At 67.7% G+C, this 55,121-nt stretch carries 57 protein-coding genes, 3 tRNA genes and 1 pseudogene (1 of these 61 running past the window's edge); 25 read left to right on the forward strand and 36 right to left on the reverse strand.

Annotation, left to right across the window (positions count from 1 at the left end; genetic code table 11):
* Positions 1 to 1,035: methionine ABC transporter ATP-binding protein (locus ABZ796_RS12850; protein ID WP_357337304.1), on the forward strand; the 1,035-nt coding region annotated here is incomplete at its 5' end.
* Complete coding sequence (locus tag ABZ796_RS12855; protein ID WP_357337306.1) at positions 1,032 to 1,700, forward strand: ABC transporter permease subunit; 669 nt, start codon at positions 1,032 to 1,034, stop codon at positions 1,698 to 1,700. The genes ABZ796_RS12850 and ABZ796_RS12855, both read left to right, overlap by 4 nt.
* Before the next feature lie 30 nt (positions 1,701 to 1,730).
* On the opposite strand, the gene ABZ796_RS12860 is transcribed toward ABZ796_RS12855, so the two are convergent.
* The 4 genes from ABZ796_RS12860 to ABZ796_RS12875 form a co-directional block, all read right to left on the reverse strand.
* A complete protein-coding gene (locus tag ABZ796_RS12860; RefSeq protein ID WP_357337307.1) occupies positions 1,731 to 2,522 on the reverse strand; it encodes a class I SAM-dependent methyltransferase in 792 nt (263 codons plus the stop codon).
* Positions 2,523 to 2,569: 47 nt separating this feature from the next.
* A complete protein-coding gene (locus ABZ796_RS12865) occupies positions 2,570 to 2,869 on the reverse strand; it encodes a hypothetical protein (protein ID WP_357337308.1) in 300 nt (99 codons plus the stop codon).
* A gap of 106 nt (positions 2,870 to 2,975) precedes the next feature.
* The gene (locus tag ABZ796_RS12870; RefSeq protein ID WP_357337309.1) at positions 2,976 to 3,473 is read right to left on the reverse strand and encodes a DUF4919 domain-containing protein; all 498 of its coding nucleotides are present in this window, start codon (positions 3,471 to 3,473) and stop codon (positions 2,976 to 2,978) included.
* A 129-nt stretch (positions 3,474 to 3,602) separates the two neighbouring features.
* On the reverse strand, positions 3,603 to 4,607 hold the full coding sequence (locus tag ABZ796_RS12875) for an LLM class flavin-dependent oxidoreductase (RefSeq protein ID WP_357337311.1): 1,005 nt from the start codon (positions 4,605 to 4,607) through the stop codon (positions 3,603 to 3,605).
* 742 nt (positions 4,608 to 5,349) lie between these two features.
* Here ABZ796_RS12875 and ABZ796_RS12880 point away from each other — a divergent pair.
* Both ABZ796_RS12880 and ABZ796_RS12885 read left to right on the forward strand, forming a co-directional pair.
* Positions 5,350 to 6,048, forward strand: coding sequence for an alpha/beta hydrolase (locus tag ABZ796_RS12880; protein ID WP_357337312.1), 699 nt, complete (start codon positions 5,350 to 5,352; stop codon positions 6,046 to 6,048).
* Between the two features lie 25 nt (positions 6,049 to 6,073).
* Positions 6,074 to 6,958 carry a lytic transglycosylase domain-containing protein gene (locus ABZ796_RS12885; RefSeq protein WP_357337313.1) on the forward strand — a complete coding sequence of 295 codons (885 nt, stop codon included), beginning with the start codon at positions 6,074 to 6,076 and terminating at the stop codon, positions 6,956 to 6,958.
* A 6-nt stretch (positions 6,959 to 6,964) separates the two neighbouring features.
* Here the strand turns inward: ABZ796_RS12885 and ABZ796_RS12890 are convergent, their stop codons facing one another.
* Entirely contained in the window at positions 6,965 to 7,468 is a 504-nt protein-coding gene (locus tag ABZ796_RS12890; protein WP_357337314.1) for a GNAT family protein, read from the reverse strand.
* 57 nt (positions 7,469 to 7,525) lie between these two features.
* Entirely contained in the window at positions 7,526 to 8,554 is a 1,029-nt protein-coding gene (locus tag ABZ796_RS12895; RefSeq protein WP_357337315.1) for a zinc-dependent alcohol dehydrogenase family protein, read from the reverse strand.
* Between the two features lie 137 nt (positions 8,555 to 8,691).
* On the opposite strand from ABZ796_RS12895, the gene ABZ796_RS12900 reads away from it, so the two are divergent.
* From ABZ796_RS12900 to ABZ796_RS12915, 4 genes are all read left to right on the forward strand, one after another.
* On the forward strand, positions 8,692 to 10,218 hold the full coding sequence (locus ABZ796_RS12900) for a UDP-N-acetylglucosamine 1-carboxyvinyltransferase (protein WP_357337316.1): 1,527 nt from the start codon (positions 8,692 to 8,694) through the stop codon (positions 10,216 to 10,218).
* Positions 10,219 to 10,380: 162 nt separating this feature from the next.
* Positions 10,381 to 11,259 carry a glycerophosphodiester phosphodiesterase gene (locus tag ABZ796_RS12905; protein ID WP_357337317.1) on the forward strand — a complete coding sequence of 293 codons (879 nt, stop codon included), beginning with the start codon at positions 10,381 to 10,383 and terminating at the stop codon, positions 11,257 to 11,259.
* A complete protein-coding gene (locus ABZ796_RS12910; protein ID WP_357337318.1) occupies positions 11,256 to 12,608 on the forward strand; it encodes an MFS transporter in 1,353 nt (450 codons plus the stop codon). The genes ABZ796_RS12905 and ABZ796_RS12910 overlap by 4 nt, the downstream gene beginning before the upstream one ends.
* Before the next feature lie 241 nt (positions 12,609 to 12,849).
* On the forward strand, positions 12,850 to 13,236 hold the full coding sequence (locus ABZ796_RS12915) for an RNA polymerase-binding protein RbpA (RefSeq protein WP_008359714.1): 387 nt from the start codon (positions 12,850 to 12,852) through the stop codon (positions 13,234 to 13,236).
* Positions 13,237 to 13,299: 63 nt separating this feature from the next.
* Here ABZ796_RS12915 and ABZ796_RS12920 read toward each other — a convergent pair whose 3' ends face one another.
* From ABZ796_RS12920 to ABZ796_RS12945, 6 genes are all read right to left on the reverse strand, one after another.
* Entirely contained in the window at positions 13,300 to 13,782 is a 483-nt protein-coding gene (locus ABZ796_RS12920; protein WP_357337319.1) for an FxsA family protein, read from the reverse strand.
* Positions 13,779 to 14,579: a polyprenol monophosphomannose synthase gene (locus ABZ796_RS12925; RefSeq protein ID WP_357337320.1), complete on the reverse strand. Its 801-nt coding sequence runs from the start codon at positions 14,577 to 14,579 to the stop codon at positions 13,779 to 13,781. The genes ABZ796_RS12920 and ABZ796_RS12925 overlap by 4 nt, the downstream gene beginning before the upstream one ends.
* A 487-nt stretch (positions 14,580 to 15,066) precedes the next feature.
* Positions 15,067 to 15,459, reverse strand: coding sequence for a hotdog domain-containing protein (locus ABZ796_RS12930; protein ID WP_357337321.1), 393 nt, complete (start codon positions 15,457 to 15,459; stop codon positions 15,067 to 15,069).
* Positions 15,456 to 16,196: an OAM dimerization domain-containing protein gene (locus tag ABZ796_RS12935; protein WP_357337322.1), complete on the reverse strand. Its 741-nt coding sequence runs from the start codon at positions 16,194 to 16,196 to the stop codon at positions 15,456 to 15,458. The genes ABZ796_RS12930 and ABZ796_RS12935 overlap by 4 nt, the downstream gene beginning before the upstream one ends.
* The gene (locus ABZ796_RS12940) at positions 16,193 to 17,746 is read right to left on the reverse strand and encodes a lysine 5,6-aminomutase subunit alpha (protein WP_357337323.1); all 1,554 of its coding nucleotides are present in this window, start codon (positions 17,744 to 17,746) and stop codon (positions 16,193 to 16,195) included. Before ABZ796_RS12940 ends, ABZ796_RS12935 begins: the two co-directional genes overlap by 4 nt.
* Complete coding sequence (locus ABZ796_RS12945) at positions 17,743 to 18,789, reverse strand: L-erythro-3,5-diaminohexanoate dehydrogenase (protein ID WP_357337324.1); 1,047 nt, start codon at positions 18,787 to 18,789, stop codon at positions 17,743 to 17,745. The genes ABZ796_RS12940 and ABZ796_RS12945 overlap by 4 nt, the downstream gene beginning before the upstream one ends.
* Before the next feature lie 110 nt (positions 18,790 to 18,899).
* On the opposite strand from ABZ796_RS12945, the gene ABZ796_RS12950 reads away from it, so the two are divergent.
* Positions 18,900 to 20,285 (forward strand): lysine 2,3-aminomutase, encoded by a 1,386-nt coding sequence (locus ABZ796_RS12950; protein ID WP_357337325.1) that lies wholly within the window; start codon positions 18,900 to 18,902, stop codon positions 20,283 to 20,285.
* Positions 20,286 to 20,322: 37 nt separating this feature from the next.
* Here ABZ796_RS12950 and ABZ796_RS12955 read toward each other — a convergent pair whose 3' ends face one another.
* The 3 genes from ABZ796_RS12955 to ABZ796_RS12965 form a co-directional block, all read right to left on the reverse strand.
* Positions 20,323 to 20,766, reverse strand: a complete 444-nt coding sequence (locus ABZ796_RS12955) for an Lrp/AsnC family transcriptional regulator (protein WP_355020057.1) — start codon at positions 20,764 to 20,766, stop codon at positions 20,323 to 20,325.
* Positions 20,767 to 20,880: 114 nt separating this feature from the next.
* Positions 20,881 to 21,582, reverse strand: coding sequence for a hypothetical protein (locus tag ABZ796_RS12960; protein WP_357337327.1), 702 nt, complete (start codon positions 21,580 to 21,582; stop codon positions 20,881 to 20,883).
* Positions 21,579 to 22,319 carry a GntR family transcriptional regulator gene (locus ABZ796_RS12965; RefSeq protein WP_357337329.1) on the reverse strand — a complete coding sequence of 247 codons (741 nt, stop codon included), beginning with the start codon at positions 22,317 to 22,319 and terminating at the stop codon, positions 21,579 to 21,581. The genes ABZ796_RS12960 and ABZ796_RS12965 overlap by 4 nt, the downstream gene beginning before the upstream one ends.
* An 86-nt stretch (positions 22,320 to 22,405) precedes the next feature.
* Here ABZ796_RS12965 and ABZ796_RS12970 point away from each other — a divergent pair, with 86 nt between their 5' ends.
* The 7 genes from ABZ796_RS12970 to ABZ796_RS13000 all read left to right on the forward strand — a co-directional run bounded on the left by ABZ796_RS12970 (position 22,406) and on the right by ABZ796_RS13000 (position 29,411).
* A complete protein-coding gene (locus ABZ796_RS12970; RefSeq protein WP_357337331.1) occupies positions 22,406 to 23,476 on the forward strand; it encodes an ABC transporter ATP-binding protein in 1,071 nt (356 codons plus the stop codon).
* A 25-nt stretch (positions 23,477 to 23,501) separates the two neighbouring features.
* A complete protein-coding gene (locus ABZ796_RS12975; protein ID WP_357337332.1) occupies positions 23,502 to 24,689 on the forward strand; it encodes an ABC transporter substrate-binding protein in 1,188 nt (395 codons plus the stop codon).
* Entirely contained in the window at positions 24,686 to 25,546 is an 861-nt protein-coding gene (locus ABZ796_RS12980; protein WP_357337334.1) for an ABC transporter permease, read from the forward strand. The genes ABZ796_RS12975 and ABZ796_RS12980 overlap by 4 nt, the downstream gene beginning before the upstream one ends.
* Positions 25,543 to 26,355 carry an ABC transporter permease gene (locus tag ABZ796_RS12985; protein WP_357337336.1) on the forward strand — a complete coding sequence of 271 codons (813 nt, stop codon included), beginning with the start codon at positions 25,543 to 25,545 and terminating at the stop codon, positions 26,353 to 26,355. Before ABZ796_RS12980 ends, ABZ796_RS12985 begins: the two co-directional genes overlap by 4 nt.
* Before the next feature lie 50 nt (positions 26,356 to 26,405).
* Positions 26,406 to 27,314, forward strand: a complete 909-nt coding sequence (locus tag ABZ796_RS12990) for a 5'-3' exonuclease (RefSeq protein ID WP_357337439.1) — start codon at positions 26,406 to 26,408, stop codon at positions 27,312 to 27,314.
* 101 nt (positions 27,315 to 27,415) lie between these two features.
* A complete protein-coding gene (locus tag ABZ796_RS12995; protein WP_357337337.1) occupies positions 27,416 to 27,853 on the forward strand; it encodes an SsgA family sporulation/cell division regulator in 438 nt (145 codons plus the stop codon).
* A 193-nt stretch (positions 27,854 to 28,046) separates the two neighbouring features.
* Positions 28,047 to 29,411 carry an OFA family MFS transporter gene (locus tag ABZ796_RS13000; protein WP_357337338.1) on the forward strand — a complete coding sequence of 455 codons (1,365 nt, stop codon included), beginning with the start codon at positions 28,047 to 28,049 and terminating at the stop codon, positions 29,409 to 29,411.
* A 98-nt stretch (positions 29,412 to 29,509) separates the two neighbouring features.
* Here ABZ796_RS13000 and ABZ796_RS13005 read toward each other — a convergent pair whose 3' ends face one another.
* On the reverse strand, positions 29,510 to 30,331 hold the full coding sequence (locus ABZ796_RS13005) for an aminotransferase class IV (protein ID WP_357337339.1): 822 nt from the start codon (positions 30,329 to 30,331) through the stop codon (positions 29,510 to 29,512).
* 167 nt (positions 30,332 to 30,498) lie between these two features.
* Here ABZ796_RS13005 and ABZ796_RS13010 point away from each other — a divergent pair.
* The 3 genes from ABZ796_RS13010 to ABZ796_RS13020 all read left to right on the forward strand — a co-directional run bounded on the left by ABZ796_RS13010 (position 30,499) and on the right by ABZ796_RS13020 (position 30,784).
* Positions 30,499 to 30,571 (forward strand) — tRNA-Gly (locus ABZ796_RS13010).
* A gap of 35 nt (positions 30,572 to 30,606) precedes the next feature.
* Positions 30,607 to 30,677 (forward strand) — tRNA-Cys (locus ABZ796_RS13015).
* A 32-nt stretch (positions 30,678 to 30,709) separates the two neighbouring features.
* A tRNA-Val gene (locus tag ABZ796_RS13020) sits at positions 30,710 to 30,784 on the forward strand.
* Between the two features lie 97 nt (positions 30,785 to 30,881).
* On the opposite strand, the gene ABZ796_RS13025 is transcribed toward ABZ796_RS13020, so the two are convergent.
* The 13 genes and pseudogenes from ABZ796_RS13025 to ABZ796_RS13085 all read right to left on the reverse strand — a co-directional run bounded on the left by ABZ796_RS13025 (position 30,882) and on the right by ABZ796_RS13085 (position 42,242).
* A complete protein-coding gene (locus tag ABZ796_RS13025; protein ID WP_357337340.1) occupies positions 30,882 to 32,081 on the reverse strand; it encodes a tyrosine-type recombinase/integrase in 1,200 nt (399 codons plus the stop codon).
* On the reverse strand, positions 32,078 to 32,272 hold the full coding sequence (locus ABZ796_RS13030; RefSeq protein WP_357337440.1) for a helix-turn-helix domain-containing protein: 195 nt from the start codon (positions 32,270 to 32,272) through the stop codon (positions 32,078 to 32,080). Before ABZ796_RS13030 ends, ABZ796_RS13025 begins: the two co-directional genes overlap by 4 nt.
* A gap of 286 nt (positions 32,273 to 32,558) precedes the next feature.
* Positions 32,559 to 34,325, reverse strand: a complete 1,767-nt coding sequence (locus ABZ796_RS13035) for a hypothetical protein (protein ID WP_357337342.1) — start codon at positions 34,323 to 34,325, stop codon at positions 32,559 to 32,561.
* Positions 34,326 to 34,347: 22 nt separating this feature from the next.
* Positions 34,348 to 35,910 (reverse strand): DNA cytosine methyltransferase, encoded by a 1,563-nt coding sequence (locus ABZ796_RS13040; RefSeq protein WP_357337343.1) that lies wholly within the window; start codon positions 35,908 to 35,910, stop codon positions 34,348 to 34,350.
* Positions 35,910 to 36,917, reverse strand: a complete 1,008-nt coding sequence (locus tag ABZ796_RS13045; protein ID WP_357337345.1) for a bifunctional DNA primase/polymerase — start codon at positions 36,915 to 36,917, stop codon at positions 35,910 to 35,912. The genes ABZ796_RS13040 and ABZ796_RS13045 overlap by 1 nt, the downstream gene beginning before the upstream one ends.
* A 170-nt stretch (positions 36,918 to 37,087) precedes the next feature.
* Positions 37,088 to 37,327, reverse strand: a pseudogene (locus tag ABZ796_RS13050) (WhiB family transcriptional regulator); the annotation flags it as partial.
* Positions 37,314 to 38,411, reverse strand: coding sequence for a helix-turn-helix domain-containing protein (locus ABZ796_RS13055; protein WP_357337347.1), 1,098 nt, complete (start codon positions 38,409 to 38,411; stop codon positions 37,314 to 37,316). The pseudogene ABZ796_RS13050 and the gene ABZ796_RS13055, both read right to left, overlap by 14 nt.
* 266 nt (positions 38,412 to 38,677) lie before the next feature.
* Positions 38,678 to 40,981: a cell division protein FtsK gene (locus tag ABZ796_RS13060; protein WP_357337348.1), complete on the reverse strand. Its 2,304-nt coding sequence runs from the start codon at positions 40,979 to 40,981 to the stop codon at positions 38,678 to 38,680.
* A 2-nt stretch (positions 40,982 to 40,983) separates the two neighbouring features.
* Entirely contained in the window at positions 40,984 to 41,166 is a 183-nt protein-coding gene (locus ABZ796_RS13065; protein WP_357337349.1) for a hypothetical protein, read from the reverse strand.
* Complete coding sequence (locus ABZ796_RS13070; RefSeq protein WP_357337351.1) at positions 41,166 to 41,378, reverse strand: hypothetical protein; 213 nt, start codon at positions 41,376 to 41,378, stop codon at positions 41,166 to 41,168. The genes ABZ796_RS13065 and ABZ796_RS13070 overlap by 1 nt, the downstream gene beginning before the upstream one ends.
* A 3-nt stretch (positions 41,379 to 41,381) precedes the next feature.
* Positions 41,382 to 41,744, reverse strand: a complete 363-nt coding sequence (locus tag ABZ796_RS13075; RefSeq protein WP_357337352.1) for a hypothetical protein — start codon at positions 41,742 to 41,744, stop codon at positions 41,382 to 41,384.
* Positions 41,741 to 41,956 (reverse strand): hypothetical protein, encoded by a 216-nt coding sequence (locus tag ABZ796_RS13080; protein WP_357337354.1) that lies wholly within the window; start codon positions 41,954 to 41,956, stop codon positions 41,741 to 41,743. The genes ABZ796_RS13075 and ABZ796_RS13080 overlap by 4 nt, the downstream gene beginning before the upstream one ends.
* Positions 41,957 to 41,975: 19 nt before the next feature.
* Entirely contained in the window at positions 41,976 to 42,242 is a 267-nt protein-coding gene (locus ABZ796_RS13085; protein WP_357337356.1) for a DUF6284 family protein, read from the reverse strand.
* A 170-nt stretch (positions 42,243 to 42,412) separates the two neighbouring features.
* On the opposite strand from ABZ796_RS13085, the gene ABZ796_RS13090 reads away from it, so the two are divergent.
* The 5 genes from ABZ796_RS13090 to ABZ796_RS13110 all read left to right on the forward strand — a co-directional run bounded on the left by ABZ796_RS13090 (position 42,413) and on the right by ABZ796_RS13110 (position 46,967).
* Positions 42,413 to 43,639, forward strand: coding sequence for a helix-turn-helix transcriptional regulator (locus ABZ796_RS13090; RefSeq protein WP_357337357.1), 1,227 nt, complete (start codon positions 42,413 to 42,415; stop codon positions 43,637 to 43,639).
* Positions 43,640 to 43,668: 29 nt separating this feature from the next.
* Positions 43,669 to 44,316, forward strand: coding sequence for an NUDIX domain-containing protein (locus ABZ796_RS13095; protein WP_357337358.1), 648 nt, complete (start codon positions 43,669 to 43,671; stop codon positions 44,314 to 44,316).
* A gap of 167 nt (positions 44,317 to 44,483) precedes the next feature.
* Positions 44,484 to 44,924, forward strand: coding sequence for a hypothetical protein (locus ABZ796_RS13100; RefSeq protein WP_357337359.1), 441 nt, complete (start codon positions 44,484 to 44,486; stop codon positions 44,922 to 44,924).
* A gap of 17 nt (positions 44,925 to 44,941) precedes the next feature.
* The gene (locus ABZ796_RS13105; RefSeq protein ID WP_357337360.1) at positions 44,942 to 46,348 is read left to right on the forward strand and encodes a hypothetical protein; all 1,407 of its coding nucleotides are present in this window, start codon (positions 44,942 to 44,944) and stop codon (positions 46,346 to 46,348) included.
* Positions 46,349 to 46,475: 127 nt separating this feature from the next.
* Complete coding sequence (locus ABZ796_RS13110) at positions 46,476 to 46,967, forward strand: hypothetical protein (protein WP_357337361.1); 492 nt, start codon at positions 46,476 to 46,478, stop codon at positions 46,965 to 46,967.
* Positions 46,968 to 47,022: 55 nt separating this feature from the next.
* Here the strand turns inward: ABZ796_RS13110 and ABZ796_RS13115 are convergent, their stop codons facing one another.
* Both ABZ796_RS13115 and ABZ796_RS13120 read right to left on the reverse strand, forming a co-directional pair.
* A complete protein-coding gene (locus ABZ796_RS13115) occupies positions 47,023 to 48,054 on the reverse strand; it encodes a hypothetical protein (protein WP_357337362.1) in 1,032 nt (343 codons plus the stop codon).
* Positions 48,055 to 48,311: 257 nt separating this feature from the next.
* Positions 48,312 to 49,208: a helix-turn-helix domain-containing protein gene (locus tag ABZ796_RS13120; protein WP_357337363.1), complete on the reverse strand. Its 897-nt coding sequence runs from the start codon at positions 49,206 to 49,208 to the stop codon at positions 48,312 to 48,314.
* A gap of 504 nt (positions 49,209 to 49,712) precedes the next feature.
* Between ABZ796_RS13120 and ABZ796_RS13125 the strand changes: the two genes are divergently transcribed.
* Positions 49,713 to 50,216: a hypothetical protein gene (locus ABZ796_RS13125; RefSeq protein ID WP_357337364.1), complete on the forward strand. Its 504-nt coding sequence runs from the start codon at positions 49,713 to 49,715 to the stop codon at positions 50,214 to 50,216.
* 7 nt (positions 50,217 to 50,223) lie between these two features.
* Here the strand turns inward: ABZ796_RS13125 and ABZ796_RS13130 are convergent, their stop codons facing one another.
* The 5 genes from ABZ796_RS13130 to ABZ796_RS13150 all read right to left on the reverse strand — a co-directional run.
* Positions 50,224 to 50,787: a flavoprotein gene (locus ABZ796_RS13130; RefSeq protein WP_357337365.1), complete on the reverse strand. Its 564-nt coding sequence runs from the start codon at positions 50,785 to 50,787 to the stop codon at positions 50,224 to 50,226.
* Positions 50,788 to 50,812: 25 nt separating this feature from the next.
* The gene (locus ABZ796_RS13135) at positions 50,813 to 51,292 is read right to left on the reverse strand and encodes a (2Fe-2S)-binding protein (RefSeq protein ID WP_357337366.1); all 480 of its coding nucleotides are present in this window, start codon (positions 51,290 to 51,292) and stop codon (positions 50,813 to 50,815) included.
* Between the two features lie 26 nt (positions 51,293 to 51,318).
* The gene (locus ABZ796_RS13140) at positions 51,319 to 53,736 is read right to left on the reverse strand and encodes a molybdopterin cofactor-binding domain-containing protein (RefSeq protein ID WP_357337368.1); all 2,418 of its coding nucleotides are present in this window, start codon (positions 53,734 to 53,736) and stop codon (positions 51,319 to 51,321) included.
* Between the two features lie 118 nt (positions 53,737 to 53,854).
* A complete protein-coding gene (locus tag ABZ796_RS13145; RefSeq protein WP_357337369.1) occupies positions 53,855 to 54,790 on the reverse strand; it encodes a helix-turn-helix domain-containing protein in 936 nt (311 codons plus the stop codon).
* Positions 54,791 to 54,866: 76 nt separating this feature from the next.
* Positions 54,867 to 55,121, reverse strand: the final stretch of a protein-coding gene (locus ABZ796_RS13150) for a LuxR C-terminal-related transcriptional regulator (protein ID WP_357337371.1). Its footprint extends 630 nt past the window's final position; only the last 255 of its 885 coding nucleotides appear in the window; the start codon falls outside the window, past its right edge; the stop codon is at positions 54,867 to 54,869.

Genomic DNA, 55,121 nt, shown 5'->3' on the forward strand with positions numbered 1-55,121 from the left:
ACCGTTGCGGAGCCGCTCGTGCGGCTCCGCAACGTCACCAAGACCTATCCGGCGGCCAGGGGCCGCAACGAGGTCCGCGCGGTCGACGACGTCTCCCTGGACGTCGCCGCCGGTGACGTCCAGGCGATCGTCGGCTACTCCGGTGCCGGCAAGTCCACCCTGGTCCGGCTGCTCAACGGCCTCGAGCCCGCCACCTCGGGCTCCATCCAGATCGGCGGCACCGAGCTCGTCGGCCTGCACGAGCGTCAGCTGCGGCCGATCCGGCTGGGCATCGGGATGATCTTCCAGCAGTTCAACCTCTTCGAGTCGCGTACGGTCTGGGGCAACCTGGCCTATCCGCTGCAGATCGCCGGCGTCGCCAAGGCCGAGCAGCAGCGCCGCATCTCCGAGCTGCTCCACTTCGTCGGGCTCCCCGACAAGGCCCACACCTACCCGCGCAACCTCTCGGGCGGACAGAAGCAGCGCGTCGGCATCGCCCGCGCGCTCACCACCAACCCCTCCCTCCTGCTCGCCGACGAGGCCACCAGCGCGCTCGACCCGGAGACCACCCATGAGGTGCTGCGGCTGCTGAAGCGGGTCAACGAGGAGTTCGGCACCACCATCGTCGCGATCACCCACGAGATGGAGGTCGTCCGCGAGCTCGCCGACCACCTCGCGGTCATGGAGAACGGCCGCGTGGTCGAGTCCGGCGCCGTCTACGACGTCTTCTCGGCTCCGCAGCAGTCCGTGACCCGGCGCTTCGTCGGCACCGTCGTCGACGACGAGCCCTCCACCGAGGCACTGGCGGCGCTGCGGTCACGTCATCCCGGCCGATTCGTCAAGGTCGAGCTGCGCGACGGCGGTCCCCGTCAGACCGACATCTTCGCGGTCCTCCTCGAGCGTGGGATCGCCTTCGAGCTCGTCTTCGGCGGCATCGAGGAGATCCAGGGCGCCACCTTCGGCAACCTGACCCTCTCCCTCGACGGCCCGACGGCAGCTGTGGACGAGGCCGTACGCGAGCTGGCTGCCCTCGTCACCACCAAGGAGGTGGCATGAGGACCGACACCCGGCTTCCCGAGCTGTGGGGCGACATCTGGTTCGCCACCGGCGAGACCCTGCTGATGGTCGCGTGGACGGTGCTCATCGGCGGCCTGCTGGGCCTGCTGCTGGGCCTCGGCCTCTACCTGACCCGCAAGGGCGGGCTCTTCCCGAACCGCGTCGTCTCTGCGGTGCTGAACCTGCTGGTGAACTTCTTCCGGCCGATCCCGTTCATCATCTTCATCGCAGCCGTCCAGCCGGCCGCGCGACTGGTGGTCGGCACGGGCATCGGTACGCCGGCGGTGATCTTCTCGCTGATCCTGGCCTCGATGTTCGGCATCGCCCGGATCACGGAGCAGAACCTCATCACCGTGCCTCCCGGCGTCATCGAGGCGGCCCGCTCCATGGGCGCCTCGCGGATCCGGATCGCGGCCACCGTGCTCGTCCCCGAGGCGCTCGCCCCGGTGATCCTCGGCTTCACCTTCGCGTTCGTGGCGATCGTGGACATGTCGGCCGTGGCCGGTCTGGTCGCCGGCGGCGGCCTGGGAGCCTTCGCGCAGACCTTCGGCTACCGGCAGTACGACCCGGCCGTCACTTGGGCCTGCGTCATCATTCTGGTCGCGATCGTGCAGGTGGTGCAGTTCGCCGGCAACGCGCTGGCCGCACGCATCCTGAGCCGCTGATCTGAGCCGATGATCTGGGGCGCTGGCACCTCAGGCGCGGGCCAGGATCTCGCCGTGGAGGACGGAGAACCAACCGTCCTCCGCCTCAGCCCACGACCGCCACCCGTCCGCGACCCGGGCGAGGTCGGCGGTCGTGGCGTCTCCGGAGTCGACCAGCTGGCGAGCGACCGCCGAGTCGGTGAACCGGTCTGCCCACAGCCCGCCCCACCAGGCCCGGTCCTCGGGGGCAGAGAAGCACCAGGTGCTCGAGGTGGCTTGGATGTCGTCGAACCCGGCCGCGCGCGCCCAGGAGACCAGACGACGGCCCGCGTCGGGCTCGCCGCCGTTGGCCCGCGCGGCGCGCCGGTAGAGGCGCAGCCACTCGGTGAGCTCGGCCGACTCCGGCCACCAGACGAAAGCCGCGTAGTCGCTGTCGCGCACGGCCACGATGCCGCCGGGCTTCGCCACCCGCCGCATCTCCCGTAGCGCCTGCACCGGGTCCAGCACGTGCTGAAGCACCTGATGGGCGTGAACGATGTCGTACGCAGCATCCTCGATGCTGAGCGCATGCACGTCCTCGACCCGGAAGTCGACGTTCGTGACTCCCCCGGTCGCGGCGGCCTGCCGGGAGAGCTCGAGCTCCGGCTCCCCGATCTCCGTGGCGGTCACGTGAGCCACCCGGCCGGCCAGATCGAGCGTGATCGTCCCCGGGCCCGCACCCACGTCGAGCAGCCGCTGCTCAGGGCTCAGCCGAGGCAGCAGGTACGCAGCGGAGTTCTCCGCCGTACGCCACCTGTGCGAACGCAGGACCGACTCGTGGTGGCCATGGGTGTAGGTCGACATGCATCGACTCTACGCGTGGAATCCCGAAAAGTGAGACGCATATCTCGTTATACGGACATTCGAGGAAGTGCCCGGTCGACGCAGCCGAGGCGCCGACGGGCCCAGAGCACCCCGCCCAGCAGCCCGCCGAGAAACAGGGTGTTGAGCGCGATCACGACGCCGGTCTCGAACGGCGCCGCGCCACCACCCGGCCGCGCGTCCTCAGGCGCCACCTCGTGCCGGTCGAACACGATCTGGCTCTGGCCGGAGGTACGCGGCTCTTCGGCCACCGCCGACGAGCTCAGCGCCGCGGAGGTGAAGACGACGGCAACCATCCCGGCGAGCAGAATCCGCAAGGTGCGACTCATCATGGTTCGAGCGTGCGCGCCGGTCCCGTCAGGAACCCGACGCACACCGTCCCTACCGGCAACAAGCCGGTGAACAATCAGAGCAGGTCCGCGCGCGACTCTCCGGTCAGGCTCGGGCGAAATCGTTGCTGGTGTCGAAGAACCACACCGTCGAGTCGGTGCACACGATCCGGTCGAGCTTGCCGACCGCGACCTGCGACCGCGGGGTCTTGCCCGAGGCCAGCACCACGTCGTACGCATCGCTGGTCCGCAGCACCGACCACGGCTCGGACTCGGTGCCCTCTCCGGTGCTGATGATGCTGTCGAGGGCCGACTGAGCCAGGATCGACTCGCGTTGGGCCTGCTCGAGGTTGCCGAGGCCGCGCTGAGCATCGGCAAGGGCGGCGTGGGCCGACGGGCTGAAGATCGCGCCGGGCATCAGCCCATGGACGGCGGCGATCGCGCCGGCATAGTCGCCGACCGACATCATCGGAGCGACCATCTCGGTGATCTCGAGATCGGGTCGGAAGTTCGGAGCTTCCAGGATCGCCTCACGCAGGGCCCTCAGCGACTCCGGGCCCGGGTCGCGAAGGTAGAGGTCAAGCAGCTCAGCGTACGTAGCCAACAGGGGTCCCCCTTGAATAACGGTCGCCCTGCACGGTAGCCAATAGCGTGGCCACGCGGGGCGGTTGACAACGATTATGCGCCCTTTTGTGACTCGGAAGTTGCGCGGCCCCACCCTCGAGAACTTCTGCTACCGCCAGCCGAGGTCCGGGGCGACGTGGGTCAGGATGCTCTCCAGGGCATGTGCGTTGTAGTCGACGCCGAGCTGGTTCGGCACCGTGAGCAGCAGCGTGTCCGCGGCCTGGATCGCCTCGTCCTCGGCGAGCTCCTCGACCAGGACGTCGGGCTCGGCGGCGTACGAACGTCCGAAGATCGCGCGGGTCTGGTCGTCGATGTTGCCGATCTGGTCCTTGGTCTGCCGGTCGAGGCCGAAGTAGCGCCGGTCCTCGTCGTTGACGAGGGCGAAGATGGAGCGCGAGACCGAGACGCGCGGCTCGCGCTCGTGGCCGGCCTCCTTCCAGGCCTCGCGGTACGCCTCGATCTGCTCGCGCTGCTGGATGTGGAACGGCTTGCCGTTCTCGTCGGTCTTCAGCGTCGAGCTCTGCAGGTTCATACCGAGCCCTGCGGCCCAGCGTGCGGTCGCCAGCGAGCTCGAACCCCACCAGATCCGCTCGCGCAGGGTCTCGGAGTAGGGCTCGATCCGGAGCTTGCCCGGCGGGTTCGGGAACATCGGCCGCGGGTTGGGCTCGGCGAACTGCGCGCCCTCGATGATCTTGAGGTACGTCTCGGTGTGAGCACGGGCCATGTCGGCCTCGGAGGCGCTCTCCCCGGGGTCGTAGCCGAAGTAGCGCCACCCCTCGATGACCTGCTCGGGTGAGCCGCGGCTGATCCCGAGCTGCAGGCGCTCGCCGGAGATCAGGTCGGCCGCCGCCGAGTCCTCCGCCATGTAGAGCGGGTTCTCGTAGCGCATGTCGATGACACCGGTGCCGATCTCGATCTTCGAGGTGCGGGCGCCGACCGCGGACAGCAGCGGGAAGGGCGAGGCGTACTGGCGGGCGAAGTGGTGGACCCGGAAGTACGCACCGTCGACCCCCAGCTCCTCGGCGGCGACCGCAAGCTCGATCCCCTGGATCAGCGCGTCCCGTGCCGACTGCGTCTGCGAGTAGGGCGACGGTGTCCAGTGGCCGAAAGACAAGAATCCGATGTTCTTCACGACTAGTAGAACTATCAACAGTGTCCCAGGATTCCCGGAGAGGGTCCCGGGAACAGCCCGACCCGGGTCAGCCAGGGCCGCCGGGACCTTCGCCTCTGGGCGTTCTGCACTCCGGAACCGGTCCCGAACTGACACCACTTTGTCGGTGGTGACCTGCGGATCTGCGTTCTGTTTTCATTCTGTCAACACCCGAGAGCGCGTTCGCGCGCGCTGTAAAGCGGACGCCCACACGGCATCAACAGGAGCCCCTTATGGGTTTATCTATCGGTCGACCGAATAATCATATCGGTCGACTGACCAGGGAAAACATTGTCTCGGCGTGTTGTCCAAGCTCTTCCGAAGTCGCGGATTATCGTGTTACATATCAGGCAGCTTCACCGATAAAGACCGATCACCATTCTCTGGGGGATGAATTAATTATGTGGGACACCGTTGAGGTGCAGAGCTTCACGCTTTCTCACGACATGCCGTGCCGCGACTGCGGGCACGCACGTCATCGCTTCTTGCCGTGTGACACCGACTGCGACTGCCGCGCCCACGAGGTCGCGGAGCTACTGGAGGTCGCCGGCGCTCGCTGAACGACCTGGCGTCAGCTGTCTCGGGCGTCCAGAAACGGTGGCCATCGCATCGCGGTGGCCACCGTTCTTCTGTTCGAAAGCCGGCACCGGCAAGAAGATCTGAGTGGCGGAAGCGGATCGTCCGCAACCAGGCGGAGGATCGAGTCATGGACATCGTTCTCGTACCCGGCCTCTGGCTGGACGCCTCCTCATGGGACCTCGTCGTCCCCCATCTGACCGACGCCGGCCACACTCCGAGGCCGCTCACCCTGCCCGGCCTGGAGTCGGCCGAGACGGACCGGTCCGGCGTGCACGTCGCCGATCAGGTCGCCGCCGTCGTGGCCGCCATCGACGAGTCGGCCGCGCCGGTGATCCTCGTCGGACACTCGATGGGCTGTGCGGTGGCCGGGGCCGCCCTCGACGCCCGCGTCGACAAGGTCGCCGCCGTCGTCTACGTCGGCGGCTGGCCGGCGGAGCCGGGCATGATCCCGGCCAAGAACTTCCCCACCGACGGCGCCGACCTGCCGCCGGTGCCGTGGGAGGAGTTCGACGAGGCCGACGTCCGCGACCTGGACCGCGCCACCTTCGAGGCGCTGCTGCGGCCCTCCCCCGCCAACCTGACCTCCGAGCCGTTCGAGCTCGGCGACGAACGTCGCTACTCGGTCCCGGCGGTCTTTGTCTGCCCCGAATACACCGCAGCCGACCTCGAGGAGTGGGTCGCCGACGGGACCGAGTCGGTCGCCGCGATCCCGAAGCACAAGGACACGACCTTCGTGGACCTGCCCACGGGACACTGGCCGCAGCTGACCAAGCCTGTCGAGCTCGCGGCCATCATCGGGCAGAGCACCGGGCGGGCCGGCGCGTAGGTGAGCGTCGGGTAGCGTCGAGAGCGTGCGCACTCGGCTCGCTACTCTGACCACCGCCACAGCCCTGGCGCTCGTCACCGGCTGTGGCGGTGAGCCGTCCTCGGATCCGGCCGGCAGCCCGTCTGTGTCCTCGCCCGCCCCGTCCACCCCGTCCGCGACGACGGTTCCGCTCGACGACCCGTCGCTGCCGCTGGCCGAGCGTCTCACCCAGGCGATGGCGACGGTCGCTGCCGGCAAGGCAGGAGCCGAGGACGTACGTGAGGCCGCGCTGTTCGAGCAGACCACCGCCCGCGATCTCGCCCGAGGCTCGAAGGCGAAGGCCGACGCCGTGCTGGGCGCGCTCGGCCGTGGCGACCGCGCCCAGCTCCAGGCGGACATCGCCGCGGCGCGCGAGCTCCTGGTGATGACCGACCCTCAGCCCGAGCTCCCGGACTGGAAGATCCTGACACCCCCGACGCCGGAGGAGCTGCGCCCGCTCTATCGCAAGGCGCAACAGGAGACCGGGACGCCGTGGGAGTACCTCGCCGCCGTCCATCTGGTCGAGACCCGGATGGGCCGCATCCGTGGCACGAGCACCGCGGGCGCCCAGGGCCCGATGCAGTTCCTCCCCTCGACCTTCGCCCAGTACGGCGCGGGCGGCGACATCAACGACCCCGGCGACGCGATCATGGCGGCTGGTCGCATGCTCGCCAACAACGGCGCGCCCGGCGACATGGCCGGCGCGCTGTGGTCCTACAACCACTCCGACCGCTACGTGGCGGCCGTCAGCGCCTACGCCGAGCAGATGAAGCGTTCCCCCGCTGCGTACGACCTCTACTGGCACTGGCAGGTGCTCTACCGCCACCAGGACGGCACCATGCTCCTCCCCGAGGGCTATCCCCAGGAGAAGGCCGTACGCATCGCCGACTGACCCGGCTCAGTAGGGGCGCTCGACGGCGTACTGGACGAGGCGGACATCTTCGCCCCGGTAGGTGTCGGTGCCGTGGCGACCGGTCTCGATGAAGCCGGTCGCATCGAAGAGCTTCTTGGCGCGAGTGTTGGTCTCGTGCATCTCGGCCCAGATCCGGGTCAGGTCGAGGACGGCGAAACCGTAGGTGAGCGCGGTCTTGATGGCCCGCTGGCCCAGGCCGTGGCCCCACCGCGAGCTGGGGCCGATGGCGATGCCGAGCTCGCGGGTGTCGGGGGCCAGGCCGTGGAGGTCCGCGTAGCCGACGACCTCCTCGTCGATCTCCACCGCGAGCCTGATGAGCTCGGGCGGCGGGGCATCGATCAGCCGGCGCCAGTGGCGGAGGTGACCGTCGCGGTCGCGCTCCGGCCAGCCGTTGGCCACCCGGAACTCCTCATCGTGTGCCCAGTCGGCGAAGATGTGTTCGTCACCTGGTGACAGCGGGCGCAGGCGCATGGTGTCGGTGCGGGGCATCGGTCGAGTGTCTCAGATGAGCCTCCCGGCCGATCCCCCGCCCGGGATCTGCGTGGATCAGTAGGTGAGCTGGACCTTGGTCGCGAGCCGCTCGTCCATGAGGCGGTATCCCTCGGCGGCCTCGGCGAACGGCAGCGCCTTGTCGAAGACCAGACCGGGGTTGATCGTGCCCTCCAGGGTGAGGCGCAGGAGGTCGGGGAGATAGCGACGTACGGGCGCCATCCCGCCCTTGAGGCCGACGTTGGTGCGGAAGAGCGCGTTGACGGGGAGGTTGACGTCGTGCGGGACGCCGACGAACCCGACGGTCGCACCCGGACGGGCCACCTTGGAGGCAGTCTTGAAGGACTGGTCGGTGCCCACGCACTCCAGGACGTAGTCGGCCCCGACGCCGCCGGTGAGCTCGCGTACGGCCGCCTCGCCCTCCTTGCCGCGGGCGACGACGATGTCGGTGGCGCCGAACTTCTTGGCGATCTCCTGGCGGGCCTCGTGGCGTGACATCGCCACGACCCGCTCGGCGCCGAGCCGGGCAGCCGCCAGCACGCCGCACAGACCGACCGCGCCGTCGCCGACGACGACCGCGGTGCCGCCCTTGGCCCCGGAGCCGAGGCCGGACATGACCGCGGCGTGCCAACCGGTGGCCATCACGTCGGTGAGCGCGAGCAGATCGGGGTACATCGACGGGTCGGGCGTCTCCTCGAGCTTGACCAGCGAGCCGTCGGCCTGGTTCACCAGGGCGTACTCGCTCTGTCCGCTGACCGTGAAGCCGAGGTTCACGCAGACCGACTGGACCCCGGCCAGGCAGTGCGGACAGGTGTTGTCGCAGTGGTCGAAGGGGACGATCACGAAGTCGCCGGGCTTGAAGTCGCGTACATCGGCACCGACCTCCTCGATCACGCCGATGCACTCGTGGCCGATGGTGCGGGGCTCCTCGATGTCGCCGTTGGAGCCGCGGTAGTTCCACAGATCGGAGCCGCAGATACAGGAACCCACCACCTTGACGATTGCGTCGGTGGGCTTCGTCAGAGCAGGATCGGGTACCTGGGTGAAGCGGATGTCGCCCACCCCATGGATCGTCGTCGCGCGCATGGTGGCATCCTGTCACCCGGCGTACGAGATGTTGCACATGGTGGCCCCGACAGGGTCAGGCAACAGACATGAAACGAAACGCCGACACTTCGCGGGGAATCCAGGCTTATCTCATATATGAGTTACGGTGGTGCACCATGACCGACGGATACAAAGGTCGTATCGGGAATCTGATTCGCGATGCGCGCAAGCACAAGGGCCTCACCCAGGCACAGCTCGCCGACCTTCTCAACACCAGCCAGAGCGCGATCAACCGCATCGAGCAGGGGCAACAGAACCTCTCGCTCGAGATGATCGCCCGGGTGGGTGCCGCTCTGGACTCCTCCCTCGTCGACATCGGGGCCGGACCGACGCACCTGCGCGTCACCGGCCCGACGAAGCTCTCGGGTGAGATCACGGTCAAGACCTCGAAGAACGCCGGGGTCGCCCTCCTGGTCGGCTCGCTCCTCAACCGGGGCCGTACGACGCTGCGCAAGGTGGCGCGCATCGAAGAGGTCAACCGGATCATCGAGGTACTCAACTCGATCGGCGTGCAGACCCGCTGGCTCAACGACGACAACGACCTCGAGATCGTGCCGCCCAAGGAGCTGCGCCTGGACGCCGTGGACGAGGCCGCCGCGCGCCGTACGCGCTCGGTGATCATGTTCCTCGGCCCGCTGCTGCACCGCCTCGACACCTTCGAGCTGCCGTACGCCGGCGGCTGCAACCTCGGCACCCGCACCGTCGAGCCGCACCTGTCGGCCCTGCGCCCCTTCGGCCTCGAGGTCAAGGCCACCGACGGCGCCTACCACGCGAGCGTCAACCGGGAGATCCAGCCGGGCCGCCCGATCGTGCTGACCGAGCGTGGTGACACCGTCACCGAGAACGCCCTGATGGCCGCCGCGCTACACCCGGGCACCACGGTGATCCGCAACGCGTCGTCCAACTACATGGTCCAGGACCTCTGCTTCTACCTGCAGAAGCTGGGCGTCGAGGTCGAGGGCATCGGCACCACCACGCTGCGTGTCACCGGCCGTGAGGTCATCGACGTCGACGTCGACTACGCGCCGAGCGAGGACCCGATCGAGGCGATGTCGCTGCTGACCGCCGCGATCGTGACCGACTCCGAGATCACCATCAAGCGCGTCCCGATCGAGTTCATGGAGATCGAGCTGGCGACGCTGGAGGAGATGGGCTTCAACTACACCCTCTCCGATGAGTACCTCGCCCTCAACGGCAAGACCCGCCTGGTCGACATCACCACCAAGCACTCGGTCCTGCACGCGCCCCTGGACAAGATCCACCCGCTCCCGTTCCCGGGCCTCAACATCGACAACCTGCCGTTCTTCGCCGCGATCGCCGCGGTGGCGCAGGGTCAGACGCTGCTGCACGACTGGGTCTACGAGAACCGCGCGATCTACCTGACCGAGCTCAACAAGCTCGGCGGCAACGTCACGCTCATGGACCCGCACCGGGTGATGATCGAGGGGCCGACCCACTTCTCCGGCACCGAGATCGTCTGCCCGCCGGCGCTGCGTCCCGCCGTCGTCGTGCTGCTCGCGATGCTCGCCTCCAAGGGCACCTCGGTGCTCCGCTCGACCTACGTCATCGCCCGCGGCTACGAGGACCTCGCCGAGCGGCTCAACCAGCTCGGCGCGAACATCACCGCGTTCCGGGACATCTGAGCAAAGATCCAGCCGAGTCGGCTCATCTTGACCGATTCCCTCGCCGAGTCGGCGCGTCATGACGCGCCGACTCGACCTGATTTTCGGTCAAGACGAGCCGACTCAGCATCTGAGTCTGCGGGCTCATGTGATCCGGTGCGCACGGGTGGTTAGATGCTGCCCGTGAAGGAGCAGCAACGACGCGTACGCGCCTATGCGCACCGTGGTGGAGCGCTCCATCCCGACCTGGTCGGGATGGAGAACACCATGGAGGCGTTCCGGCATGCGGTGGCGCTTGGCTACACCCATCTCGAGACCGACGTCCACGTCACCCGCGACGGTGTGCTCCTCGCCTTCCACGACGCGGCACTCGACCGGGTGACCGACGTCAGTGGCCTGATCGCGGAGATGACGTACGCCGAGGTGCAGGCGGCCCGCATCGGTGACCGGCACGGGGTGCCGACCTTGGCCCAGCTCTTCGAGGCGTTCCCCGGGGTCACCTTCAACATCGACCTCAAGTCCGACGGCGCGGTCGGTGCGCTGGCAGAGCTCCTCGCGGCGACGGACCACGAGGACGAGGTCATCGTCGGCTCGTTCTCGGCCCGCCGGATCAAGGAGTTCCGGCGACTGACCGAGGGGCGCGTACGGACCTCGGCGAATCCTCGCGAGGTGCTGGCCTACGTGCTCGCCCCCACCACGGGCATCGCCAGGAGGCTCGCCGGCGGACGGTTCGAGGCCTTCCAGATCCCGCACCGTCAGCGGCTCATCGGCCGACTGTCGGTCCGGGTGGCATCGCGTGGGCTGGTGCGCCGGGCCCACAAGGCCGGCAAGGAGGTCCACGTCTGGACCATCGACGACCCGGCCGAGATGAAGCGGCTGCTCGAGCGCGACGTCGACGGACTGATGACCGACCGCACCGACGTACTGAAAGCGTTCCTGGAAGAGCGTGGCCTGTGGGAGGCTGTGCCGTCTTCGGTCGAGCCCGTCGACGAGGCCGAATCCGACGCTGGGTTCGATGCTGAGCTCGATAAAGATCAACAAGGCGAGGAGCCCGAGAAGTGACCACATCAGCCGGGATCGGCGACTTCACGCCGGTCGAGCGGGCGCGGGAGCAGAAGGGCTGGTTCTTCACCGACTGGGCCGTCTCTGCGTTTCAGACGACGGTGGCCGGCGTGCTGTTCGCGCCCTACCTGATCGAGATCGCGAAGGCCGCGGCCGTCGACAACCGCATCGACGTGCTCGGGCTCTCGATCGCACCCGGCGCGCTGCCGTCGTACGTCATCACCTTCTCCACCCTCCTCTCGGCACTGGTCTACCCGCTGGTGGGCGCGATCGCCGACCGCACCTCGCGCAAGCCGGACCTGATGGCCGGGTTCGCCTGGGCCGGTGCGCTCTGCGCGGCGCTGTTGTTCTTCATGACCGGGGACAACTGGTGGTTCGGCTCGATCATGTTCATCATCGCCAACCTGTGCGCGGGGGCGGCGGTGGTGGTCAGTGACTCGATCCTGCCGCTGATCTCGACCGAGGACGAGCGCGACCGGGTCTCCTCGATCGGCTGGGCCTACGGGTACGCCGGTGGCGGGCTGCTGCTCGCGGTCAACTTCCTCATGGTGACCTTCGCCGACCCGCTCGGGCTGGGCACCGCGCTGGCGGTGCGGCTCTCGATGCTCTCGGCCGCGCTGTGGTGGGCGGGGTTCATCATCATCCCGTGGCGCCGGATCCGCCGGCGCGAGCCCGCCGACGTCGAGGACGTCTCCGGCGGCGTCGTGGCGCGCTCCTTCGGCCAGCTGTTCGTCACGCTCAAGGAGCTGCCGCAGTATCCGGTCGCGCTGACCTTCCTGCTGGCCTACCTCTTCTTCAACGACGGCATCCAGACCGTGATCAGCTCGGCATCGACCTATGGGGTCGAGGAGCTCGGGTTCGAGACCGGAACGATGCTCGGTATCTACCTGCTGGTGCAGTTCGTCGCCGTCGGTGGGGCCGTCTTCTTCGGCCGGCTGGCGAAGAGCTTCGGCGCCAAGCGGGTGATCCTCGGTGGCCTGGGTGGCTGGATGGTCATCGTCGTCGCGGCCTACTTCGTGCCGGAGCGGACCTTGGTGCCGCTCCTGGTCGTCGCGGTCGGAATCGGTCTGGTCATGGGCGGCACCCAGGCGCTGGCGCGCTCCTACTTCTCGCTGTTCATCCCGGCGGGCAAGGAGGCGGAGTACTTCAGCCTCTACCACGCCATGGACCGCGGCACCTCGTGGCTCGGCACCCTGGTCTTCGGACTCGTCTACCAGCTCACCGACTCCTACCGTCCGGCGATCCTGGCGCTGATCGCGTTCTTCGTCCTCGGTGGCGGGCTGCTGGCGCTGGTGAACACCGCGAAGGGCATCGAGCAGGCGGGCAACCGAGCGCCCCAGCGCGTCTGAGAACGGGCTCGGCGGCTGGCGGTTTCAAGACATCGACCGCTCAGGACTTTCTCAGAGAGATCCGCAGGTCAGGCGGGCTCTGTGTCGAACAACACGGCGAGAATCTCGACAATTCACGGAATCATCACCTCCTCTGTACCGTTGGTGATGTGAAGAGGTCCGACCGGCCTGCGTTATGAGTCCGCAGGCCACTCGCTCTTCAGCTCATTCAACGGGGGACGATCGACTCAGGAGGTGCTTCATGGCCGAGCGCACGTTGCGCGGCGCCCGACTGGGCGGACAAAGTTTTGAGGACGAACGCGGCATCGAGTTCGCGGGCCGTCAGCAGGTGGCCTACCGCTGCCCGCAGGGCCACGACTTCGAGATCACGATGTCGGACGAGGCCGAGGTTCCGGCCATCTGGGAGTGCCCGCGCTGCGGGATGGAGGCTCTCAACCTCTCCGGTGCCAAGCCGGAGGAGAAGGCCGAGAAGCCGGCACGTACGCACTGGGACATGCTCCTGGAGCGGCGCTCGGAGAAGGAGCTCGAGGACATCCTCAAGGAGCGCCTCGACCTGCTTCGTGGTGGCGAGATCGGCCCGGCCCACCTGCACCGCAAGGGACCGGGCAAGAAGAAGGCCAACGCCTGACTTCTGACACAGCCAGATACGCCGAAGGCGGTCTTCCAGATGGAAGGCCGCCTTCGGCGTATCTCAGGCCGAGTTGTCCTTGTCGATGACCTCGCCGGTGACGATGTCGTCGTTGCGGGGCCGGGCTCCGGCACCGAACGTCGAGGGCATCGTCGCGGTGACCAGGCGCTTCTGCACGACCGTGGCCAGGATGCGGCGGAAGAACGGTCGGGTGAACGGCAGGATCAGCACGATGCCGAAGATGTCGGTCACGAAGCCCGGGCTGAGCATCATCGCGCCGCCGAGCAGGATCAGTGCGCCGTCGGCGATCTCGTTGGACGGGAGCTTGCCGGTGGAGAGCGCCGTCGTCAGTGCGGTCCAGGCGCGAGCCCCCTCACGGCGCATCAGCCAGGCACCGAAGATCGAGTCGGCGATCAGCAGCAGGATCGTCCACCACACGCCGATCACCTGACCGACCTGGATGAGCACGAACAGCTCGGCCAGCGGCATCACCAGGAACAGGAGCACCAGCACCCAGGAGAACCTGCGGCGTCGCGTGGTCGTCATCGCCGGCCTCCCGCGAGACGGTCCAGCCCGAAGCGGCGCAGCAGGCGGAGCAGCTGTTCGCGGCGTTCGGCCAGGCCCCAACGGGTCACCCGGCGCATCGACTCGGCGGCGACGGCGGGGCTCATCTTCGACTCGCCCCGGACCCGCTCGATGAACTGGATCGGGACCTCCTTGACCGTGAGACCAGCGCGCAGCGTACGCGTCACCATCTCGGTCTGGAAGACGTAGCCGGTCGACTCGACGCTGGCCAGCTGCAGCTTCTCCAGCGTCGTACGCCGGAAGAGGCGGTAGCCGGCGGTGGCGTCGTGGACGCTGATGCCGAGCAGGAGCCGGACGTAGAAGTTGCCGCCGACCGATAGCAGGCGCCGCGACAGCGGCCAGTTGACCACCGACCCGCCGCGGATCCAGCGCGCGCCGATCACCAGGTCGGCGGAGGTCAGCGCCTCGAGCAGCAGGTGGAGCTCCTCGGGCTGGTGCGAGCCGTCGGCATCCATCTCCCCCACGACGTCGTAGCCCTGCTCGAGCGCCCAGCCGAACCCGTGCAGGTACGCAGCCCCCAGCCCGGCCTTCTCGGTGCGGTGCAGCACGTGGATCTGATCGTCGTTGTCGGCCAGCTCGTTGGCGATCGTGCCGGTGCCGTCGGGTGAGCCGTCATCGACGATCAGCACGTCGACGCGCGGCTGCGCCTTGCGGAGCCGCCCGACGATCCAGGCAAGGTTGTCCGCCTCGTTGTAGGTCGGGATGACCATCACCGCCCGGCCGATCTCGGTCCAGGGTGGAAGCTGCTCGTTCGTCACGTACGCCGGCCTTGTCAAGGAATGGGGGTGGAACTCACAGGATATCCGCCCAGCGGTTGATCCCAAGATCCCGATCGAGCGAGACTGCGCGGCGGCGAGGCGATCGCAGACAGACAGAGCGCGGGAGGAGCAAGACGTTCTTCGGGCCGTTCCGATCCCTGCTGGAGGCAGGGGGACCGATCGTTGTCTAAGGGCGCCTTGGCCCTCCCGCGTTGCCCTCGCGGACGTTGACCGCGCCCACGAAAACGCATCGAAGGCATGCCTGGCTCGACACCCCCCGACCCGATTCGTCGAGCGCCGGTCCGCCGACCGCAACTCTGCATGGGCGAACGCTGCCACCATCACCCGCTGGCTCTCCGGAAGTCAACACGGCGCTGACCTGCGGAAACAGGTGTTTTCGCAGGTCAGCCACAGCCTGTGCGACGCGAGAAAGTGAAGAATTCTCGAGGAACCTCGGCGTGTCGTCTTCACGTACGCGTTACGGCGTTCAGGGAACGACGACGGTGCCTCGTGCGGAGGTCGCGAGGATCGGTTCCGCCAGCATCTCGGCTGCCCCTGGACGGGCCTCGGTCGCCGCTCCGCGGGCCACAACGTGCACCGCGAACTCCATCACCCGAGACCGGGTCCCGGCCCTGATCAGCTCGCAGGTGATCTCCAGGACGTCGCCGGCACGCACCGGTGCCTTGAACTGGACCTCGTCGTAGGAGGCGAACAGGCCCTCGTCGCCGTCGGTGAGGATGCACATCTCGGTCGCGACGTCGCCGAACAGCCCCAGGCTGTACGCACCGTCGACCAGGTTCCCGGCGTAGTGGGCGTGGGAGTAGGGCACGTAGCGACGGTGGACGACCTTGGTCCCGGTCTCGGGCGAGGACGACGTCATGCGGCGGGCTCCTTCGAGGTGGTGCGATGGACGAGATAGGAGGCGACCTCGGCAGGGGTGGTGCCGCGGCCGAAGATCCGGTCGACGCCGAGCTCTGCGGTCATCGACTCGTCGAATCGTGGACCACCGGCGACCAGGAGCGGCCGCTCCCCCGCCGGATAGGCCTCGCGGAACGCCGCCGACATCTCCCGGGTGTTGAGCAGGTGCGCGTCGCGCTGGGTGACGACCTGGGAGACGAGCACGGCATCGGCGCGCCGGGTGACGGCGGCCTCGACGAGGGAGGGAACCGAGACCTGGGCGCCGAGATTCACGACCTCGATCTCCTTGTAGTACTCCAGCCCCTTCTCCCCCGCGAACCCCTTGATGTTGAGGATCGCATCGATCCCGACGGTGTGGGCGTCGGTGCCGATGCAGGCACCGACGACGACCATCGGACGCCGCAGCGTCTCCTTGATCACCGCGTTGGCCTCCTTCGGGGTCAGCAGCGGGAAGTCCCGCTCGACGACCTGGACCTTGTCGGTGTCGACGAGGTGGTTCACCTGCCCGTAGACGACGAAGAACGTGAAGTCCTCGCCCATCGGCTTGGAGTGGACGACCATCGCCGGCTCCATGCCCATCTTGTTGGCCAGCTGCAGCGCGGCGCCGTCGGCGACCTTGCTGTGCTTGATCGGCAGCGTGAAGGAGACCTGCACCATCCCGTCGCCGGTGGTGTCGCCGTACGGCCTGATGATGGTCACTTTCCCTCCAGGATGGCGCTAGCCGGGTTGTAGTACGCCTCGGACTTCTCAGCCACGCCCTCGAGGCCCTTGCCGGCGTCGGCGGGCCGCTTCATCAAGCCGAAGGTGCCGTCCGCGATCGCGTCCAGGAGCCCGTTGGGCTCGTCGATGATCTTCCCGAGCAGGTCGATCGACTCCCCCAGGACCTCGCGCGCCCGGTTGGCGATGAACCCGTCGGGGGCCGGGTGGAAGTCCTCGCCGAGGCGTCCGGCCGCGTCCATGACGTACCGGACGTTCTGCAGGGCCAGGTCGCGGTCGGAGAGCCACGGCGTCACCACCGCCTCGGTCATCATCCCGACCAGCAGGATGCCCTGGTCGGTCATCGCGCCGGCCAGGTTGAAGAACCCGTCGAGCAGGTAGCCCTTGAAGATGTCGCCGGTCATGTGCCGGGTCGGGGGCATCCACTTCAGCGGAGCGTCGGGGAAGATCGTCTTCGCCAGCAGCGCGTGCGCGAGCTCGAGACGGAACGAGTCCGGTACGTCGGGATTGATCTCGAAGGCGTGGCCCAGGCCCAGCTGCCAGTCCTCGAGACCGGCCTCCTTGGCGAAGTACTCGTTGAGGAGCTGGCTCGTGGTGACGGTGTTCGCCGCCTCGACCGCGTCGGCGGTGGTGAGGTAGTTGTCCTCGCCGGTGTTGATGATGATCCCCGCCCGCGCGTGGATCTGACGCGAGAGCCGCTGGTCGACGAACGTACGCACCGGGTTGATGTCGCGGAACAGGATCCCGTACATCGAGTCGTTGAGCATCATGTCGAGACGCTCCATGCCCGCCAGCGCGGCGATCTCGGGCATGCACAGCCCGCTCGCGTAGTTGGTCAGCCTGACGTAGCGGCCCAGCTCGCGACTCGTCTCGTCGAGAGCGGCTCGCATCAGCCGGAAGTTCTCCTGGGTCGCGTACGTCCCGGCGAACCCCTCCCGGGTGGCGCCCTCGGGCACGTAGTCGAGGAGCGACTGGCCGGTCGAGCGGATCACCGCGATGATGTCGGCGCCCTCGCGGGCGGCCGCCTGCGCCTGTGGGATGTCCTCGTAGATGTCACCGGTCGCGACGATCAGGTAGATCCATGGCTTGCGAGGTGCGTCGCCGATCTCGGCGATCATCCGCTCCCGTGCCACCCGGCTGGCGTCGAGGCGGGCGATGCCGACCCCGACCGCCTCGCGGGCGTGCTTGGCGGCCAGCTCGGCCTCGGCGCCCTCGGGCAGGTGGAAGGTCACCTGGCCGGCAGCGGCCTCCTCGGCGAGTCTGGAGAGGTCGTTGCCGTGGGCGGTCAGTGCGTGCCACACCGGTAGCGCGACGCCGTGCTCCAGCCCGATGTCGGCGCGCACCGCGTCGACCAGGTGGTTCACCCAGGGGGTGCCGTCCAGGTCGGCGCCGGCGAGCCCGGCCAAGCGCAGCATGGCTCTTTCGACGGCGACCGTGGTGTGCTTCGTGGCCAGCTCGACGATCGGGTCGCCGACCTTCGCGGCCAGCGCGCGGGCCTGGGCGATCGTGCGTGGGTCCAGATCGAGTCTCACCGGTCCAGTCTCCCCTCGAAGAGTGCCCGGACGCCTTGGTTCGCGCGGAGCAGATCCAGCGCATAGGCAGCATGGCCGGGGACGTAGCCGTTGCCGACGAGCATCGTGACGTCGGCAGCCAGGCCTTCGGCGCCGAGCGCAGCGGCCGAGAAGGAGGTCGCCATCGAGAAGAAGACGACGGTGCCCCGGTCTGCGGTGGCGAGGATCGCGCCGCCCTCGCAGCCGGGTACGTCGACACAGACGACGGTGACGTCGGCAGGTCCGCCGGCCTTGGCGACAGCATCGCGCAGAGCCACCGGGTTGCGCGCGTCGGCGACCACGACCTCGTCGGCCAGGTCCGCCTCGCGAAGTCGCGACGCCTCGGTCTCGGTCGGGACGACGCCGATCAGGTGGCCGGCTCCCGCGTCACGGGCTGCGGCCAGGGACAGCGAGCCGGACTTGCCGCCGCCACCGATCACGGCGACGACACCGCCTTCGTAGCGCTCCGCGACGACCCGTCGGGTCAGCGCAGGAGCGCCGCACACGTCCATGACCGACAGTGCGAGCTCGGGAGCCAGGTCGTCGGGCAGGACGGCTGCGATCGAGCGGCCGAAGAGGATGGCGTAGCCGTCGCACGGCACCTGCTCGGAGTCACCGTCCCAGCCGGCGAGCCCGTCCTCGATCACCAACGGCGTCAGGGTCAGCGACACCAGCGTGGCGACCCGGTCGCCGACCTTCAGCCCCAGCGGGGACTCGGGGCCGACCTCCTCGACGACGCCGACGAGCATCCCGCCCGACCCGGTCACCGGGTTCTGCATCTTGCCGCGCTCGGCGACGATGTCGAGCACCTCGCGGCGTACGGCCTCTCCGTCGCCGTCGTGTGCGGACTCGAGCTGCCGGAACGAGGCCGCGTCCAGGTTCAGTCGCTCCACCCGGATCCGCACCTCGTCGGGCCAGACGGCCCGTCGGGTGTCGAGTCTCCGGGCCGCCTGGGGCAGCGGCAACGAGCCGCCCACCGGCTCATCCAGCACCCGGTGCAGGCCTGTCGGGTCAGAAGTGGTCATCGTCGTACGCCTCCTTGCGTCCATCTCACGGCGGACCCTACCAGCGGTCAATGGAAGAATTGCGGCCTAGGCTTGCAACTACCGGAGGATCTCCCGCTATGGTGGAGAATATGACGGCAACCATCGAGCCCCAGACCAGAGACGGACAGCCCTACGCCTACCAGCGCGTCGAGCTGGTCGAGCCCGACTGGACCCGGTTCCCGGGGTGGGCCGACGTGACCGAGGAGCAGTGGCGCGACGTGCAGTGGCAGCGCGTCAACTGCATCAAGAACGTCCGCCAGATGCGCGCTCTGATGGGCGATCTTCTCGAGGAGCGGTTCTACGCCGACCTCGAGCGTGACATGGCCGAGCGGGCGACGATGTCGATGCTGGTGCCGCCGCAGATGGTCAACACGATGGTGGTCTCGACGAGCTCGACCACCCACCCCAGCGAGTTCACCGATGCCTTTTATGCGGACCCGATCCGCCACTACATGATCCCGGTCTTCTCCGACCGCCGCACCGACTGGCCCTCGCACCCGCAGGCCAGCCGCGACTCGCTGCACGAGCACGACATGTGGGTCGCCGAGGGGCTGACCCACCGCTACCCGACCAAGGTGCTCGCCGAGCTGCTCTCCACCTGCCCGCAGTACTGCGGCCACTGCACCCGGATGGACCTGGTCGGCAACTCCACCCCGGTCATCGACAAGCTCAAGCTCACCGGCAAGCCGGTCGACCGCCACGAGGCGATGCTCGAGTACCTCGGCAACACCCCGCAGGTGCGTGACGTGGTCGTCTCCGGCGGCGACGTCGCCAACCTCCCCTGGCCGCGGCTGGAGGACTTCCTCACCAAGCTGATGGCGATCGACAACATCCGCGACATCCGGCTGGCCACCAAGGGCCTGATCGGCCTCCCCCAGCACTGGCTCCAGGAGCCGCTGCTGGAAGGGATGAGCCGGGTGACCACCATCGCCCGCGAGCGCGGCGTCTCGCTGGCGATCCACACCCACGCCAACCACGCCAACTCGGTCACGCCGCTCGTCGCCGAGGCGTCCAAGGCGCTGCTGTCGGCCGGCGTGCGCGACGTACGCAACCAGGGAGTGCTGCTGGCCGGGGTGAACGCCGACAGCCACAGCCTGCTCGACCTGAGCTTCCGGCTGCTCGACGGCGCGCAGATCATGCCCTACTACTTCTACATGTGCGACATGATCCCGTTCAGCGAGCACTGGCGGGTCTCGGTCGCCGACGCGCAGCGGATGCAGCACGACATCATGGGCTACCTGCCCGGCTTCGCCACGCCGCGCATCGTGTGCGACGTACCCTTCGTCGGCAAGCGCTGGGTCCACCAGATCGCCGACTACGACACCGAGCGCGGCATCTCCTACTGGACCAAGAACTACCGCACCTCGATCGAGGCATCCGACGCCGAGGCGCTGACCAGGACGTACGAGTACTACGACCCGATCCACACCCTGCCCGAGTCAGGCCAGGAGTGGTGGCGCACGCACGGGAACTGACCGGCAGCTACTGAGACCCGGCGCTCGGCGCCGGGTCTCAGTGCGTCATGGTCGGGCGGTTCTCGTAGTAGGTGTACATCGCGATCGTGGTGCGCGTGGACACGTTGGCGACCGAGCGGATCCGGCCGAGCAGCTCCTCGAGCGCCTCGGGCGTGGCGACGCGCACCTTGAGCATGTAGGACTCGACGCCGGCGATGGACCAGCAGGCCTCCACCTCGTGAAGGTCCGCGACCCGCTCGGGGGTGTCATCGGGCTGGGAGGGATCCATGGGCTGCACCGCGACGAACGCGGTCAGCGGCACGCCGATCGCGGCGTAGTTGACAGTGGCGCCGTAGCCGGTGATGAGGCCACGCTGTTCGAGCCGCTTGACGCGCTGGTGCACCGCCGAGGTCGACAGGCCGGTCGCCTTGCCCAGGTCCGTGTAGGACATGCGACCGTCCTCCGCAAGGAGCTGGAGGATTTTACGGTCGGTGGCCTCGATCTCAGGTGCAGTCACGGCGACAGCGTACCCACAGCAGCAATATCTCCGCCGAAACGTCCAAAAAAGTAGTTGATGTCGAAAGATTTCCGGCGGATTCGGCGGGCGAGGAGAGCCTCAGGAGGGCCAGCCGGCGAGCACCTGGGGCTTGCCGCCACCGTCCGCGGAGGACTGGACGACCGACAGCAGCCGCCCGTCTCGGACCTCGTCGGGGATGGCGGACATCGCCTCACCGGTGGCCAGGTGCGGGTCGGCAGAGACGACCACCCGGCCGTGCGAGTTGACCAGTGTCGCGCCGATCTGGCGCAGGCCGGGCAGCAGCATCGACTCCAGCGTCTCGACCGAGGTGTCGGCGCCGGCGACGCCGACCATCCGGCCGTCCGCGTAGACCGGCAGCGTCGTGGTCATGACGTACTCGTCGGCACAGACGAAGTCGACGTAGGGCCCGGCGAGGTTCAGCGCTCCGGTGCGCTGCGGTATCCGGAACCACGGCTGGCGGGTGTAGTCGATGGCCTCACCGGTCGCCGGCACCTCGGCCTCGCCGAGGAAGTCGCGGCCCGCCCCCTGCCACCAGGCCAGGTAGAGGCGCCGGTCGACGAGCGCGTCCGGTGCGACGACGAACCCGCCGCCCAGGAGGCTCGAGTCCTGGAGGAACGCCAGCGTGCCCGTCTCGACCTGCGCGATCAGCTCGTCCGAGGTGACCGGCCCAGCGGCGAAGAGAGCACCGACCTCGGCGCGCGCCCGCTCGAGCTCGATGAGGATGGAACCGAAGTGCTGCTCGATGAGGACAGCGCAGTCGGCCGACACATCGATGTTCACAGTCGTACCACCTCATGGATCTCGGTCAGACGTTCAACGGCGTGGGCCACGTGGTCGCGGACGCTCGCGCGCGCCGCGACGACATCGCCCGTGTCCAACGCGGCGACGAGCGCCCGGTGCCGCACGGCAGACGCCTGACGGAAGTCCGACTCGCTCAGCGGCACTCGCAGCAACGTACCGAAGTCGGCCTCCTGTCGCACCACCTCCCGGGTGAGGCGCGCCGACTGGGTCAGCGCCGCCACGGAGAGATAGAGCTCGCTCTCGGCGTCGCGCCACCGGCCCAGGTCGTCCTCGCCCAGCGGGACCAGCAGGTCCTGGAGGTCCTCCACCTCGTCAGGGGCAGCTCGTTCGGCGGCGAGCTCGGCACAGCCGGTCAGCACGACCTGATAGAGGCTCGCCCGGTCGCGCAGCTCCACGCGCGACATCGTCGCGAGCCGCCCCTTCACGATGTCGCCGGGATCGGGAGCACGCACGAAAGAGCCACCGCCCCGGCCTCTGGTCGTCACGACCAGGCCCTGTGCCCGCAGCGAGACCAGGGCCTCCCGGGCGGTCACCGTCGCCACGCCCAGCATCTGGGCGAGCTCGAGCTCGCTCGGGAGACGGTCGCCGTCGGCGAGCACGCCGGAGCGGATCGCCTCCGCCAGCCGGTTCTCGACACGTACGGCTCTGCCTTCGTCGCCGATCGGCGCGAAGATCGCCGACCGGGCGCGCGAGGTGATCGCACGGGCGTTGGCCACGATCGGGCTCCTCCTTCAAGTGGGTTTACAAAGAACTTACGCAGATACCCTTTAAAATCTAAGATCTGGTTCCATATGATTCAGCAATGGGACCGACTGAATCTCCGCAGATCCAGCTCGAAGCTGTGACCAAGGCGTACGGCGACGTGCTGGCTGTCGACGCACTCGACCTGGCCATCGGCGATGGTGAGTTCTTCTCGATGCTCGGGCCCTCCGGCTCCGGGAAGACGACGGTGCTGCGGCTGATCGCGGGCTTCGAGCACGCCGACTCCGGCACCATCCGCCTCGGCAGCGAGGATGTCACCGCGCTGGCGCCCTTCGACCGTGACGTCACCACCGTCTTCCAGGACTACGCCCTCTTCCCGCACTTCAACGTGCTCGACAACGTCGCCTACGGCCTGCGCGTACGTGGCGTCCCGAAGGCCGAGCGCGGTTCGCGAGCACGCGAGGCGCTGGAGATGGTCCGCCTCGGCCACGTCGCGAACCGGAAGCCGACCGAGCTCTCCGGCGGGCAGCGCCAGCGGGTGGCGCTGGCTCGCGCCATCGTCGTACGTCCTCGTGTGCTCCTCCTCGACGAGCCGCTCGGCGCGCTCGACCTCAAGCTCCGCGAGCAGATGCAGGTCGAGCTCAAGCAGATCCAGCGCGAGCTGGGGATCACCTTCGTCTTCGTCACCCACGACCAGGAGGAGGCGCTCACCCTCAGCGACCGGATCGCGGTCTTCGACAGCGGCCGGATCGTGCAGCTGGGCACGCCCAAGGAGATCTACGAGCGGCCCACCTCGCAGTACGTCGCCGACTTCGTCGGCACCTCCAACGTCTTCGACGAGGAGGCCGCCAAGCGGATGCTGAAGATGGAGGGCGCCTTCGCGCTGCGGCCGGAGAAGATCCTGCTCTCCCCTGAGGCGGCGACCGCGCCCGTCGGCGCGATGACCGCCGCCGGCGTGATCACCGAGTCGATCTACATCGGCACCGGGCATCGCGTCCACATCGAGCTCGAGGACGGCACCAGGCTGGTCGCCCTCGAGCAGAGCCGCGGCGCCCTGCACCCGGATGCCGCCGAACCAGAGTCTCGGGGCGACCGCGTGGTCGCCTCCTGGTCGCCGGGCGACCTGGTCCCCCTGGGCACCGATTCGTCCCGTGCCGTGCACTACCGATGAGCGAGAACACCAGAGAGGTTTGACCATGCGGAACATCCCAACCAGAGTCACCACCAGCCGCACCATCGGCGGAGCGATCGCGGCGCTGTCCCTGATCACGCTCTCCGCCTGCGGCGGCTCCAACGGAGACGAGTCGACCGGAGCGGTCGACAAGCTCGGCGAGAACGAGGGCGAGGTCTCGATCCTGGCCTGGCCCGGCTACGTCGAGGACGGCTCGACCGACCCCGAGGTCGACTGGGTCTCCGACTTCGAGAAGGAGACCGGCTGTCAGGTCACCGCCAAGGTCTACGGCACCTCCGACGAGGCCTTCAACCTGGCCAAGTCGGGCGAGTACGACGTCGTCGCCGCCTCCGGCGACCTCACCCTCCGCATGATCGCGGCCGGCGAGGCGGCCGAGGTCAACACCGACCTGATCCCCAACTACAAGGGCATCTACGACTTCCTCAAGGACCGCGAGTGGAACACCGTGGACGGGAAGAACTACGGCATCCCGCACGGCTACGGCGCCAACCTGCTGATGTACAACACCGAGGACGTCACCCCCGCCCCGACCTCGTGGAAGGCGGTCTTCGAGGACGCGCCGAAGCACAAGGGCCAGGTCACCGCGTACGACTCGCCGATCTACATCGCCGACGCTGCGGTCTACCTGATGGCGCACCAGCCGGACCTGGGCATCGAGAACCCCTACTCCCTCGACGAGAAGCAGCTCGCCGCGGCCGTCGACCTGCTCAAGTCGCAGCGGACCTCCGTCGGTGAGTACTGGTCCGACTACACCAAGACGCAGGCCTCCTTCGAGACCGGCGACACCGTGGTCGGCACCACCTGGCAGGTGATCGCCAACCTGATCGACCCGAAGAAGGCCTCGGTCGAGGCGATCCTGCCCTCCGAGGGCGCGACCGGCTGGAACGACACCTGGATGATCTCCTCGAAGGCGAAGTCCCCCAACTGCGCCTACGCCTGGCTCAACCACATCTCCGACCCGGAGACCAACGCCCAGGCGACGGAGTACTTCGGCGAGGCCCCCAACTCCGACAAGGCCTGCGAGTTCGCCTCTGAGGGTCACTGCGAGACCTTCCACGCCGGCGATGAGGAGTACGCCGAGAAGATCTGGTTCTGGAACACGCCGATCGAGAAGTGCCTCGACGGCCGGACCGACGTGAAGTGCACCGACTATCAGGACTGGACCAAGGCCTGGGCAGAGATCAAGGGGTGACCTTGAGGTCTGTCAGCAGCACGCTCAGCAGGAGGCCGGGGATCCGCCTCGGCCTCCTGCTGGCCGCACCCCTCACCTGGCTGGTGCTCGTCTACGTCGTCGCGCTCGCCGCACTGCTGGTGACGGCCTTCTGGACGATCGACTCCTTCACCAACGAGCTCGAGCGCACCTTCACCCTCGACAACATCCGGGAGATCACCGGTCAAGCGCTCTACCGGACCGTCACGCTACGCACCATCGGCGTGGCTCTGCTGGTGACCCTGATCGACTGCGCGATCGCGCTTCCGGTCGGCTTCTACATGGCCAAGGTCGCCTCCCGGCGCTCGCGCCACCTGCTGGTGATCGCGTTCCTGATGCCGTTGTGGGCGTCCTACCTCGTCAAGGCGCTCGCCTGGCGCTCGCTGCTGTCGAACGGCGGCCTGCTGGACTGGGCCGGTGGCCTGGTCGGTCTCGAGTCACCCGGATTCGGCTTCACCGCGATCGTTCTCACCCAGGCCTACATCTGGCTTCCGTACGTCGTCCTCCCCGTCTACGCGGCCTACGAACGCGTTCCGGACTCGCTGCTCGACGCCGCCGGCGACCTCGGTGCCCGACCGGCGCTGACGTTCCGCACCGTGGTGTTCCCGCTGGTGGTCCCGGGACTGGTCGCGGGCTCGATCTTCTCGTTCTCGCTGACCATGGGCGACTACATCACGGTCAACATCGTCGGCGGCGCCAACCAGATGCTCGGCAACCTCGTCTTCATCAACTCGGGGTCCAACCTGCCGCTGGCCGCCGCGATCGCGCTGATCCCGATCGTCGTGATCATGATCTACCTGGCGTTGGTACGCCGCACCGGAGCCCTGGAGAATCTATGACCATCTCGAGATCGACCCGGCGTCTTCTGGCCGCGGTGACCGGCCTGGTGCTCGCCATGCTGTACGCGCCGCTCGCGCTGGTGGTGGTGAACTCGTTCAACACCTCCCAGGCGCTGACCTGGCCGCCCAGCGGCTTCACCACCGAGTGGTGGCGGCGGGCGGCGGTCAACCCGGGAGCCCACGACGCGATCCTCACCTCGCTGACGGTGGCCGCGTGCGCGACGGTGACGGCTCTCGTCCTCGGCACGCTGCTCGGGCTGGCGATGCAGCGCTACTCCTTCTTCGGGAAGCAGTCCGTCAACCTGCTGGTGGTGCTCCCGATCGCCCTCCCCGGCATCGTCACCGGCATCGCCCTGTCCAACGCGTTCTCGTCGATCCTCGGCGTACGCCTGGGGTTCTTCACGCTCGTGGTGGCCCACGCGACCTTCTGCATCGTGACCGTCTTCAACAACGTGCAGGCGCGGTTGGGGCGGATGGGCGGCAACCTCGAGGAGGCCTCGGCCGATCTGGGAGCGGGGATGTGGACCACGTTCCGGCTGGTCACGCTCCCCCAGCTGCGCTCGGCGCTGCTGGCCGGCGGGCTGCTGGCGTTCGCGCTCAGCTTCGACGAGATCATCGTGACGACGTTCGCCGCCGGCCCCGGTGTCACGACCCTGCCCGTCTGGATCCTGACCAACCTGTTCCGGCCGGGTCAGGCACCGATCGTCAACGTCGTCGCGGTCGTCATGATCGTCGTCTCGGTCGCACCGATCTGGCTCGCCCAGCGGCTCTCCTCCGACCCGGCGGATACGACGAGGGCGATTCACTAGGCCTGCCCTCCGCGTCAGCGGATAATGTGCTCAGCGTGGCTGAACCTCGAATGCTCCTGCTGGACACCGCGTCGCTCTACTTCCGGGCCTACTTCGGCGTGCCCGACATCCGAGCCGAGGACGGCACCCCGGTCAACGCCGTCCGCGGCCTGCTGGAGTTCATCACCCGGCTGGTCAACGACTACTCCCCCACCGACCTGGTGTGCTGCTGGGACAACGACTGGCGCCCGCAGTGGCGGGTCGACCTGATCCCTTCCTACAAGGCGCACCGGGTGGTGGAGGAGGTCGAGACCGCCCCCGACGTCGAGGAGGTCCCCGACCCGCTGCAGGTGCAGGTGCCGATCATCCGCGAGGTGCTCGCCGCGGCCGGGATCCGGGTCATCGGCGCCGACGGCTACGAGGCCGACGACGTGATCGGCACCCTCGCCACCGGCGCGGGGATGCCGGTCGACGTCGTCACCGGCGACCGCGACCTGTTCCAGCTCGTCGATGACGCTGCCGGCGTACGCATCCTCTACCCGACCCGGGGCGTGAGCGATCCGGACCTGGTCGACGAGAAGTGGGTGCTCGCCAAGTACGGCATCAGCGCCGCTCAGTACGCCGACTTCGCCACCATGCGCGGCGACACCTCCGACGGGCTTCCGGGCGTGAAGGGCGTCGGCGAGAAGACCGCGGCCAAGCTGCTCGAGCAGTACGGGGACCTGGAGGGGATCATCGGCGCGGTCGCCGACCCGACCACCTCGCTCACCAAGGCGCAACGACAGAAGTTCATCGACGCGGTCGACTACTTGGCGGTCGCGCCGAAGGTCGTGGCCGTCGCCCGGGACATCCCGCTGGACCGCAGCGGCACCGCACTTCCCAGCGCTCCGGCCGACCCGGCACGCCTGCACGAGCTCGCCGCGACGTACAACCTCGCCTCCCCGGTCGCTCGCCTGGAAGCCGCTCTCGCGCGGGAGTGACCCAGGTCTCCACAACTCGATAAAGAAAGTTCGTCGAAACGGCATCATCCGCCGCGTACGTCTCCGTCTCCTTGGCAAGACCACGAACAAGGAGCGGACGAATGAGCGACATCAAGCACCCGGCAGTGCAGCAAGACATCAAGATCTCCTGCCTCGACCCGTGGGGCCGCACGGTGGACGTGCCGACGACCCTCGGCTACCGCGAGAACGACCCGTACGCAGTGAGCCTGACCTTCCACTCCGGCGCCGGTGACGTCGAGTGGGTCGTGTCCCGCACGCTGATGCTCCAGGGCCTGGCCGCCCCCGCCGGTGAGGGCGACGTGAAGATCTATCCCAGCATCGACGAGGAGGCGAAGGCCGTCGCGGTCTTCGACTTCAGCTCCCCCGACGGTCGCCTGATCGCGACCGCCGACTCGAGCGAGGTGCAGATGTTCCTCGGCAAGTCCTTCTCGGCCGTCCCGGTCGGCTCCGAGAGCCAGCACCTGGATCTCGATGCGCTCGTCGCAGACCTGCTGGGCAGTTCCTTCGACGCTGAGTAGGCACTCCGCCCGCCTGCTCATTCGTTCACGAACCCTCCCGTCCCGGATCTCCGGGGCTGGAGGGTTCGTGCTTCTTTTCGCTGGCCAGAAGCGTCCCCTCGCCGTTGCCACATCAACTGTGGTAGTGATGTGCGTCACCCGCACCCCCTCGGAGGTCACAGTGCTGCCAGCTTTCCTTTCTCGCGAGCGAACCGTGGCCGGTCCCGGCTTCAGTCGCTGGCTCATCCCACCCGCCGCCCTCGCCGTCCATCTCTGTATCGGCCAGGTCTACGCGACGAGCGTCTACAAGACCGCGCTGGTCGAACACTTCGACTCCAGCCAGACCGCGATCGGGCTGATCTTCTCGATCGCGATCGTGATGCTCGGCCTCTCGGCCGCCGTGATGGGCACCTGGGTCGACCGCAACGGACCGCGCGCGGCGATGACCGCGGCCGCGGTCTTCTGGGCCTCCGGCTTCTTCATCGGGGCCCTGGGCATCGGCACCGGCCAGCTGTGGCTGCTCTACCTCGGCTACGGCGTCATCGGCGGCATCGGTCTCGGGATCGGCTACATCTCCCCCGTCTCCACGCTGATCAAGTGGTTCCCGGACCGGCCGGGCCTGGCCACCGGCATGGCGATCATGGGCTTCGGCGGCGGCGCGATGATCGCCAGCCCGCTGAGCGGCCGGCTCCTGGCGCTCTACGACCCGTCCTACACCGGAGACGCCACCACCGTGCCCGACGGCCACGCGGTGATGATGCTCTTCCTCACCCTCGGCGTGGTCTACCTGGTCTTCATGTCCTTCGGCGCGGCCACCGTCCGCGTCCCACCGGAGGGCTGGACGCCGGCAGGCTGGGACCCGGCCAGCGTGAAGGAGAAGAAGCTCGTCACCACGGCCAGCGTCTCGGCCAACAGCGCGATCAGGACCCGGTCGTTCTGGCTGGTATGGATCGTCCTCTTCTGCAACGTCACCGCCGGCATCGGCATCCTCGAGCAGGCCGCTCCGATGATCCAGGACTTCTTCCGCACCGACGGAGTCTCCTCGGTCAGCGCGGTCGCGGCCGGTGGCTTCGTCGGGCTGCTCTCGATCGCCAACATGAGCGGCCGGTTCATCTGGTCCTCGACCTCCGACGTCATCGGCCGCAAGCCGATCTACATGATGTATCTCGGCGTCGGACTGGTGCTCTATCTCCTGCTGGCGACTGTCGGGGACACCTCGATGGCGCTGTTCGTGCTGCTCGCCGTGGTGATCCTGTCCTTCTACGGTGGCGGCTTCGCGACCGTCCCCGCCTACCTGCGAGACCTCTTCGGCACCTTCCAGGTCGGCGCCATCCACGGCCGGCTGCTGACCGCGTGGTCGGCTGCCGGTATCGCCGGACCGCTCATCATCAACGCCTTCCTCGACGCGCAGGGTGAACCCGGCACGCTCACCGCGGCCGCCTACCAGCCGGCGCTGCTGACCATGGTCGGCGTCCTCGCGGTCGGCTTCATCGCCAACCTCCTGGTGCACCAGGTCCCCGACAGGTTCCATGAGCCGACGTCCGCCGGCTCCACCGAGACCGAGAGGAGTGCGGCATGAACGCCAAGATCGCAGGTGCCTGGGCCCTGGTCGGGATCCCGCTGGCCTACGGTGTCATCGAGACGCTGCGCCGGGCGGCGCAGCTCTTCACGGGCTGATCAGAGGCCGAGCAGGCTCGGCTCGTTCGTACGCCACGCCTCCTGCGCCGCCCGGGTGACCGGGCCGTGCGGGAGGGTGCGCGTGCCCCACTCGGTGACGGCCTGGACGTCGCGCAGGCTGGAGGTGAGGAAGACCTCCGTGGCGTACTCCTCGACCTCGGACAGCGGCTCGTCGGTCTCCTCCGCACCGAACCACTCCAGGACCAGGGCCCGGGTGATCCCGGCCAGCGGGCCGCTGGAGAGCGTCGGGGTCTTCAGTGCACCGTCGAGCACGTAGAAGATGTTGCTCCCGGTGCCCTCGCACAGGTCGCCCACGGTGTTGGCGAAGATCGCCTCAGTCGCGCCGTGCTTGCGGGCCTCGGCGAGGGCGATGACGTTCTCGGCGTACGACGTCGTCTTCAGGCCGGTCGTGGCGCCGTGCTCGTTGCGGCGCCACGGCACGCTGACGACCTTGGTCTCGTCCGGGTTGGGGGACGCGTCCTCGAGGCCGATGATGACCGTCGGTGCCACCTCCACGCGGCCCGACCCGAACGGCGCCGGCCCACCCGTGACGGTGATCCGGAGGCGCCCGTACGCCGTCGGCTCTGCCCCGAGCACCGCCTCGACACCCTTCGTGATGAGCCCACGGTCGAGGGTGGGCAGACCGAGGCCGGTCGCCGACCGCTCGAGGCGGTCGAGGTGGAGCGCGAGCGCGAACGGCTGGTCCTCGATCACCTTGAGCGTCTCGAAGACGCCGTCGCCGACCACCAGACCGTGGTCTCGGATGGAGACCGCCGGGGCGGCCGGGTTGTCGAGAAGCTGACCATCGATCCACGCGCGCATGCGGCAACTCTAAGACGTCCCTGGTCAGGGCCCGGAATGCCGGCCCGCGCGGCGGTCGAGGTTTCGGGCGAATGACACGAAGGTGACCCCCGATTTGTCCCCCGACAGCGGCTCCGTTAATGTTCTTCTCGTCGCCAAGGGCACGGGAAACCGGGCCGGAAGCACAAGCGGACGTAGCTCAGTTGGTAGAGCGCAACCTTGCCAAGGTTGAGGTCGCGAGTTCGAGCCTCGTCGTCCGCTCGGAGTAGGTCTCCACCGGAGGCATTGCCTCCAGCGGTGGGTTGGCCGAGAGGCGAGGCAACGGACTGCAAATCCGTGTACACGGGTTCAAATCCCGTACCCACCTCGAAGCACCACCCTGATAAATTAAATAACCACGGACGATTGGCGCAGCGGTAGCGCGCTTCCTTGACACGGAAGAGGTCACTGGTTCAAACCCAGTATCGTCCACCACAGCAACCGGCCCCTGAACTGCGGAAACGCAGATCAGGGGCCGGTTCGATTTCACCGTATCGAATGAGTGTTCGACGCTGCCTGACAGAGTGCCTGACTAACTGGCTTCGGGACGATCTTCCTTGCCCGGCTTGCCGAATACGGCGTCCATCGCCTGAGCGCCGGTCTCCATCACCGGCCGCAGTTCGTGACGATAGATCAGTTCAGTGACCTTGCTTCCTCCGGTGTGGCCGACCAGGCGCGCGATCTCCTCCACAGATACCCCGTACTCGGAGAGCAGCGAGACGAACGAATGACGCAGTTCGCGAGGCGTCCACTCCTTCGGCTCGATCCCCTCGACCTTCCCGAGGGCGCGCCTGAAGCTGCGGCGGACGTTCGCGGCGTCCAACGCGGACCCGATTGTCGTCGTAAAGACATGGTCGTTCTCGACCCAGCTCTCTTTCGCAAGACGCTTCCACTGCGCCTGCCGCACTCGGTGTTCGCCGAGCACGACTGCGACCTGCTTTGGCAGGGCAAGAGTCCGCTTGGACTTCCGGGTCTTGGTCTCCCCTCCTTCTCGGTCGGAGCGCCACACGAACATGTGCGGCGGCATCGGCGGATCGGCGTCAGGATCGCCGTCAAGGTTCACGTGATCCCAACGGAGCGCGCGGACCTCCTCCGTGCGCGCTCCGGTGAGCAGGGAGACCACGATGTACGGGTGCATCGTGTCGCCCTCCGTCGCGGTCAGGATTGCCTTTGCCTGAGCGAGAGTGAGGGACTTGGACGGGCGGCCTGCTCGCCCTCTTGGCAGGTCGACTAGGTCGGCAACGTTCCTATCAACCATGCCGTGGATCATCGCTCGCCGAATCGATTGGCGCAGCAGGCGGCGGACCTGGCGAAGGCTGTCCGTGGCGAGCACCTCGGCCCTCCCGGCGAGCCACTCGTCCAGGTGCTGAACGGTCAGGCGCTGGAGCTTCTGACCGCCGATGAATGGAATGATGTGGGTTTCGCAGATGATCCGGTTCTTCTCCCGGGTCTTCTCCCCCGCCCGACTCCCCTGCCCGTACTGCAGCCAGTTCTCTACAGCCTTCCGCACCGTGTAGTGACGAGCCTCCGGCACCAGACCCTTCCGGTACTTATCGACGGCAGCTCGCATGTTGCGGAGTGCTTCGGTCTCGCTCTTGCCGGAACCGCTGCGGACGATGCGCTTGCCGTTGGCGTTGTAGTCGACGGTGGTCTCGGCGATGTATCGCTGCCGGCGTTCGTCCCATCGGACGCCTCCCTCTCCGCGGCCCCGGCGCTTCTTCTCTTCGGTCATGCTGCGTTCTCCTCGATCAGGTCGGCTACGTACTCGGTCAGTGCGGTGACGGGCACGAGGCGGCGGCGCCCTTCCTTGACGGTGCGGAGGCGGCCGGAGCGGATCAGCTCGTAGACGACGGATCGGCTCATCCGGAGCGCTTCGGCGGCTTCCTCGACGCGATAGAGGATGGGCGGGATCTCGCGCTTCATCTCGGTCACAGGCTGGGCTCCTCGGCGGTCGGGTTGCGGATTGGGGCGGTGGGTAGGCGTGCTGCTCGATGGGCTCCGAGACATCGGGATCGGTTCTCCTGCGGTTGGTGGTTGGGCGGTGCTGGGTGAGTTGCTGGACCAATGGGGCGGGAAGTGATGCCGCAAACCCCGCAAATACCGCAAACGGGGTCTGACCTGCGGAAACAGGTGCGGCATTTAGAATCTGCGGATTGTTCTAAACCCCGCAAACACCGCAGATTTGCGGGGTTTGCGGTATTTGCGGGTTCTAGCCCGGTACTAAATGCCGCATGCTGTTTTCCCTGGTCAGGTTGGGGTTCTGCGGTGTTTGCGGTATTTGCGGGTTTGATTCGGGGTTCGGGAACAGACCGTCGTTGACTGGTGCCCTCACCCCCTCTGGTCCAGCCGGTTTCGCGGTGGTCGGCTGGGTCTTCTCGGGGCGGCGTTCGACGTAGTAGGCGCGGGCCTTGGTGTGGCTGTCGGTCTCCGCTCGGAGGACGACGGTGCCGCGCCAGCGGCCGATCTGGCCGGTCAGGATCCGGCCGAGGCTCTTGGGTGAGAGCAGGCGGCCTGCGGTGGTCGTGGGAAAGGTGCCTTCCCAGCGGTCGGGCATGCCGGGGTCGGGTTCGGCGCTGGAGCGCAGCTCAGCCGCGGTCAGGCGGCGCTCGCCGGTGAGGTGGTGCCAGCGCAGCAGGAAGGCGCGCCATTCGGCGTAGTCGTCGTCCAGGTCGCGGGACTCGGCGTGGTTAGCGAGGAACGCGGGCACCTGGTGGTGTTCGAGGAAGCCACCGAGGTAGCGCGCCCAGCGAGAGAACTGCCGCATCTGCGGCACGGTCTTCGACACCGGTGCGCCGGCACGGGTCCAGTCCAGGATGAGCACCAGCAGGTGCCGCAGCACGGTGGCTTGGTTGGAGGGGTCGAGGATCCAGGTGTCGAGGTTCGGGATCCCGAACCCGGTGCGCTCCTCGGGGTGCGGGCAGTCCGGGTCGAGACGGACCCACACGGCTCGTGAGGCCATGTCGCCACCGGTGCGCAGGTTGTTGCCGGTGGCCAGCCACAGCCGGTCGTTGGCGAACGAGCTGGCGGCGTTGGTACCGAGGCGGCGGTCGGTCCAGACCCGTTCGGTGACCAGCCGGGCCAGGACAGCCGAGTCGATAACGCAGCCTTCGATGAGGTTGTCGAACACGATCACGCCGACCTGGTCAGCGAGCACGGTCGTGATGCTCTTGCGCAGCTCTTCCTCGGAGTCGGTCCAGGTCAGCACCCGCTGCCCGACCAGCAGTCCGACACAGCTGGTGAGGATGGTCTTGCCGGAGCCGGGCATGGTGGCGTCTACGACTCCGAACGGGTTCAGCGCCCGGGTGAAGGGGTGCAGGATCGGGGTCGCGAGCAGTGCGAGGTAGTTGGCCCGGTCGGCGGGCGTACGCCACGGGAAGTCCCGCAGGAACGTGCCCAGCAGGAACTCTCGGGCCTCGGCGACCTGCTCGGCGGTGGGGTGCTCGGGGATGGGGTCGGTGGTGATCCGGCCGGCGAGGTAGTAGCCGGTCGCCTCGTCATAGCCCGGGGTCTGCAGCAGGGTGCCGTCCGGGCGCAGGACGGGCGTGGTGATGACCTTGTGCAGCACCGGCAGACCGGGCCAGTGCGAGCGGGACAGCACGGACTCGAGGACGTGACGGGGCGGGGTGATCTCCTCGTCATAGGTCGCGCCACCGTTGGCGCGCTGGCGGGTGCGGTAGACCTCGGCCTGCTCAGCCAGCAGCCGAGCCAGCAGCGCCGGACGAAGCTCGGTGGAGCGCAGCGGCGGCGGGGCGTCCTCATCGCCGGCAACCACCTCGGCCGCGCCGGAGACCTCCTCCAGGACGACGGGTGATCCGTCGCGGACGTAGGTGTCAGAGAGCAGCCGTTGGTCCAGCGCCTCGGAGAGTGCCGTGATCGAGGCGGGGTCGGAGCCGACCTTGACGCGCGGTCGTCCGTCCTCGGACAGCGACCGCAGCGGGGTGCGGCGGTCGTGGTTCTCGGTGGTGTGCTCAGTCATCGGTGACCTCCCGTGGTCGTGTTCAGGCGGCTGTCTGGTGGGTGCGGCGGGTGGTGCCCCAGCCGAGGGCGTCCCCGGCGCAGCGGCCGAGCCAGGCGGCGACGTTGACCGCTACGGCGTTGCCGGCCTGCATCTGCTGTTCGCCCTGGTTGCCCGTGATGACGTAGTCGCGGCGGAAGCGCTGGGCCCAGGCGGCCTCGCGCGGCTTGAGCATCCGGAAGTAGCAGTCCTCGACCTCGACCGCGGCCTGGAGCAGGGCGTGCTGTTCGCGAGTGGCCAGCGTGGAGAGCGCACCCGTGGTCGCCGGGTAGGGCTTGGCTCCCTTCCGGTACGGGATCACCAGGGACTTGTTGAGCTGGGCGGTCTGGGTGCGCAGCGGCTCGGTGACGGGCTTGTTCATCGAGGGGTCGGCAGTGGCGTAGCCGCCGTGGTGGGCCGAGATGAACGCGCCCGGCGGGATGGTGAGGCCGTGATGGCGGCCGCCGGCGGCCAACGTCGGGATAGGGCCGGCGGTGACTGGGTGGTTGCGGCCGTGCTTGCGGCTCATCGTGACGAACGGCTCGCTCATCGCGATGCCGTTCTGGATCGCGGTCACCTGGGCCGGTGTCGGGGACTCCATGAGTGGCCAGGCACGCAGATAGGCGTTATTCGCGCCGCTGGCGGCGTCCCAGGTGTTGCCGCCGGCACCGATCAGGACCGGGTCGGCGATCGTGGTTAGTCCGAGCTTGATGCGGGCCATCGTCTTGGGGCCGAGGTCGCGCATGCCGTGGGCTTCGCGGTCGCCGATACGTACGCCGAGGTCGGTCCAGTCGATCACCGAGGCCGCCGGGGCGACGTAGGGCTCGATCTGGCCGTGGTCGCCTTCGGGGCAGACGTAGATGTACTGCGGTCCGTACTTGCCCACCGGCATCCCGTTGATCCGCTTGGTGCGCGGCTTCCACCACTGGAGGGCCTCGACGTCGTGGCCGCACTTCTCACACCACGCCAGCGGGCGGGGCTCCAGGTCGAGCAGGGGCACGTCCTTGCGGGTGAGCGCGAAGTAGATCCGGTCACGCCACTGCGCCGCCGGGTCGTTGTCCTCGCCCCCGACGTGGGCGGCCGAGACGCAGACGAGTTGGACGTCGTAGTCGAGGCTGGTCCAGCCGTGCAGCCAGGTGGTGATCAGGTGCCAGTCGGCGGCCTCGACGACGTTCTCGACCAGGATCACGGCGGGGTTGTGGACCTCGGCGTAGCGCAGCACCTCCCAGAACGTCACCCGGGTGCGTTCGAACGCCTCGGTGGGGACGTGGCCGTGCTCCTCCCACAGGCCGGGCTGGTCGAGGTCGCGGGGCTTCTTGCGGCCGCCGGCCTGGGAGAGCTCGGTGCAGATCGGGGACGCCCACAGCAGGTCAGCCTTGGGCAGATACCGGACGTCGACCTGCTGGATGTCGGCACACAGGTGCTCGGTGCCCGGGTGGTTCGCCGAGTGGGTCTCGATCGCGCGTGACCAGTGGTTGGCGGCGACCTTGATCTCGAACCCGGCTTCGAACAGGCCGCTCGTGGTGCCGCCCATGCCACAGAAGTAGTCGACAGCGGTCAGTGTCATCAGGCGGCCTTCCTCGGGTTGGTGTGGGAGTTGTCGCGCGGGGTGCGGGGGTTGCGGGCTCCGGTGGCGAACCCGGAGCGGACGGTGGAGTCGACCTCGCCGGGGGTGCAGTTGCAGCCACCGGCCATCAGGACGTGCGCGGCATCGGTGAGCGCGTCGTACGCGGTGTGCTCCGCCAGAGCTCCGCCGGCCACGAGCTGGCCGAGGGCGACGGCGGCGCAGAACAGGGTGTGGTTGTGCTGGCCGGGCATCGCTTCGGCGACCTTGCGGACCTCGCCGTTGACGGCGGCCGCGACGTAGGCCGGGACACGCTCAGCGCGGGCATCGAGGCGCTTCGGTGTGGCGGCCGGAGCGATGTGGCGCCGCTGGCCGAGGAGGTCGAGCAGGAACAGCGGGAGCGGTGCCGGGGGGCGGTCCTCGACGACGGCGTAGCAGTTCGCGCCGGTGTTGGTCGCGATGATCGTCGGCGGGGCGACGACGTAGCCGCCGTGGGCGCGGGTGTCGATCAGCCACCCGATCGTCCCGGCGGTGTTCCCGAACCGGACACCCTCGGGGGCTCGGTAGTAGAGGTGGGTGCCACCGGAGGGCGTACGCACGGTGAAGGTGGGGGTGATGGTGCCGCCGCGGGCTCCGGCGATGTGGTCGAGTACCTCGACCCCGGTGGTGATCCCGAACCGGTTCCACGGCTCCGGGATCTCGGTGTCGGGTTTGGCGGTGTCCAGGTCGATGACGACCAGGCCGGAGGGACCGGTGGCGATCCCGAGTCCGTAGGTCGGGGCGTCGTCGGCCCAGGCGCGCCGGATGCGGGTCTCGTCGGTGGTGGCTCGGGCGTCCCAGCCGGTGTGGCCGTCTCGGCAGCGTGGGTCGGTGCCGGTGCAGTCAGCGGCGCGGTGGTCGGGGCGTGCGGGGCGCTTGGTGTTCGGCAGGAGCGGGAACACGTGCCAGCCGCGGGCAGCGGCGGCCAGGGCGCCGGCGAGCATCGGGCGGGTCTGGGGTGCGGCGTACATCAGGCGGCCCTCTTCGGGCTCGTGTGAGTGCGGCGGGCCGCGGAGGCGGCCTTGGTGGCGCGGCGGGCCTTCTGGCGGCACAGGTCGCCGCAGTAGATGGCGTGCGGCGTGGGCCGGGTGAACTCCTTCTCGCAGCCCGGGCAGATCCGGCGGCCAGGTGCCGGGGTCCGGGCGGTGCGCTTGAGGCTCGCGCGCTCGCGCTCGGTCAGGCCGCCCCACACGCCCATGACGTTGCCGAGGGACAGCGCCAGCGCGAGACAGTCGGGTCGGACCTCGCAGCCGGCGCAGACCTTCTTGGCGGCCGCGGGGCTGCCACCGGGTTCGGGGAAGAAAACCTCAGGGTCGGTCTGCGGGCACAGCGCACCCGGCAGGTCACCGGGGTGCACGGCGGTGGTGTCAGGCGACGTCATCGCGGTTCGCCTCCTTGGTCCAGCGGTAGACGGTCCGCTCGGTTACGCCGAGATGCTCCGCGACCTCGGGCACGCTCATGACTCGGCGCAGCTCGACGGCAGCACAGGCGGGGTGCACGTGGTTGCCGTCGTCCTCGCCCAGGTCGGTGACGCAGATGGCGCACAGCCCGGTGTCGACGTCATCCTCGTTGTCCTCCGCGTGGTCCTCGATGTCGTGGGTGTCAGGGATGACGGTCAGGGCCGGGGTGGCACTGACATCCGGGCTGACATCCGGGGTGCCCGCGTCGACCGGGGCGGTGATCGCGTCGTGCTCGTTGTCAGGGGCGGTGTCACCCTCGATGTCAGGGGTTGTGTCAGGGTCCGGGACCGGCTGGCGGCCGAGCAGCTCGCGGTAGGCGACGGCGCCGGCGGCGTGCTTCTCGGCCGAGGCGGCGAGCCGTTTGGCGGCCTTGTGCTCGGCCCGCTCGACGGTGACCTTCATCCCGGCCAGGGCGTGGGTCCGGGCGGCGAGCCAGGCCGACTCGCCGTACCCGGTGATGGTCTCCATATGCGCCTTGCGACGGGCCTCGATGACCGCCAGGGCGCGCTCGTCGCGGATCTCGGCGGTCCGCGCCCGGATGTATGCGGCCGTCTCGGGCGACACGGTCACCTGGTCACGGATCCCGTCAGCGACCAGCAGCAGCGCCGCCAGCGCCGGAATCGCCGACCACGGGCCCATGTGGCCCACCGCAGCCAGCAGGACCGTAGAGACCGCCACAGCGATCGCCGTGGCGGCCCCGAAGCCGTAGGCGGCGACCCGCTGGCCGGTCTTGTAGGCCTGGATCGTGGTGTGCCCGAGAGCTGCCCACACCACATCGGCGGCCAGGGCGACGGCCACGCCTACCGCGGGAGCCGCGGCGCCGGCGGCGGGGATCATCGCGGCGACCTGCGGTGCGATCGTGACCGCGACCTGGACGAACCCGACGCCGGTCATGCCGAGGCCGACTGCAGCAAGGCCAGAGGGACGTCCGGAGGGGCGGGTTGAGCGGCTGGTGGGTGTGTGGCCGTGGGGGCGGCCTTCGGTGTAGGCGGTGTGCGCGTTCATGGCGGTGAGTTCTCCTGTTTCAGGCATGGATGAGGTACGGACTTGGGCCAGCGATCGCGTTTCGGAGGCTTTCTCCGCTGCCTCGGCGAGGTCGGTAGCGGTAGCAGGGCGCGGGAGGGGTCGGATCGGCCCAGATCCGGGTTCGAACAGGCGTGCGAGCAGGGGTTCTACGGTGCTACGCCGCAGGTCAGGTAGCAGTTTCGGTAGTAGCAGGGGTGCTACGGGTAGCAGCCGCTACGGCTACCAAACCGGGCTCCAGACTGGGCTCAGACGGGTGCCAGGACACCTCCGGTCGGACCGTCTTCGGGGTTATCGGTGTCGGTGTGTCCGAGGGTGTCGGTCAGGTCGCGCCGGATCAGGCCGCGCTTGTTGACCTGCTCGCCGTCGACCGTCTTCTTCACCTGCACCGTGCGGATCCCGTGGGGCTTGACCGCGGCGGTGACCTGGGCGCCGGTCCACCCCGCGTAGAGCGAGCCGTTGTGCTCGGCCAGCCGGTTGGCCAGCTCGTCGCACCAGACCTTCCCGGTCGACCACTCCGGATCGTGCTCGGGCCACACCGCCAGGAGGTGGTCGAGGATGGAGCCGGTCTCGTCATCGGGCAGGACCTCGCCGGCCGCCGTCCCGGTCAGCCGACCCGCGGCCAGCCGGGCGGCACGGGCGCGGGCACAGATGACCTCGGCGGTGGGCGAGTCGACGTAGCTCGAGCGGACGATGATCGGATCGTCACCTTCACCGACGAGGTAGGCGATGCCGAGGTCCTTGCGGCCGAAGGTGGTGGCGCGGATGCCGGACTTGTACATCGAGGTGCCCAGGACCATGTCGTTCTCGACCTGGCCCATGACCTTCAGGCACAGCCGCAGGACGGCGTTGGCGGAGATGCCGGTGGGGATGGACTTGGCGTCGGGGCGCTGGGTGGCGCACCAGACCATGATCCCGACGGCGGGGCCTCGCTTGACCAGGTCGGTGACGATCTCGGCGATCTCGGGACCGTAGGTGGGGTGCTCGAACATCACCTGCGTCTCGTCGAAGGCCCAGAAGACCGGGTGCAGCTTGAGGGCCTTGTCGCTGGCGAGCGCGTCGGTGACCTTGGACTCCGGGCACACCTCCCGCGGCAGGTTCTTGATGGCCTTGTAGCGGCGACGCATCTCGATCGCCCCAGCGCGCAGGTCGCGGATGAGATAGTCCATGTCCTCTGGGTCGTCACCGGCGCGGTTGGCGTGGGCCACGGCGTCGAGCATGCCGAGGTCGGAGCCGCCCTTGAGGTTGTAGGTGTGCAACTCCACGCGCGGGTCCAACGCGGCTGCGAGGCACAGCAGCCGGAGGGTGAAGGTCTTACCCATCCGCGGGAGTGCGCCGATCAGGCCGGCGGCGAACATGAGGGTGACGGTGACGGGGCGGCCGCGCTGGTCGACACCGATCGGGATCGGCTCGAACACGTTGACCTTTCCTCCGTTAGGCCCTCCCTTGGCCAGCGGCCAGGGTGCGGGCTTGGACTGGGCCAGGGACTTGTCGGCCACGTAGAGGACCAGGCGGCCGACGTGGACCTCCGGGTCGGTCTCGGGCCACACCTTCCCCAGGGAGCGACGCAGCCCCGAGGCGAGGCGGTCGCGCTGCTCGATCACCTCCGAGGCGGTCACGCCCGGGGGCAGGTCGAGTTCGGCGCGGAATCCGGCGCCGTCGCGCATGATCGGCGAGACGAACGCGATCGCCTTCGAACCCTCCTTCGCGATCGCCTGGTTCAGCCGGGCCAGACCCAGCGACCCAAGCGCGTTGAGGATCAGGTCCGAGGTCAGCCGCGGCTCCTTGGCGGTGTCCACGGCGCGGCCGGTGATCGGCTTGTCCGGGTTGCGGCCGAGCACGCCGAGACCGGCCAGAGCAGCCAGGCCGAGACCGAGCTGGACCATGATCGAGTCGATCCCATAGACCACGAATGCGGCGACGCCGGTCACACCCAGGAGGACGAGGAAGGCGAGGAACAGACGCGCCTTGATCTGGCGGCGGTGGTCCTCGCGGAGCCGGAGGTATGAGGCGGCGTCGGTGGTGTTGCCGCGTACGGCCAGCCGGTTGTCCCGGTCCGCGGTGTCGAAGATCCAGCCCCAGAACGCAGCGAGGACACGACCCAGGCCGAGCGGCGAGCAAGCAGCCAGCTTCGCGTAGTACGTCGGCAGACGCACCCCGTGGTAGGTCGTGGTGTGCCCGTAGTGCTTCACCGCCCACGCGGCGGCCGACTTCGCCGACTCTCGGTCCTTGGCCCAGGCCGGAAGGATCTCCCGGCGCGGCGCAGCCGCGACCGACTTGGACCGCTCCTCGCGGATGGCGAGCACTTGGCCGTCGACGATTTCCGGAGCGGCGTCTGTGTCGTCTTCGGTGTCGTCGGCCTGAGCGCCGCCGACAGGGTTGGCGTCGTGAGCGTCTTGATTGCGCTCAGGGACAGGCTGAGCGGCAACACCGGCAGCATCGGCCGCGGCGGTGCCCTCAGCGGCCTCAGGGCCGGCCTCTCGGGCACGGCGAACCGCGTCCAGGTCGTAGACCCCGATGTCCTGGGTCTCGTGCTTGGGCGTCGTGCTCATTTTCAGGCTCCCTTCTCGGCAAGGCGGGCGGCCTTGGTCAGGTTCTTGGCCAGGGCCCGGGCGGCGGCCGGGGTGATGGCGTGGACGCCGACCTGGACGTACGGAGTCCTCGAGGACGGGTCGACGACGATGTCGGGGGTGTTGTGTCCCGACCGGATGACGGTGACCTTGGGGCGCTTGGCCATCACCCCCACCTCCCCACCGGGTTGGTGCGCTTGACCGGCTTCTTCTTCCGGTACGGATCGGAGGCCTTGCCGACCCTGGCCTTCTTGCCCGCGTGCGGGTCCTTGGAGCCGGGCAGCTTCTTCGCGACCTTCGCGCCCTGGATCCTGGCGACGTGGCGCGCGGTGTCCTTGACGGTGCCGTGGCCGAACAGGCCGGTGTACTCGACAGCCATGACTCAGGCCACCGCCTCGGACCAGACCCGCTGGGTCGTGGTGATCTCGACCCACACATCGACCTCGGAAGAGGCAGCGACCTCCCACCCGGCCCAGGTGTGGCGAACCAGCAGGCCGAGACCGTCCTCGGTGTCGGCGGTCATGTGCTCAGACAGGTGCAGGAACTCGGCGAGCTTGGACGCGGCCTCGTAGCCAGCCGGGCGGATCGCCAGCCGCACCACCGGACGCCGGCCAGAGGTGCCGACCACCTTGGCGGCGGCCAGGTTCGGCTCGACGTCGACGGAGAACCCGTGGAGCTCGACGTTCGGGAGGCCCTCGAGAAGGGTGGCGACCCAGGTCAGGTCCCAGGACTGTGCGGCGCTCATCGGATACCACCAATTGCGTTGGTGAAGGTCACGATCGCCGAGGACGAGGCGGACTCAATCCCGGACAGGATCGGGCCACCGATCGCGGTGGTCGCGCCCAGCGCAAGACCGGTGAGCGCTCCGAGGATGATCGCGGCGGGAGACGTTCCCGCCCACTTGATCGCGATGAAGACCGCGATCAGAAAGATGACGAGCAAAGGTGCAGCAACCATGACTGGTTTCCTTCCGAGATCAGGCAGCCTCGGCCGGATCGGCCGAGCTCGGGTTGATGAGGGTGTAGACAGGCGCGGCGGAGAGCGCCGCGTCGTGGTTGGCCTGCTGAACCAGCAAGAGCAATAGGGAGCTCCACGCCCGGCGATGCGCCCGCTTGGCGAGCACGTCAGCCGGGTCAACGAGGAGACGGCATTCGGCGCCGACCAGGTCGCACTCAGCAGCGATCTGCGGCCACTCGGCCTCGATCGCGGCCAGTTCGTCGAGCGTGGGTTCGCGCTCCAACATCTCTAGGTCCTCTCAATCGACCACAATACAGCGTTGCGCTGTAATGTCTAGCCCGCTACCCTCAGTTAGGCGGCGGTTCTTGCTCGACTTAGACGCTAGGAGCGGTTTCGCCCGACAGCCCGGAGAAAAATTCCGGGGTCGACACCTCTCGGGAGGCGAGGGTTGGGGCCATGCGAGGAATGACGACACAACTCACGCTCGGAGAGCGGATTGCCTGGTACCGCCAGCGCCGAGGCCTTACGCAGGAAGTCATCGCCGGCCGCGTCGGTCGAACGGTCGACTGGCTTAGCAAGATCGAGAACGGCCGGATGGATCTGGACCGGCTCTCGGTGCTCAGCGCGCTGGCCGAAGCGCTCGACGTTTCGCTAGCCGACTTGATCGACGAGCCGCGACTGATGGAGTGGACCGAGGACAGCGGTCAACAGACGGTCCCAGCTCTGCGCTCGGTCCTCATGGACTACCGACATGTCACCGGCATGAACATCGGCACGGAGCACGATCGCGAACCGATGAGCCTGGATCGCCTCAAAGACTCGCTGGATGACCTCTGGGACGGCTACCAGCAAGCCAAGTTTGGGTACGTCGTCAGCCGCCTCGTTGACTTCATCCCAGCGGCGCGCTACTCGGTGAGCACTCAGGCCGGCGACGCCCGCCGCACCGCGTCGGGACGACTCGCCTTGGCCTATCAGCTTGCCGCGACAGTGCTCACCAAGCTCGGTGAGGCCGACCTTGCGTGGAACGCCTCCAACCGGGGTATCGAAGCGGCTCACCAGAGCGAAAACCCGGTCGTCATCGGCTCGCTGATGCGATCCGTTGCCCACTCACTTCTGTCGACGGGCTCGTACGCGGAGGCGGTCAGCCTGACGAACCATGCTGCTGAGTTCCTGGAGCCTCACCTTGTGAAGCCAGGGGCAACGCTGTTGTCGGTGTACGGAACCGGGCTTCTGGCCGGCTCGATGGCGGCGGCCCGTAACGACGACCGTTCAACTGCTCGCGACTTTCTCGATGTGGCCGAGCGCACGGCTGCGCGGCTCGGGCGTGATGGTAACTACCTCTGGACAGCATTCGGACCGACCAACGTCGGAATGCATCGCGTCTCGACCGCGATGGAACTCGGCGACGTTCAGCAAGCCCTGAACCTCGGGCCATCCCTCGACACGTCCGGGGCCACGACCGAGCGGCGCGTACGTCACGCGCTTGAGGTTGCACGAGCGCTGAGCACCGCCAACCGCCGCGAGGAGGCGTTGACCGAGGTCCTAAGGGCCGAACAGCTTGCCCCGGAGCAGGTTCGGTACCACTTCCTCAGCCGCCACCTGGTGCAGACCTGGGTCCGGACCCAGAAGGGCAAGCCGAGCCACCAGTTGAAGGGACTCGCGGATCGACTCCGCGTGGCCTGAGTGGGAGCGACTACTCCTAGGGTGGATGTATGACGACCCCGCCGATGGCCAAGCCGCGCGTCGCCGCTGGCGCACTGTTCTTTGATGCCGCCGACCATGTGCTACTCGTCAAGCCCACATACAAGGAAGGGTGGGAGATCCCCGGTGGATACGTCGAGCCAGGCGAGACACCCATCGGTGCATGCCAGCGCGAAGTCAAGGAAGAGCTAGGCCTGGATCGCCAGATCACCAAGCTCCTCGTGGCTGATTGGGCGCCTTCGGACAAGGAGGGTGACAAGATCCTGTTCGTCTTCGACGGCGGAACGCTCTCGCGGGCAGAACGTGGCGCGATCGCACTGCCTCCCGACGAGTTGGAGACGTACGACTACTTCCCCAGTTCTGAGCTGCCCAAGCTGCTGATCCCGCGTCTTGCTCGTCGAGTTCAGGCAGCGATCGACGCGCGTCGCGAGACGCAGATGGCCTACCTCGAACACGGAGAGGCCACTCACGCGGCCGACCTGGACTGGTGGACGACAGAGGACGTGGCGAAACACCTCAACGTCGCGACCTCCACGATTCGCGCATACGCGGCCCGTGGTCAGATGCCCAGCCCAGGAAAGCACGTGGGCCGCACGGCGCTCTGGCGTCCGGAAGCCATCGAGACTTGGAACACTGAGCGGTCTCGCAAGCGGTTGTAGCCAATTCTGTGAGGGAGGAGCGGCCACAAAGTAGGCGCTCGCTTACAACGGCTGCGCTCGACTAGTTGCGCCCAGACGTCCGACGGGCGGGTGCTTCTCGGGCGTCAACACCGCTACGGCGAGCAGAACGGCCAAAATTGTCGGTGCTGCCCAATAGTGTGCGGGGTATGACAACGCCTGCAATGGAAGAGCCTGAACCCACGGATCAGAGGCCAGATCTGCCCCTCGAGGGTGGCGATGACGTGCTGCGCATCCTGGTCAGCATTGCCAACAAGCACGCACTCAACATGGGGATCACCCTCAATCTGGGCGGGAGTCTTGTGTCGGGCACTCTGGTCTCGCTCAAGACGTATTCAGGAGGGGTCGCGGACTCGATTCGCGCAGCGAATGGTCACGAAGATGTGAACGCCGCTCTGGCGAGGCTCTTCGAAGACCTTGGAGGGGACGCAGAAGACGAGACGGAGCCCCCTCCCCCTCGTCACATTCATCTACGTGACGCGCGCCTGATTGCGCCCAACGGTGGCCTTGGCCCGAGTTCTCCCTGGTGGCGCGGACGCATTAGCGCAGTGTCGGGCTGGACGATGGGCTCCGCGGAGATCGACGACTGACACGAAGACGAGCGATTGTGAACACTGACCACGACGGCGTTCAGCCGGGTGCATACCTGACCAGACAACCCGGTCCCCGTGTTCTTGTCCATCTGTCCCTAGTGGAGCTCGGAGAGTACATCGCTGAGCAACTGCGCAGATTCGTCCCGACGGTGAAGGTGATCGAGTCCCCCGATGAAGTGAACCTGACCGAGTGGGACGTCCTCATTACGGCCCAGCCCCCGAGCGAGGAACGGTTCGTGCCTGAGGCTAACGGCTGGCGCCGGCCTGGCAACTACCCGCCGTCCTGGAAGCGGAGGTATCCAGACCAGCTTTGCCTCATCTGGCTCGCACCTGAGAACCAGTTCAACGACGATGTAGCCTTGGATGTCTTCCCGCCTGAGGGCGAAGGGAGCCGGCCGGACGTCTTGCTTGTTCAGGGAGAGGCGATCGTCGGTCGTCACATCAGAGAGAGCGACGGCCTACCTGAAGGCCTGGCAGATCTGGTCAAGCGGGTCATGGTTCCCGTAGTGAAACAGCGCGAGAGGCACACACCAATCGCACGCACATTCGTATCGGGCTTCGCCCCGCCGTCGGGGTTGTTCCAGATCCGGCCATTCCTCTTCGGTCCAGAGGACTGCATCCTCGCTGGAAGCTATGCACGGTCCGAGGAGGCATCAGTGTGGGTGATCCCAATGGACATCCCTGACATACCGGCGTGGCTCAGGGAGGCCCTCCGGGAGTGGCACACGCTCTATCCCACCCGTTTCCCGGTGGTCCCCGACTGGGACAACGACCCTGCGTGGAAGTCTGCCGCCGAACTCGAGATCATCGCGCACAAGGAACAGTTGGAGTCCGAGATCCTCTCCCAAGTTGCCAAACTGCGTGAGCAACAAGAGGCGCTCGATGCCGAGCTCAATGCTGAACGGGAGCGGGCCGAGGCGTACGAGCGGGCGCTTCTTGCCAAGGACGGTGAGGTCTTGGAGCGCGCAGTGCAGCGAGCCCTTGGCGATCTCGGGTTCGAGGTGACGAACATGGACGAGATCTGGCCCGAGGGGAAGCGTCGCGAGGATCTCCGCGCTGGCATCGCCAGCGACCCAGAATGGGTGGCCATCGTCGAAATTAAGGGTTACACCAAGGGCGCAAAGGAAACTGACCTCTTCAAGACAGGCCGATGGGCAGAGTCGTTCATCCTTGAGAAGCAGCGACGTCCGAGCGCGCGATGGTTCGTTACCAATCACAACCGTCAGCGAGATCCGTTTGACCGGGGCCGACCGTTTGCGAACAAGCCCGAAGTCGTCACCAACTACGAGGCTGACGATGGACTCGTGATCGACACAGTCACGCTGTTCGAAGCGCTCCGCATCGTGCAATCAGACCCGTCACGCCGCAACGAGCTCCGAGATCACTTGGCCAACTCCAAAGGCCTTCTAACACTGCCATAGCCCGTCGTCTCAACTAGCGAGCATCACCGGCGCTGCACCGCGTGCTGCCACGCGTCAGTTCTGCGATTTCCGGAGTTCGCCGGATAAATCACACACACTCATCCACCGCGCCCTTAGGAGATCCAACGTGAGCGACATCCTTCCCGATTCAGAGCGGGATCGGCACTACCACAACATCGGACGCATCTCCGTGATGTTCGCTGCCTGCGAAGACCACGCCGCCCGCCTTGTATTCGTTCGTCGCGAGCAGCGCCTTCCGCAAGAAAATGAACACCTCAAGTTGGCCGCTAGCTCATGGAAACTGCGGGAAGCACTCAAGGAGGTAGACCCAACGCGTGCGGCGGAGCTCGAGACATTCTCCGACTACCGCAACAGGCTGGCTCACTCACTGTTCCGCTATGACGTAGTCGAGACCGATCCAGACGAGAACGGCGTGGCACTCATCGAAGGGTTCACAGAGCATCGGATGCTCCATCCCCGCACTGGAGAGACAACGAAGATTCCTAGCGAGGAGGAGATTGAAGAGAGGTACCACGAAATGAATGCCTGGTGCCGCGCCACTTGGGTGAGGTTCCGCGAACTGGCGGGGCCCGACCCGATGAGCCGAGACTCCCATTAGGTCGCCAAACGACCTCTGTCGCGGCCCTCGGGCCGCGGATATGGGCTTGAGCATCTCAGCCGTTCGGACGGGCCTCGAACTCGGCCAGGATGCGAGGCCCGACCCGATCGTCCGTTAAGCCTTGCTCGGATCCGGCGATGTGGAAGAACTCTGCTGTGAAGGCAATGGATCGGGCACTGCGGTCGATCGGAAGGGTCACAGTTAAGGTCAGTGCAGGCGCGTTGCGGAGCACGCGGGCGGTCGCTTCGTCAATGTGCATCTGGTTGAAGCGAATGGTGATCTCGCCCGAACTGTGGATCGCCATCCCGCTGTGGTCGTGAACCTCGATATTGCCGATCTGTTCGTGCTCCGGCAGGCCGCTCCGGGTGTACCTACCAATCCGATACGACCCTTTGACCTGGACCCATAGAGGGATGTCCTCGATGCCGGGAAGGGAAAGCCGCCACGACTGTCGGTGCTGGGGGAGGAATACGTCGTCAACTGCCGAGACAAAGGCGACGGCCTCCATGCGCATCTTGTGTTCACGCTCCTGCGGTGGGCTGACACGGTCATCAACCTCCTGAACCTCGAGGACGATGCGCCCCGAGACCAGTTCGAACTCGGGGACCGTCGCCTCAGCCACCAGGGAGGCGAGGAGTTCATGTCGATGAGCCGTCCGCGTTGAGTTCCCGACGCGCCAGGGAACCTCCCGCTCGACCCGGCCACCCTTCTCGGTTGAGACGACGTACGGGGCGCGCATGGTGTCGAAACGCAACGCCATCACCTGCTGTCCCACCCCAAGCGGGACGCTTAGTGCTGTGAGTTCGGGGGCCTCGCCGTCGAACCATCTCTTGATCTGCGGCCACCAGTTGGCCAACTCCGCGTCGTCGCTGGCCACGACCTCGTTGTTGCCTTCATCAAGGCCGATGATCCACAGGATCGGTTCGCCCCGACTCGCATTGCAGTGGCCGGCGATCTGCCGGGCCGTCTTGTAGATGTCGGTCGGCCAGACGCTCTTGAGTTCGACGCGGTCGTCCTCCACCTTGCGTCCGGCACGAACGGATTCCGCGATGCCAATGACGCGCGCTTCCAAGCGTTGCATTTCCACACCCGGATTGTGGCAGCGAATTACGACCGCCGGGGATGGATCGCCAGCAGCAGGTCGATCGAACGGGCGCCAAACGGTCGGCCGGAGCTAAATGCGTTGTGCACGCCACTCCCAAGACTGTCGACCACCATCGGTCAGTCCTGCACCTCACCCACCGCCGCGCGATGGATGAGCACAAGTTCGTCGGCGCCATGATCCGACCCACCGTCAGCAAGGGTCGTGACTCCTGACATGAGACGAATCGAGCCAGGACGGCGCTAGCTCTCGCCCAAATGTTCGACGTCGCCTTCCTCTGGATACTCGATGTCAGGCGCCGAAACTTCCAGGTACTCCAAGCAACGATCTCCGAAAAGGGTTCGCCCGAAGCCAGGTTCGACTAGGTTCCCAGGCTTTGATAGTTTCGACGGTTTCCGATTGCCGCTGGGCGACTTACCAAGGTTCTGGACGATCCATTGCAGTTTTGCAACCTCTTCCTGAAGATCGAGAATGAGTCGGTCGTGACGTCGCTCGCTGCCGTATCCGTCTTGCCTTGCCATTCCCGTACGCACCAGCTCGGCCATGACGTTGAACGCTGCATCGTTGCTGAGGCCTGACCTATCCGCTACCTCGCCCAAACGCGCGCCACGACGTGCCCCTGCGTTACGCGCAGATCCGGACGGTGTCGACGTCGGCCGCCCACGTTCTCGGGGCAGGTTTGCAAGAAGTCGAATGTGCGGTTCCTCAAGACCTGAAAGGCCGGCGATGATCAGACGTTCTTCATCCACCCTCGCCTCGTCCCCGGAAAGTCCGTTCGCGAGCGCCTTGCCAAGGGCCTGAATCTTCGCTTGGTTTGCAGTCGATGCGGCCGCTTGGAGCGCATCCGCGAACATCTGAGCCCTGGCCTCGCTAGCGAAGGCTGCCTTCGTTACCGCCTCCGGATCGCCACCGAGCTGATGGCTGGCAGACTGGATCATGAGGCCCGCCGACCTCCGGCGAAGATCCGCCAACTCGTTCCACGAACGTGCGGCAAGCTCGATGAAACCGGGTTCAAGAGCGATCGCGACGAGGGCACCCGGCACCCCACCTACGGCACCCCCGATGACCGCGGCGATCGCCTTGCCCGCGGCCTCCTGGGCCGCCTGTCCTGGTGGCCGTTCGGGATCTTCTTGTGTCATGGATGCATACTCCCCTGGCTCCTGATCGAGTCCACTGACAACCGCATCGTCGCCCCCCCAATCTTAGGGATGCCTTCGGTCGAACTTCGACCGCGCCGGCACGTCGACGCGGGCTAATCGCAGTGCTGGCATGCCTTGACTGCCTGACAAACTGCCTGACGATGCCAGCTGTCAGCCAGTGACTCCCGTGGACGTCTGTGGACTGGCGACTCCAAGGTGGCTGGCATCTCCCGAATAGTTGGATTCGATTGACACGGAAGAGGTCACTGGTTCAAACCCAGTATCGTCCACAGAGAGACCGGCCCCGGACCTGCAGAAATGCAGATCCGGGGCCGGTTCGATTTCCCGCCCAGCAGGACGTACAACGTTCGCCGACGCCCGTATCCAAATCAGGGGACATCATCGACTCAGAGATCTCCTGATGAGGGCCGCCGCCTAGCGTTCGATCTTGTCGCGTGCGCGCATAGCGACTTGTCTCTTGAGTCGGGTGAAGGAGGACTCCCGATGACCGACTCGGCTTGGTTCGCGCTCACAGTTGCCGTCGTCGGTGGAGTCGGAGGCTTCGCCGGATCGTGGCTCAGCACATGGATGTCGCTCCGTTCGCAGGCGCGCAGTCGACGTCAGGAGCAACAGCAACGGGATGGATCCGTCGTAGGTGCCGTCCTCGACTATCTCAGCGGTGCTGATCCGCGACGCCTCGCTGGACGAACAGCAGATCCTGACTTTCGAAGTCAGGAGCTTCGTGACCTCGAGTGGCGACAGGGAGAGCTTCGTCTACAGCTTCAAGTCCTGGCTGCCGGTCACCCTGATGTTGCGGTATCCGAGACTGCTCGTGACCTCGCGACAGCGATTCACAACTCCTTCTCATCGACGGCGATGGCGGTTCACGATGTCGGTAGCCCGAACGACGGAGCCCTGCTGGAAACTGCTGTGGTTGACCATGCGGCCACTCGGAAGCTCGTCGAGGAGCTCTTCGACAAGACCAGGCGGTACGCCCATCGCTCGTAGGGGTCTCCTAGGTCCGTGACGTGCCGCGAGCCACGGCCCGCCGGGCGGCATCGACGATCGGGCCCCATGGGAGTCTCTGGTCAGGTGGCAACTGACGAGGCGGGTGGAGCGGCCAGAGGTCGGGGCCCTCGATGATGTCGACGCCCGCGGCGCGTAGGGCGGCCGTGTGGGACGCCCATGCGGGGTGCTCGGCGTGGGCGGCGTTGATGAGCGGGAAGAGGACGACGGGGACGGTCGTGAGGCTCTCGGTGACGACGGTGAGCGCCTGGTTGTCGGCCAGGCCGAGGGCGATCTTGGCGGTGCTGTTGAAGGTCGCGGGGGCGACGACGATGGCGTCGAGCTGCGCGGGGTGCGTGCGTGGCTCCCACGGGAGGCGGCTCGGTCCCCGCACCGGGAACCCGGTGATGGCCTCGATGCGCTCGGCCTCGCCGTTCGCGCTCAGCCAGCTGAACGCGGTCGGCGTCAGGGTCACCGGCACCTCGTGGCCGGCGTGCACCAGCGGGGTGACCAGCTCGTCGCAGAGTTGCTCCACACCGCCTGCGGCGCAGGCGATGACTCCGACGATGGCCACCCCGCGAGGGTACGCGACCGAGCGGTCAGCCCATCTTGCCGGCGCCGGCCTTGATCGCCTCCCGGATCCGGACGTAGGTGCCGCAGCGGCAGATGTTGCGGATCTCGTCGATGTCGGCGTCGGTGACCGAACGGCCCTCGGCGTGGGCCTTGTTGACGGTCGCCACGGCGGCCATGATCTGGCCGGGCTGACAGTAGCCGCACTGGGCGACGTCGGCGTCGAGCCAGGCCTCCTGCATGGGGTGCAGGTCCTTGCCGACGGAGCCGGCGAGGCCCTCGATGGTGGTGATCTCGTCGTCCTCGTCGAGAGCGCTGATCGGGGTGGCGCAGGGGTTGAAGGCCTTGCCGTTGATGTGCGACGTGCAGGCCTTGCAGACGTTGATGCCGCAGCCGTACTTGGGGCCACGCACGCCGAGGACGTCGCGCAGCACCCACAGCAGGCGCTCGCTGTCTTCGACGTCGACCGTGACCTTCTCCCCGTTGAGCGTGAAGGTGTAGTTGGGCATGGCGATCCCTTTCGATCGGTCTTCGGTCAGTAGGTGTGGCTGAGGCCGTCGGTCGGCGACGCGGGCACGGGCGGGACGAAGGACTTCACCTCGAAGCCGATCGGGTCGTGGTGGTTGATCGGGAACGAGGTCGGCGTGGTGCCCGTCGCCCGGGCGTACGCACAGGCGACCGCCGCGAACGAGGCGGCGACGCCGGCCTCCCCCGCCCCGCCGGGGATGTCGGTGACCGGGTCCATCACGAAGACGCGTACGTCGGGCGGGGTGTTCCACTGGCGGGTGTAGAAGTAGTTGTCCCAGCTGGCCTCGAGGTAGTGGCCGTCCTCCAGGTGGGTGCTCGCCGTGAGAGCGAGCGCGATGCCGTCCATGATCCCGCCCTGCATCTGCGCCTCGACGCCCTTGGGGTTGATCACCTCGCCGCAGTCGATGGCGAAGGTGACCTTGGTGACGCGGGGGCCGGTGACGCCGTGGCGGACCTTGCGGTTCACGGTCTCGGGACGGCAGTCGATCTCGACCAGGCAGGCTGAGTAGCCCTTGTACTCCTGGTGGACCGCGATCCCCTGGGCCGTGCCGGCGGGCATCGACCTGCCCCAGCTGCCGGCGGCCGCCACCTGCTTGATGACGCGCCGCAGGCGGTCCTCCTTGGCGTACTTCAGCCGGAACTCGACCGGACTCAGCCGCATCTTCCTGGCGACCTGGTCGATCGTGAGCTCGAGGGCCGTGCGTACGTCCGGTGAGTAGACGTTGCGCACCGCGCCGGAGTTGATCGCCTTGCTGGTCGTCTCCATGAGTCCCTGGGTGGTGACGCCGAAGTCGTACGGCACCTGCTGGGAGGTCACGAAGATCGTCTCCGACACGCCCAGGTTGCTCACCCCGGCCGGGAGCGAGATGGCCGATGAGGTCAGAATCTCGCCGAAGCCGTGGCGGTAGTCGGTGGCGGTGCAGGTGTGCTGCTGCTCGACGGAGAGGATGTTGTCCCCCGCCCAGACCGTACGCACCCGGGAGGTCGCCATCGGGTGGTTGCGGCCCTGGCGTGGCTCGTCGGCACGGTGCCACATGAGCCGGACCGGCGCCTGGCACTTCTGGGAGATCAGGGCGGCCTCCAGCGCCGCGTCCCAGAAGAGCTTTCGGCCGAAGGAGCCGCCGGACTCCATGACGTTGAAGGTCACCGCGGTCGGTGGCAGGCCGAGTTCGAGCGCGATGCTCTCGGCGGCCACGATCGGGGTCTTCGAGCCGGCCCAGATCGTGGCCTTGTCGGCGCGGACGTCGGCGACGGCGCAGTTGGTCTCCAGCGGCGAGCCGCTGCGCGTGTAGAAGATGTAGTCGGTGTCGAGCGTCTTGACGTCGGCCGCGGTGAGGCCACCGGTCAGACCAACGGTCAGCCCGCCCGCCACGTCGGTCACCGTGCCGAGGAGCTCCTCCACGTTCGGCACCGCCATCGGGCGCTGGATGCCGCGAAGCTCCTCGAGGACGTCCGCGTCCGAGCGGCCGCTCACGCTCCCGGGCTTCCACTCGACATCGAGGGCACGGACGGCGTTGATGCACTGGCCGAACGTGCCGGCACGTACCGCCACACCGGTGGGGATGGTGACGACATGCGTCACGCCCGGCATCGCCTCGACGTCCTTCTGGTTGCGGACCGAGCGCACGGTGCCGTTGTGCTCGGGGGCGCGACAGACCATCGCGGGCAGCGCGTCCGGGACGTCGAGGTCCATCGCGAACTGCTTCGTGCCGGTCACCGCGGCCAGGGCGTCCTTGCGGCGACGCGGTGTGCCGATGACCGCGAAGTCGGACTTCGGCTTGAGGTCGACGTCGACGACCTTCGTGACCAGAGCCGCGGCGGAGGTCGCGAGCTCGCCGTAGGAGATCGAGGCACCGCCCGGAGCGGTGATCACTCCCTCGTGGACGGAGAGGGTGTCGTGGGGCTGCGCGAGCGCGATCGCCGCGGCGTCGAGCAGCGCGCCACGAGCGATGGCTGCGGCCACACGTACGGGCGTGTACATCGCATGGATCGTGTTGGAGCCGCCGGTCATCTGGTTCCAGATCAGCTCCGGACGCGCCTTCGACAACGTCACGTTCACCTTGCTCAGCGGCAGGTCGAGCTCCTCGGCGATCAGCATCGCGATCGAGGTCGTGATGCCCTGGCCGACCTCGGCACGAGGCAGCTCGAAGGATGCGGTGCCGTCCTTGTCGACGACGACCTGGATCAGGTTCGCGGTGGGCCGTGCGGCATCGGTCAGCAGGTCGTTGAGGTCGTAGAGATCGGCCGGCTGCGGCACCCCCGGGACGACGGCCGCGGCCGGGGTGCCAAGGCCGATCCCGAGCTGGGCGGCCCCGGTGACGGTGGCGGCCGCCAGCAGGTAGCCGACGAAGCGGCGGCGGCCGAGCTCGTGCTCGGCGAGGCCCGATACGGACAGGCCCGATGGCGTCTCGGGATGTGTTGACAAGGCGGTTACCTCCGTAGGTCCGGTCAAGGTCCTGGTCACGCTATGTGCGCCGCGTCACACCTGTGTCGCCATGGAACGCCAACTTCGTTGACTTTCCGCGCCATCTCGAGCAATCGGCTCACACCGAGGTCAGAGCGTCTTTTCGCAGCGCGCCCGGAGTGACCCCGAAGCGCGACCTGAAGGTGCGGGCAAAGTGCGACGGGTCGAGAAATCCCCACCGGGCGGCGATCGAGGCGGTCGAGAGCGCGGCCTGAGCCGGGTCGAGCAGTGCGTCGCGGATCGTCATCAGCCGGAACTCCCGCAGGTGGGCCATCGCGGAGCGCGGCTGGCCCTCGAAGAGCCGGTGCAGGCTGCGCGGCGAGAGTCCGTGGACTGCCGCCACCGAATCATGGCCGAGGTCCGGGTCGGTGGCGTGCGCCTCGACGTGGGCGATGATCCGCGCCCGGAGCGCCTCCCCCGGGTCGGCCAGGTCGTCACCGCCGACCAGGCTCGAGAGCAGCTGGATGGCGGCCTCGCCCAGATGCGTCGCTCCCCCGGACCTCGGGGCCTGGCGGACAGCACTCCCCAGCAGATGCCCGAGCACGCCGGTCCTGCCGTCGAACGCGGTCCAGCCGTGCGACATCGACCGCTCGATCACGGCGTCCGAGACCGCCAGCGCACGGCGCGGAAGCGTCATGGCGAGGCATTCCCAAGTCTCGTCGAAACGCAGCTCGTAGGGGCGGCTGGTGTCGTAGATCGCGATGTCCCCGGGCCTGAGCATGAGCTCGGTGCCGCCCTGCCGGACGACGGACCGGCCATGGCGCTGGAGGCACACCTTGAACGGCTCGTCCGGTACGTCGGCGAGGGAGCGGCGGGTGCGGCGTACGACCTGCGGGGTGCCGCCGACGCGGAACGCGTCGACCCGGCCCAGGCTGGCGTGCTCGATCGCTCCGGCCAACGGGCCACGTGGCACGTGCTGGCCAGGTGGCAACCGCTCCGACTGCAGCCCCGCGAAGGCGTCCGCCAGCGCGGTCCGCCACCTCTCCGACACGTCGCCCGAGTCTCCATGCGTCATGCCGCGATACTGCGCACCCCGCTCGCCGGCCGGTACCCCCGTACGAGGGCGCTCCGCGTCACCGAAGCCTGCGGCCTCAGTCGATCAGGCCTGCCTCACGCGCCATCCGGACGGCGTGGACGCGGTTGTTGGCGTTGAGCTTGCGGGTGGCGCTCTTGAGGTAGGACTTGACCGTGCTCTCGACGATCCCGAGGGCCTCGGCGGCCTCGCGGTTGCTCCTCCCGAGCGCGACCTGGCGCAGGACGTCGATCTCGCGGGCGGCCAGCCGTACGACAGGAGCGAGCTGAGCCGGCTTCGCGCCCGGCACGGCGGTGAGCCGCAGCACCATCGC

The sequence above is a fragment of the Nocardioides sp. NPDC047086 genome (genome assembly GCF_040643685.1).
In the GTDB taxonomy this organism is placed as follows: domain Bacteria; phylum Actinomycetota; class Actinomycetes; order Propionibacteriales; family Nocardioidaceae; genus Nocardioides.

Bases quoted from the DNA above. Each gene is read 5' to 3' on its own strand.
- ABZ796_RS12855 (WP_357337306.1), top strand. From the start codon at position 1,032: ATGAGGACCGACACCCGGCTTCCCGAGCTGTGGGGCGACATCTGGTTC.
- ABZ796_RS12860 (WP_357337307.1), bottom strand. From the start codon at position 2,522: ATGTCGACCTACACCCATGGCCACCACGAGTCGGTCCTGCGTTCGCAC.
- ABZ796_RS12865 (WP_357337308.1), bottom strand. From the start codon at position 2,869: ATGAGTCGCACCTTGCGGATTCTGCTCGCCGGGATGGTTGCCGTCGTC.
- ABZ796_RS12880 (WP_357337312.1), top strand. From the start codon at position 5,350: ATGGACATCGTTCTCGTACCCGGCCTCTGGCTGGACGCCTCCTCATGG.
- ABZ796_RS12890 (WP_357337314.1), bottom strand. From the start codon at position 7,468: ATGCCCCGCACCGACACCATGCGCCTGCGCCCGCTGTCACCAGGTGAC.
- ABZ796_RS12895 (WP_357337315.1), bottom strand. From the start codon at position 8,554: ATGCGCGCGACGACGATCCATGGGGTGGGCGACATCCGCTTCACCCAG.
- ABZ796_RS12900 (WP_357337316.1), top strand. From the start codon at position 8,692: ATGACCGACGGATACAAAGGTCGTATCGGGAATCTGATTCGCGATGCG.
- ABZ796_RS12915 (WP_008359714.1), top strand. From the start codon at position 12,850: ATGGCCGAGCGCACGTTGCGCGGCGCCCGACTGGGCGGACAAAGTTTT.
- ABZ796_RS12920 (WP_357337319.1), bottom strand. From the start codon at position 13,782: ATGACGACCACGCGACGCCGCAGGTTCTCCTGGGTGCTGGTGCTCCTG.
- ABZ796_RS12930 (WP_357337321.1), bottom strand. From the start codon at position 15,459: ATGACGTCGTCCTCGCCCGAGACCGGGACCAAGGTCGTCCACCGTCGC.
- ABZ796_RS12945 (WP_357337324.1), bottom strand. From the start codon at position 18,789: ATGACCACTTCTGACCCGACAGGCCTGCACCGGGTGCTGGATGAGCCG.
- ABZ796_RS12950 (WP_357337325.1), top strand. From the start codon at position 18,900: ATGACGGCAACCATCGAGCCCCAGACCAGAGACGGACAGCCCTACGCC.
- ABZ796_RS12970 (WP_357337331.1), top strand. From the start codon at position 22,406: ATGGGACCGACTGAATCTCCGCAGATCCAGCTCGAAGCTGTGACCAAG.
- ABZ796_RS12975 (WP_357337332.1), top strand. From the start codon at position 23,502: ATGCGGAACATCCCAACCAGAGTCACCACCAGCCGCACCATCGGCGGA.
- ABZ796_RS12985 (WP_357337336.1), top strand. From the start codon at position 25,543: ATGACCATCTCGAGATCGACCCGGCGTCTTCTGGCCGCGGTGACCGGC.
- ABZ796_RS12990 (WP_357337439.1), top strand. From the start codon at position 26,406: ATGCTCCTGCTGGACACCGCGTCGCTCTACTTCCGGGCCTACTTCGGC.
- ABZ796_RS12995 (WP_357337337.1), top strand. From the start codon at position 27,416: ATGAGCGACATCAAGCACCCGGCAGTGCAGCAAGACATCAAGATCTCC.
- ABZ796_RS13005 (WP_357337339.1), bottom strand. From the start codon at position 30,331: ATGCGCGCGTGGATCGATGGTCAGCTTCTCGACAACCCGGCCGCCCCG.
- ABZ796_RS13025 (WP_357337340.1), bottom strand. From the start codon at position 32,081: ATGACCGAAGAGAAGAAGCGCCGGGGCCGCGGAGAGGGAGGCGTCCGA.
- ABZ796_RS13030 (WP_357337440.1), bottom strand. From the start codon at position 32,272: ATGAAGCGCGAGATCCCGCCCATCCTCTATCGCGTCGAGGAAGCCGCC.
- ABZ796_RS13035 (WP_357337342.1), bottom strand. From the start codon at position 34,325: ATGACTGAGCACACCACCGAGAACCACGACCGCCGCACCCCGCTGCGG.
- ABZ796_RS13040 (WP_357337343.1), bottom strand. From the start codon at position 35,910: ATGACACTGACCGCTGTCGACTACTTCTGTGGCATGGGCGGCACCACG.
- ABZ796_RS13045 (WP_357337345.1), bottom strand. From the start codon at position 36,917: ATGTACGCCGCACCCCAGACCCGCCCGATGCTCGCCGGCGCCCTGGCC.
- ABZ796_RS13055 (WP_357337347.1), bottom strand. From the start codon at position 38,411: ATGAACGCGCACACCGCCTACACCGAAGGCCGCCCCCACGGCCACACA.
- ABZ796_RS13060 (WP_357337348.1), bottom strand. From the start codon at position 40,981: ATGAGCACGACGCCCAAGCACGAGACCCAGGACATCGGGGTCTACGAC.
- ABZ796_RS13065 (WP_357337349.1), bottom strand. From the start codon at position 41,166: ATGGCCAAGCGCCCCAAGGTCACCGTCATCCGGTCGGGACACAACACC.
- ABZ796_RS13070 (WP_357337351.1), bottom strand. From the start codon at position 41,378: ATGGCTGTCGAGTACACCGGCCTGTTCGGCCACGGCACCGTCAAGGAC.
- ABZ796_RS13075 (WP_357337352.1), bottom strand. From the start codon at position 41,744: ATGAGCGCCGCACAGTCCTGGGACCTGACCTGGGTCGCCACCCTTCTC.
- ABZ796_RS13080 (WP_357337354.1), bottom strand. From the start codon at position 41,956: ATGGTTGCTGCACCTTTGCTCGTCATCTTTCTGATCGCGGTCTTCATC.
- ABZ796_RS13085 (WP_357337356.1), bottom strand. From the start codon at position 42,242: ATGTTGGAGCGCGAACCCACGCTCGACGAACTGGCCGCGATCGAGGCC.
- ABZ796_RS13090 (WP_357337357.1), top strand. From the start codon at position 42,413: ATGCGAGGAATGACGACACAACTCACGCTCGGAGAGCGGATTGCCTGG.
- ABZ796_RS13095 (WP_357337358.1), top strand. From the start codon at position 43,669: ATGACGACCCCGCCGATGGCCAAGCCGCGCGTCGCCGCTGGCGCACTG.
- ABZ796_RS13100 (WP_357337359.1), top strand. From the start codon at position 44,484: ATGACAACGCCTGCAATGGAAGAGCCTGAACCCACGGATCAGAGGCCA.
- ABZ796_RS13120 (WP_357337363.1), bottom strand. From the start codon at position 49,208: ATGACACAAGAAGATCCCGAACGGCCACCAGGACAGGCGGCCCAGGAG.
- ABZ796_RS13125 (WP_357337364.1), top strand. From the start codon at position 49,713: ATGACCGACTCGGCTTGGTTCGCGCTCACAGTTGCCGTCGTCGGTGGA.
- ABZ796_RS13135 (WP_357337366.1), bottom strand. From the start codon at position 51,292: ATGCCCAACTACACCTTCACGCTCAACGGGGAGAAGGTCACGGTCGAC.
- ABZ796_RS13145 (WP_357337369.1), bottom strand. From the start codon at position 54,790: ATGACGCATGGAGACTCGGGCGACGTGTCGGAGAGGTGGCGGACCGCG.